50 protein-coding genes, 3 tRNA genes and 5 pseudogenes are annotated in these 49,735 nt (G+C 56.3%); 39 read left to right on the forward strand and 19 right to left on the reverse strand.

The features are described 5' to 3' along the window. Together BMY49_RS08500 and BMY49_RS08505 are read right to left on the reverse strand one after the other, a co-directional pair. Window positions 1-259 (reverse strand): transposase (locus tag BMY49_RS08500; RefSeq protein WP_143058119.1); only part of this gene is annotated, 259 nt, incomplete at its 3' end. A 64-nt stretch (window positions 260-323) separates the two neighbouring features. Continuing rightward, window positions 324-548, reverse strand: a pseudogene (locus BMY49_RS08505) (succinylglutamate desuccinylase); the annotation flags it as partial. Between the two features lie 87 nt (window positions 549-635). Between BMY49_RS08505 and BMY49_RS08510 the strand changes: the two are divergent. Together BMY49_RS08510 and wrbA are read left to right on the forward strand one after the other, a co-directional pair. Further along, the gene (locus BMY49_RS08510) at window positions 636-869 is read left to right on the forward strand and encodes a hypothetical protein (RefSeq protein WP_143058120.1); all 234 of its coding nucleotides are present in this window, start codon (window positions 636-638) and stop codon (window positions 867-869) included. Between the two features lie 23 nt (window positions 870-892). Then, the gene (gene wrbA, locus BMY49_RS08515; protein ID WP_044628470.1) at window positions 893-1,492 is read left to right on the forward strand and encodes an NAD(P)H:quinone oxidoreductase; all 600 of its coding nucleotides are present in this window, start codon (window positions 893-895) and stop codon (window positions 1,490-1,492) included. A 93-nt stretch (window positions 1,493-1,585) separates the two neighbouring features. Here wrbA and BMY49_RS08520 read toward each other — a convergent pair whose 3' ends face one another. Further along, window positions 1,586-2,659, reverse strand: a complete 1,074-nt coding sequence (locus BMY49_RS08520) for a tartrate dehydrogenase (protein ID WP_089675389.1) — start codon at window positions 2,657-2,659, stop codon at window positions 1,586-1,588. Between the two features lie 130 nt (window positions 2,660-2,789). Here BMY49_RS08520 and BMY49_RS08525 point away from each other — a divergent pair, with 130 nt between their 5' ends. Next, window positions 2,790-3,707, forward strand: a complete 918-nt coding sequence (locus BMY49_RS08525) for a LysR family transcriptional regulator (protein WP_089675390.1) — start codon at window positions 2,790-2,792, stop codon at window positions 3,705-3,707. Window positions 3,708-3,720: 13 nt separating this feature from the next. On the opposite strand, the gene BMY49_RS08530 is transcribed toward BMY49_RS08525, so the two are convergent. Next, the gene (locus BMY49_RS08530; protein ID WP_089675391.1) at window positions 3,721-4,254 is read right to left on the reverse strand and encodes a lipocalin family protein; all 534 of its coding nucleotides are present in this window, start codon (window positions 4,252-4,254) and stop codon (window positions 3,721-3,723) included. Between the two features lie 193 nt (window positions 4,255-4,447). Between BMY49_RS08530 and BMY49_RS08535 the strand changes: the two genes are divergently transcribed. Continuing rightward, window positions 4,448-4,876: a secondary thiamine-phosphate synthase enzyme YjbQ gene (locus BMY49_RS08535; protein ID WP_074210304.1), complete on the forward strand. Its 429-nt coding sequence runs from the start codon at window positions 4,448-4,450 to the stop codon at window positions 4,874-4,876. A 183-nt stretch (window positions 4,877-5,059) separates the two neighbouring features. Here the strand turns inward: BMY49_RS08535 and BMY49_RS08540 are convergent. Then, window positions 5,060-5,287 (reverse strand): annotated as a pseudogene (locus BMY49_RS08540) (TauD/TfdA family dioxygenase); the annotation flags it as partial. Window positions 5,288-5,358: 71 nt separating this feature from the next. Between BMY49_RS08540 and BMY49_RS08545 the strand changes: the two are divergent. The 4 genes and pseudogenes from BMY49_RS08545 to BMY49_RS08560 all read left to right on the forward strand — a co-directional run. Then, a pseudogene (locus BMY49_RS08545) lies at window positions 5,359-5,487 on the forward strand (LysR family transcriptional regulator); the annotation flags it as partial. Window positions 5,488-5,590: 103 nt separating this feature from the next. Beyond that, window positions 5,591-7,042: an alanine/glycine:cation symporter family protein gene (locus BMY49_RS08550; RefSeq protein WP_089675392.1), complete on the forward strand. Its 1,452-nt coding sequence runs from the start codon at window positions 5,591-5,593 to the stop codon at window positions 7,040-7,042. Between the two features lie 183 nt (window positions 7,043-7,225). Continuing rightward, window positions 7,226-7,834 carry an FMN-dependent NADH-azoreductase gene (locus BMY49_RS08555; RefSeq protein WP_062361695.1) on the forward strand — a complete coding sequence of 203 codons (609 nt, stop codon included), beginning with the start codon at window positions 7,226-7,228 and terminating at the stop codon, window positions 7,832-7,834. A gap of 29 nt (window positions 7,835-7,863) precedes the next feature. Then, the gene (locus BMY49_RS08560; protein WP_058577101.1) at window positions 7,864-8,166 is read left to right on the forward strand and encodes an MGMT family protein; all 303 of its coding nucleotides are present in this window, start codon (window positions 7,864-7,866) and stop codon (window positions 8,164-8,166) included. Window positions 8,167-8,291: 125 nt separating this feature from the next. On the opposite strand, the gene BMY49_RS08565 is transcribed toward BMY49_RS08560, so the two are convergent. After that, window positions 8,292-9,860 carry a bifunctional GNAT family N-acetyltransferase/carbon-nitrogen hydrolase family protein gene (locus BMY49_RS08565; protein ID WP_062372754.1) on the reverse strand — a complete coding sequence of 523 codons (1,569 nt, stop codon included), beginning with the start codon at window positions 9,858-9,860 and terminating at the stop codon, window positions 8,292-8,294. 43 nt (window positions 9,861-9,903) lie between these two features. Continuing rightward, window positions 9,904-10,821, reverse strand: a complete 918-nt coding sequence (locus BMY49_RS08570) for a DMT family transporter (RefSeq protein ID WP_044628479.1) — start codon at window positions 10,819-10,821, stop codon at window positions 9,904-9,906. 231 nt (window positions 10,822-11,052) lie between these two features. Here BMY49_RS08570 and BMY49_RS08575 point away from each other — a divergent pair, with 231 nt between their 5' ends. From BMY49_RS08575 to BMY49_RS08595, 5 genes are all read left to right on the forward strand, one after another. Beyond that, window positions 11,053-13,074: an NADPH-dependent 2,4-dienoyl-CoA reductase gene (locus BMY49_RS08575; RefSeq protein ID WP_089675393.1), complete on the forward strand. Its 2,022-nt coding sequence runs from the start codon at window positions 11,053-11,055 to the stop codon at window positions 13,072-13,074. A 139-nt stretch (window positions 13,075-13,213) separates the two neighbouring features. Then, on the forward strand, window positions 13,214-14,266 hold the full coding sequence (locus tag BMY49_RS08580; RefSeq protein WP_044628481.1) for a threonine aldolase family protein: 1,053 nt from the start codon (window positions 13,214-13,216) through the stop codon (window positions 14,264-14,266). 265 nt (window positions 14,267-14,531) lie between these two features. Continuing rightward, window positions 14,532-16,454 (forward strand): PrkA family serine protein kinase, encoded by a 1,923-nt coding sequence (locus tag BMY49_RS08585; RefSeq protein WP_044628482.1) that lies wholly within the window; start codon window positions 14,532-14,534, stop codon window positions 16,452-16,454. Window positions 16,455-16,523: 69 nt separating this feature from the next. Further along, window positions 16,524-17,813: a YeaH/YhbH family protein gene (locus BMY49_RS08590; RefSeq protein WP_054641071.1), complete on the forward strand. Its 1,290-nt coding sequence runs from the start codon at window positions 16,524-16,526 to the stop codon at window positions 17,811-17,813. A 20-nt stretch (window positions 17,814-17,833) separates the two neighbouring features. After that, complete coding sequence (locus BMY49_RS08595) at window positions 17,834-19,396, forward strand: SpoVR family protein (protein ID WP_089675394.1); 1,563 nt, start codon at window positions 17,834-17,836, stop codon at window positions 19,394-19,396. A 76-nt stretch (window positions 19,397-19,472) separates the two neighbouring features. Here the strand turns inward: BMY49_RS08595 and BMY49_RS08600 are convergent, their stop codons facing one another. After that, the gene (locus BMY49_RS08600) at window positions 19,473-19,787 is read right to left on the reverse strand and encodes a high-potential iron-sulfur protein (RefSeq protein ID WP_044628485.1); all 315 of its coding nucleotides are present in this window, start codon (window positions 19,785-19,787) and stop codon (window positions 19,473-19,475) included. A 252-nt stretch (window positions 19,788-20,039) separates the two neighbouring features. Between BMY49_RS08600 and BMY49_RS08605 the strand changes: the two genes are divergently transcribed. Together BMY49_RS08605 and BMY49_RS08610 are read left to right on the forward strand one after the other, a co-directional pair. After that, window positions 20,040-20,315, forward strand: a complete 276-nt coding sequence (locus BMY49_RS08605) for an Lrp/AsnC family transcriptional regulator (RefSeq protein ID WP_044628486.1) — start codon at window positions 20,040-20,042, stop codon at window positions 20,313-20,315. Window positions 20,316-20,393: 78 nt separating this feature from the next. Then, window positions 20,394-21,242 (forward strand): DNA/RNA non-specific endonuclease, encoded by an 849-nt coding sequence (locus BMY49_RS08610; protein ID WP_062372763.1) that lies wholly within the window; start codon window positions 20,394-20,396, stop codon window positions 21,240-21,242. Window positions 21,243-21,472: 230 nt separating this feature from the next. On the opposite strand, the gene BMY49_RS08615 is transcribed toward BMY49_RS08610, so the two are convergent. The 3 genes from BMY49_RS08615 to BMY49_RS08625 form a co-directional block, all read right to left on the reverse strand. Further along, a tRNA-Leu gene (locus BMY49_RS08615) sits at window positions 21,473-21,559 on the reverse strand. A 61-nt stretch (window positions 21,560-21,620) separates the two neighbouring features. Next, window positions 21,621-21,707, reverse strand: a tRNA-Leu gene (locus BMY49_RS08620). An 86-nt stretch (window positions 21,708-21,793) separates the two neighbouring features. After that, a tRNA-Leu gene (locus tag BMY49_RS08625) sits at window positions 21,794-21,880 on the reverse strand. Window positions 21,881-22,150: 270 nt separating this feature from the next. Here BMY49_RS08625 and rnr point away from each other — a divergent pair. The 9 genes from rnr to BMY49_RS08670 all read left to right on the forward strand — a co-directional run bounded on the left by rnr (window position 22,151) and on the right by BMY49_RS08670 (window position 29,875). Continuing rightward, complete coding sequence (gene rnr, locus BMY49_RS08630) at window positions 22,151-24,535, forward strand: ribonuclease R (RefSeq protein WP_089675395.1); 2,385 nt, start codon at window positions 22,151-22,153, stop codon at window positions 24,533-24,535. A 2-nt stretch (window positions 24,536-24,537) separates the two neighbouring features. Then, the gene (rlmB, locus tag BMY49_RS08635) at window positions 24,538-25,338 is read left to right on the forward strand and encodes a 23S rRNA (guanosine(2251)-2'-O)-methyltransferase RlmB (protein WP_062372769.1); all 801 of its coding nucleotides are present in this window, start codon (window positions 24,538-24,540) and stop codon (window positions 25,336-25,338) included. 211 nt (window positions 25,339-25,549) lie between these two features. Then, entirely contained in the window at window positions 25,550-25,927 is a 378-nt protein-coding gene (gene rpsF, locus BMY49_RS08640; RefSeq protein ID WP_062372773.1) for a 30S ribosomal protein S6, read from the forward strand. A 33-nt stretch (window positions 25,928-25,960) separates the two neighbouring features. Further along, window positions 25,961-26,188: a 30S ribosomal protein S18 gene (gene rpsR, locus BMY49_RS08645; RefSeq protein WP_009097135.1), complete on the forward strand. Its 228-nt coding sequence runs from the start codon at window positions 25,961-25,963 to the stop codon at window positions 26,186-26,188. A gap of 12 nt (window positions 26,189-26,200) precedes the next feature. Further along, window positions 26,201-27,052: a hypothetical protein gene (locus tag BMY49_RS08650; RefSeq protein ID WP_044628491.1), complete on the forward strand. Its 852-nt coding sequence runs from the start codon at window positions 26,201-26,203 to the stop codon at window positions 27,050-27,052. Between the two features lie 15 nt (window positions 27,053-27,067). After that, the gene (rplI, locus tag BMY49_RS08655) at window positions 27,068-27,514 is read left to right on the forward strand and encodes a 50S ribosomal protein L9 (RefSeq protein WP_044628492.1); all 447 of its coding nucleotides are present in this window, start codon (window positions 27,068-27,070) and stop codon (window positions 27,512-27,514) included. Between the two features lie 154 nt (window positions 27,515-27,668). Beyond that, on the forward strand, window positions 27,669-29,057 hold the full coding sequence (gene dnaB / locus BMY49_RS08660; RefSeq protein WP_044628493.1) for a replicative DNA helicase: 1,389 nt from the start codon (window positions 27,669-27,671) through the stop codon (window positions 29,055-29,057). Between the two features lie 82 nt (window positions 29,058-29,139). Then, a complete protein-coding gene (locus BMY49_RS08665) occupies window positions 29,140-29,433 on the forward strand; it encodes a hypothetical protein (RefSeq protein WP_044628494.1) in 294 nt (97 codons plus the stop codon). Between the two features lie 139 nt (window positions 29,434-29,572). After that, window positions 29,573-29,875, forward strand: coding sequence for a DUF6482 family protein (locus BMY49_RS08670; protein WP_044628495.1), 303 nt, complete (start codon window positions 29,573-29,575; stop codon window positions 29,873-29,875). Between the two features lie 24 nt (window positions 29,876-29,899). On the opposite strand, the pseudogene BMY49_RS17815 reads toward BMY49_RS08670, so the two are convergent. Beyond that, window positions 29,900-30,074, reverse strand: a pseudogene (locus BMY49_RS17815) (thiol-disulfide oxidoreductase DCC family protein); the annotation flags it as partial. Window positions 30,075-30,147: 73 nt separating this feature from the next. On the opposite strand from BMY49_RS17815, the gene hemH reads away from it, so the two are divergent. The 10 genes from hemH (at window position 30,148) to rloA3 (ending at window position 39,601) form a co-directional block, all read left to right on the forward strand. After that, on the forward strand, window positions 30,148-31,227 hold the full coding sequence (gene hemH, locus BMY49_RS08680) for a ferrochelatase (RefSeq protein ID WP_044628496.1): 1,080 nt from the start codon (window positions 30,148-30,150) through the stop codon (window positions 31,225-31,227). Window positions 31,228-31,427: 200 nt separating this feature from the next. Further along, window positions 31,428-33,776 carry a putative monovalent cation/H+ antiporter subunit A gene (locus BMY49_RS08685; RefSeq protein ID WP_074210311.1) on the forward strand — a complete coding sequence of 783 codons (2,349 nt, stop codon included), beginning with the start codon at window positions 31,428-31,430 and terminating at the stop codon, window positions 33,774-33,776. Beyond that, a complete protein-coding gene (locus BMY49_RS08690; RefSeq protein ID WP_044628498.1) occupies window positions 33,769-34,200 on the forward strand; it encodes a Na+/H+ antiporter subunit B in 432 nt (143 codons plus the stop codon). The genes BMY49_RS08685 and BMY49_RS08690 overlap by 8 nt, the downstream gene beginning before the upstream one ends. A gap of 33 nt (window positions 34,201-34,233) precedes the next feature. Further along, complete coding sequence (locus BMY49_RS08695; RefSeq protein WP_044628499.1) at window positions 34,234-34,581, forward strand: Na+/H+ antiporter subunit C; 348 nt, start codon at window positions 34,234-34,236, stop codon at window positions 34,579-34,581. Beyond that, window positions 34,578-36,179 (forward strand): Na+/H+ antiporter subunit D, encoded by a 1,602-nt coding sequence (locus tag BMY49_RS08700; RefSeq protein WP_062372776.1) that lies wholly within the window; start codon window positions 34,578-34,580, stop codon window positions 36,177-36,179. The genes BMY49_RS08695 and BMY49_RS08700 overlap by 4 nt, the downstream gene beginning before the upstream one ends. Beyond that, window positions 36,176-36,649, forward strand: a complete 474-nt coding sequence (locus BMY49_RS08705; protein WP_044628501.1) for a Na+/H+ antiporter subunit E — start codon at window positions 36,176-36,178, stop codon at window positions 36,647-36,649. The genes BMY49_RS08700 and BMY49_RS08705 overlap by 4 nt, the downstream gene beginning before the upstream one ends. Then, window positions 36,649-36,918, forward strand: coding sequence for a monovalent cation/H+ antiporter complex subunit F (locus BMY49_RS08710; protein WP_044628502.1), 270 nt, complete (start codon window positions 36,649-36,651; stop codon window positions 36,916-36,918). The genes BMY49_RS08705 and BMY49_RS08710 overlap by 1 nt, the downstream gene beginning before the upstream one ends. Next, window positions 36,911-37,315 carry a monovalent cation/H(+) antiporter subunit G gene (gene mnhG, locus BMY49_RS08715; protein ID WP_044628503.1) on the forward strand — a complete coding sequence of 135 codons (405 nt, stop codon included), beginning with the start codon at window positions 36,911-36,913 and terminating at the stop codon, window positions 37,313-37,315. The genes BMY49_RS08710 and mnhG overlap by 8 nt, the downstream gene beginning before the upstream one ends. Before the next feature lie 397 nt (window positions 37,316-37,712). Continuing rightward, window positions 37,713-38,975 (forward strand): lytic murein transglycosylase, encoded by a 1,263-nt coding sequence (locus BMY49_RS08720; RefSeq protein ID WP_089675400.1) that lies wholly within the window; start codon window positions 37,713-37,715, stop codon window positions 38,973-38,975. Between the two features lie 71 nt (window positions 38,976-39,046). Continuing rightward, complete coding sequence (rloA3, locus tag BMY49_RS08725) at window positions 39,047-39,601, forward strand: retropepsin-like aspartic peptidase RloA3 (RefSeq protein WP_054645041.1); 555 nt, start codon at window positions 39,047-39,049, stop codon at window positions 39,599-39,601. A gap of 12 nt (window positions 39,602-39,613) precedes the next feature. Here rloA3 and BMY49_RS08730 read toward each other — a convergent pair whose 3' ends face one another. Then, on the reverse strand, window positions 39,614-40,324 hold the full coding sequence (locus BMY49_RS08730; protein WP_074210313.1) for a 16S rRNA (uracil(1498)-N(3))-methyltransferase: 711 nt from the start codon (window positions 40,322-40,324) through the stop codon (window positions 39,614-39,616). Between the two features lie 71 nt (window positions 40,325-40,395). Continuing rightward, window positions 40,396-41,766 carry an RNA-guided endonuclease IscB gene (iscB, locus tag BMY49_RS08735; protein ID WP_089675396.1) on the reverse strand — a complete coding sequence of 457 codons (1,371 nt, stop codon included), beginning with the start codon at window positions 41,764-41,766 and terminating at the stop codon, window positions 40,396-40,398. A gap of 417 nt (window positions 41,767-42,183) precedes the next feature. Here iscB and phaR point away from each other — a divergent pair, with 417 nt between their 5' ends. From phaR to BMY49_RS08760, 5 genes are all read left to right on the forward strand, one after another. Continuing rightward, window positions 42,184-42,648, forward strand: coding sequence for a polyhydroxyalkanoate synthesis repressor PhaR (phaR, locus tag BMY49_RS08740; RefSeq protein WP_044628507.1), 465 nt, complete (start codon window positions 42,184-42,186; stop codon window positions 42,646-42,648). A gap of 78 nt (window positions 42,649-42,726) precedes the next feature. Next, window positions 42,727-44,013, forward strand: a complete 1,287-nt coding sequence (purD, locus tag BMY49_RS08745) for a phosphoribosylamine--glycine ligase (RefSeq protein ID WP_089675397.1) — start codon at window positions 42,727-42,729, stop codon at window positions 44,011-44,013. A 47-nt stretch (window positions 44,014-44,060) separates the two neighbouring features. After that, entirely contained in the window at window positions 44,061-44,501 is a 441-nt protein-coding gene (locus BMY49_RS08750; RefSeq protein ID WP_089675398.1) for an acyl-CoA thioesterase, read from the forward strand. Beyond that, a complete protein-coding gene (locus tag BMY49_RS08755; protein ID WP_062361629.1) occupies window positions 44,501-45,373 on the forward strand; it encodes a phosphoribulokinase in 873 nt (290 codons plus the stop codon). Before BMY49_RS08750 ends, BMY49_RS08755 begins: the two co-directional genes overlap by 1 nt. A gap of 59 nt (window positions 45,374-45,432) precedes the next feature. Next, window positions 45,433-45,774 carry a histidine triad nucleotide-binding protein gene (locus BMY49_RS08760; protein ID WP_044628511.1) on the forward strand — a complete coding sequence of 114 codons (342 nt, stop codon included), beginning with the start codon at window positions 45,433-45,435 and terminating at the stop codon, window positions 45,772-45,774. Between the two features lie 95 nt (window positions 45,775-45,869). On the opposite strand, the gene ettA is transcribed toward BMY49_RS08760, so the two are convergent. The 5 genes and pseudogenes from ettA to BMY49_RS08785 form a co-directional block, all read right to left on the reverse strand. Beyond that, complete coding sequence (ettA, locus tag BMY49_RS08765) at window positions 45,870-47,531, reverse strand: energy-dependent translational throttle protein EttA (protein ID WP_089675399.1); 1,662 nt, start codon at window positions 47,529-47,531, stop codon at window positions 45,870-45,872. Between the two features lie 199 nt (window positions 47,532-47,730). Then, window positions 47,731-47,943, reverse strand: a complete 213-nt coding sequence (locus BMY49_RS08770; protein ID WP_044628513.1) for a PA3496 family putative envelope integrity protein — start codon at window positions 47,941-47,943, stop codon at window positions 47,731-47,733. 162 nt (window positions 47,944-48,105) lie between these two features. After that, window positions 48,106-48,543, reverse strand: a complete 438-nt coding sequence (locus BMY49_RS08775; protein ID WP_044628514.1) for a PAS domain S-box protein — start codon at window positions 48,541-48,543, stop codon at window positions 48,106-48,108. Window positions 48,544-48,729: 186 nt separating this feature from the next. Further along, a pseudogene (locus BMY49_RS08780) lies at window positions 48,730-49,395 on the reverse strand (MFS transporter); the annotation flags it as partial. 22 nt (window positions 49,396-49,417) lie between these two features. After that, window positions 49,418-49,735, reverse strand: a 318-nt coding sequence (locus BMY49_RS08785; protein WP_200825212.1) for a transposase, incomplete at its 5' end; no start/stop codon positions are given.

Raw genomic sequence — 49,735 nt, forward strand, 5'->3', positions numbered from 1 at the left:
CCGAGTCATAGGTGGCACGCTCGATCTTGCGGCTGGAGACCACCCCGGTGGCGTAGCCGTAGATCAGCAGGCTCAGTAGCACCGCCGGGTGATGTGCCTTGGAACCCCGCCCCATGTAACGCCGGGTCAACGTCGAGAGGTCCAGTTGTTCGACAACATCGACAACGAACCGCGCCAGGTGACCATCGGGCAACCACTCGTCTACCGAAGGCGGCAGCAGGTAATCGGTCTGGCGATCCACAGGGATGAAGCGGCTCATGGCGATCTTCTCAGCTCGGCGATGACGGTGGTCAGTATCTCACGGTGCAACGGAAAGTCCGACAGGCTGCTAGAGCGCTGAGCCAGTCGCCAAGGAGTTCCACAGGAGCGGTTTCGTTACCGTGTATCGCCGCAGAAAACACACAGGCGCGGGCCTCTGGGCGCAAAATATTGGGCGTTAGTTCCAGAACACCTGGCCCATGAAGATGGTAAGTGCCGCTTGGGAAGCGGCCGATGCGCGGGGAAGGGCGTTCGCCGTCAAGCGTCCAGTCGAGCCATTGGCCTAGCATGAAAGTGTCCTTAAGCATGGGCATTCGCTTTTTGTTACCCTACCTTTACCACGCTGGCCGTTGACCACAAGTGGGGACGTCGTTCGCGTGAAAATGGTCGGTGGGAAGATGAAAGTTGTTGGTACAAAAAACGCTTATGGCAGATCGCTACAAGCGTTTTCAGGCCCAGCGCTTTTAGTGCTGAAGTGGCACAAGTGCAAGGTCGGCACATCGATGAAATCGAAGCGCGGCGTCGAAAACATTCGCTTTTATCTACGCTTAACTGCGCTATGTTTCAATGAGTTTTCACTGCCCGCTGTGGGCAACCTGTCTGATGCTTGAATGCAAGTCCAAAGGAGTGAGTAATGACGAAGGTACTGGTACTTTATTATTCCATGTATGGACATATCGATACCTTAGCAGCCGCTGTGGCGGAGGGGGCAAAGGGTGTTGATGGCGTAGAGGTCACGGTCAAACGCGTGCCCGAAACTATGCCGGAAGAGGTGTTCAAAAACGCGGGCGGCAAGCAGGATTTCACCACGCCGGAAGCCACGCCCCAAGAGCTGGCCGATTACGATGCCATCATCTTCGGCACGCCCACTCGCTTTGGCAACATGGCCGGCCAGATGCGTACCTTCCTCGACCAAACCGGTGGTTTGTGGGCCAACGGCGCGCTGCGTGGCAAGGTGGCGAGCGTATTCACCTCGACCGGTACCGGCGGTGGCGACGAGATGACCATTACCTCCACCTGGACCACCCTGGCCCACCACGGCATGGTCATCGTGCCGATTGGCTACGGCATTGAAGAGCAGTTTGATATTTCGAAAGTAAGCGGCGGCACGCCCTATGGTGCTGCAACGCTGGCCGGCGGTGATGGCTCCCGCCAGCCGGATGACCGCGAGCTGAAAATTGCCCGCTTCCAGGGTAAACACGTGGCTGAAATTGCCGCTAAGCTGGCGAGTTAATCGTTAGCTAAAAATGCTAGCTGAAAACGAGCAACGCCTCACTGTTAATGCAGCGAGGCGTTGCTCGTTATGGGGCGTTGTTTTTATAGGGGATTAGCCGCCAATCCGCTCGGCAATGGCGTTCCCTAGGCTTACCGTAGTGCCCTGGCCACCTACGTCGCGGGTGAGCACTTGGCTATCGCCTTCGCCCAGCACGGCTTCGATGGCCTCGACCATGGCGTCGGCGGCTTCCTTGTGTCCCAGATGTTCCAACATCATGGCGCCTGACCAGATTTGGCCGATGGGGTTGGCAATGCCCTTGCCCGCAATGTCGGGTGCGCTGCCATGAACCGGCTCGAACAGGCTGGGGAATTTGCCTTCCGGGTTGATGTTGGCGGAGGGCGCAATGCCGATGGTGCCGGTGCAGGCCGGGCCTAAGTCGGAAAGAATATCGCCAAACAGGTTGCTGCCTACCACTACATCAAACCAGTCCGGGTGCAGCACAAAGTTGGCGGTCAAAATATCAATGTGGAACTTATCCACGGCGATCTCTGGGTACTGCTTGGCCATTTCGGCCACGCGTTCATCCCAGTAGGGCATGGTGATGGAGATACCGTTGGACTTCGTGGCCGAGGTAAGCTTTTTACGCGGGCGGGTTTGCGCTAGATCGAAGGCGTACTTCAGCACGCGGTCCACGCCGGTACGGCTCATCACCGTTTCCTGAATGACGATTTCACGCTCGGTGCCTTCGAACATCTTCCCGCCGATACTGGAGTATTCGCCTTCGGTGTTTTCACGCACCACGTAGAAGTCGATATCCCCCGGAGCGCGACCGGCCAGCGGGCTCTTGATGCCCGGCATCAGTTTGCAGGGGCGCAGATTGATGTATTGATCGAACTGGCGGCGGAACTGCAGCAGCGAACCCCATAGCGAAATATGGTCCGGCACTTTTTCTGGCCAGCCCACCGCTCCATAGAACAGCGCGTCAAAGCCTTTGAGCTGCTCAAACCAGTCGTCGGGCAGCATCTTGCCGTGTTCCAGGTAGTAGTCGCAGCTACCAAACTCAAACGTGGTGAATTCCAGGTCGATATTGAAGCGCTTGGCGGTGGCTTCTAGTGCGCGGATGCCTTCTGGCATCACTTCGGTACCGATACCGTCGCCAGCGATGACTGCAATACGATGGGCCATGGGGGCTCCTTGTTTTATTAGACGTCACAAAATAGCAGGGCGTGTTTTCGTGGTATGAGTGTAGCGCCTGTTGGCGACGAGATAATCAGGCTACTATGCAAGCTATTGTTGCCTTAAAGTGAAGAATCACATGATGCTGGATGACCTCGCCTTTTTTCAGCAGCTGGCCCGGGCAGGGAGCTTAACCGCCACCGCCCGAGAGCTGGGGCTGTCACTCTCGGCCGTCAGCAAACGCTTAAAGCAGCTAGAAGCCCGGCTTGGCGTGACGCTGGCGGCGCGTACCACTCGCCGCTTGACGCTGACCGCCGAGGGGGAGCGCTATCTCACTCAAGGTGGGCTGATTTTAGAAGAGCTGCAAACGCTGGAGAGCGCACTCAGCGATACCGCGAGCCAAGGGCTTACTGGACGGCTGCGGGTCAACGCGACCTTTGGCTTTGGCAGGCGGCATATTGCGCCACTGCTCTCACATTTTTGCGCAGAACACCCGGCGGTGGAGAGCTGGCTGGAACTGACGAATTTCCCACTCAATTTAAGCGATCACGGTTTTGATGTGGGGATTCGCATTGGCGAGCCGCCGGATTCGCGCCTAGTCGCCAAGCGTATTCTGCCCAACCGGCGAGTGCTGTGCGCCTCGCCAAGCTATATGGCGAAAATGCCCGCGCTGAACGTGCCGAGCGATCTTGCCCAACACAGCTGCCTGGTAATTCGTGAAAACGATAGCGACTTCCCACTATGGCGCTTTGAGCATCGCCACTCGACGCAGCGCCAGGCGGTGAAAGTTAGCGGGCAACTGGCCAGTAACGACGGCGAGGTGATTACCCGCTTAGCGCTGGATGGCCACGGCGTGATGCTGCGCTCCTGGTGGGATGTGAACGAACACTTGGCTAGCGGCGCGCTGCACACGCTGCTGCCCGATTGGCAGGGCGTGCGCGCTGACTTTTATGCCGTGTTTGAGCACCGCCGCCATATACCGACGCGCATTAGCGCCTTCATTGATTTTTTACAGCGGGAAATGGCGGGCAGGGTGCCCGCCTTGCCCAATGGCTGACAGGCGGGGTGCGCTAGCGGCCTGGGCAGGTTTGGTCCTGCACCACGTCAATCAGCTCATCGGTGGGGAAGTCCAGCTCGGCGGCGCGCTGGCGCAGGCGCTGCTCCACGTCGCCTTCAAGGGTTGGCGTGCGGGCCAGAATCCATAGGTAGTCGCGGTTGGGGCCTGCCACCAATGCCCACTGGTAGTCGTCATCTAGCTCAAGGACGTTATAGCCGCCGTAAAACGGGCCAAAGAAGCTGACCTTCAGCCGCCCAACGCTCTCATCATCAATAAAGTAGGCGCGCCCCTCGGCTTCATCCCAGGCTTGCTCTTCCAGGTTGTAGCCCCGGTTGATTACCTTAACGCCGCCATCGTCACGCAGGCTGTAGGTAGCTGTGACGCAGTCCAACCCCTCTTCAAAGGAGTGATCCAGGCGGGCAATTTCGTACCACTCGCCCAAATAGCGCTCTAGCTCAAAACCAGAGACGGGTTCGGTGCCATCGGGAATACCGGTGCAGCCGATCAGCAGTGTGCCGGTAGCGGCAACCGCTGCCAGCGTGGCCATGCTCCTTGGCCGCCATGCGGATTTCATCATCTCGCTCCTTGGTGAACACTTGAACAATAAACATTAAATCTATCAGTGTGGGGCACTGCGTGCGATGGTCCCTTGCTGGGGGCTACACGGCAAGCAGAGGAAATAGGCTATGGTATGTCTGTTACCGTATCCTCTTAACAATGCTGATAACAAAGGAGTGATTATGTGGCATCAACAAGAGATTCACTTGCCGGAAATGCCTCGGGGCTTTCACCTGATTACCGATGAGATTGTCAGGGCGCTGCCCTGTTTGGCAGAGTGCCACCAAGGGCTGCTGCATTTACAGCTGATGCACACTTCCGCCTCGTTAACGCTCAATGAAAACACCGACCCAGATGTTCGTCATGATCTGGATGCCTTTATTCGCCGCTTAGTGCCCGAAGGGCTGAGCTACTTCCAGCACACCTTAGAAGGCCCTGATGACATGCCTGCCCATGTGGCCTCTAGCCTGCTAGGCACTCAGCTTAGCCTTGCGGTACGCGATGGCCGCTTAGCCCTTGGCACCTGGCAAGGGGTGTGGTTAGGTGAGCACCGTGAACAGGGTGGTTCGCGCCGCTTACTGGCCACATTGAACGGCTGTACTGCGCCCTAGCGGCAGTCCATTGAATGACTTTTTTGAGATAAGCGCCCCAGGCCGGGACGCCGAAATCGAGCGTGGCGTCATCAGCAAGGGCGGCTTGGGTGGTAACGCCTGCCAAGCTTAGGGCAATGGTAGAAACGAGTGGACGGGTTAAACGCGTCATGGAAGGGGATCTTCTTGCTTAGGTTATTGTGATTACGCGGTGGTACGAGCGAGAACACGCAGGCGCGAAGCCAGCATATCGCGGTCTAGATAGGTGCCCTGAAGATGGTGAGCACCGCTATTGGGATCGAACTCCCTGCGGCCGTGAAGCACGCGACGATTATCGAACGCCACCATCTGGCCCGGTTTTAAGGTGAACTCCAACTGATGGGCATCGCTGTGGAAGAGTTGCCACAGCACTTTATAAGCGCGGTACCAAGCCTAATGCCAGTCAGGCTTAACTGACTGGCATTAGCCCCAAAGACTTTGTTTAATTTATAGGTAGCTTTTTCATGAGCCAATTACCACCGCTGTTATGGCCACAAGCCTTTGAGTCTGCTGTCCGCACCCTGAGCTTTACTGCCGCCGGTAGTGAGTTGGGAGTTACCCAGGTGGCCATCAGTCAGCGTATTCGGTTGTTAGTTTTTTTTGCTGATAATGAGTAAATTCACCAATTTTCTTGCCATTTTGGTGCAACCGTGAAGAATGATGCGCCTTCTTTGTTTTAAAAAAGGTGTGTTTGGTATGGATTTTACTCTTCCTCCCCTGTTGACCGCGATGGTGGACCGCGGTAATGGGCTGTTATGGGGCAGTGTGCTGATTTACCTGCTCATCGGTGCCGGCCTCTATTTCACGGTCATGACCCGTGCTATTCAAATTCGTTATTTCGGACATATGTTCAAGCTGCTGCGCGGCTCCCGGCAGTCCAACGGCGGTATTTCCTCGTTCCAGGCGCTCTCTACCAGTCTCGCCGCGCGGGTGGGCACGGGTAACCTAGCGGGCGTTGCGGTGGCGATCTACTTCGGCGGCCCAGGCGCGATTTTCTGGATGTGGATGACCGCGATGGTGGGTATGGCCACCAGCTTTGTAGAATCCACGCTGGCCCAGGCGTACAAAACCTACCATGGCGATAACACCTTTCGTGGTGGCCCGGCGCGCTACATCGAACGCGGCCTGGGGCTGCGCTGGCTGGCGGTCCTGTTTTCGATCTGCCTGATTATTGCGTTTGGGCTGGCGTTCAACAGCGTACAGGCCAACTCCATCGCCCAGGCCATGGAGCAGGCATTTGCCATTCCCACCTGGGTCATGGGGTTAGTCTTGATGGCCATCGTCGCGCCGATTATTTTCGGTGGTTTGAAGTCGATTGCTAAAGTGGCTGAGCTGGTAGTGCCGCTGATGGCACTGCTGTACCTGATCTTGGCGCTGGTCGTTGTGGCGCTCAATATCAACGACCTGCCCGCTGCCATCATGACGATCGTGCAGAGCGCTTTTGGTATCGAGCAGGCCGCTGGTGGGGCGATGGGCTATGCCATTTCCCAAGCGATTATGAACGGCATTCAGCGCGGCTTGTTCTCTAACGAAGCGGGTATGGGGTCTGCGCCTAATGCGGCAGCGACTGCCAGCACCCGCCCGGATCATCCGGCGGCTCAGGGTTTTATTCAAATGCTGGGTGTTTTTCTGGATACCCTGGTGATCTGTACCGCGACGGCAGCAATCATCATTATGGCTGGGCCGGAGCTGCTGGCAGGTGAGAACAGCAACGGTATCCAGCTAACGCAGATGGCGCTCTCCAGCCACGTAGGAGACTGGGGCGGCATGTTTATCGCCATCGCTATTCTGTTGTTTGCCTTTACCTCGGTGATTGCCAACTACTCCTACGGCGAATCCAACATTGAGTATCTGGCAGGCCGCCGTGCGCCGGTGGCGGTGATGATTTACCGCTTTGCCGTGCTAGGCATGATCATGGTGGGTTCCGTAGCCAGCCTTGGCGCGATCTGGAATTTTGCGGATCTCTCCATGGGTATGATGGCGATCATCAACCTGGTGGCGATTCTGCTGCTATCGCCCATTGCCTTTGCGCTGTTCAAAGATTACGACACGCAGCTCAAGGCGGGTAAAGAACCGGTCTTCGACCCCAGCCAGTTCCCGAAACTGGCCAAAAAGGTCGATCCCAACGCGTGGCCTAAGCAGAAGTAACAGGCGCGAGTTAAGTGCTTAACGCCCCGCTTCACGTTGCCAAAGTGCAGCGTGGGCGGGGCGTTTTCATGAGGTCAGAAGGTTCGATTTTGTCGAATGAAACTCGGAAAACGTTGCGCTTTTGCTCACCGAAAAGCGCCGTAGAATAGCGCCCAACCTTCTCTCTGTTTTTAAGGAATTTTCATGACCACTCGTGCCCTGTTAGTGACCTCTTCTATCCTCGGCGACAACGGCCAGTCCAACGCGCTGGCGAGCCATTTTCAGCAGCAGGCCGCTGCACGTGATGGCGTCGCCGTGACCCACCGCGATGTCGTTGCCAACGCGCTGCCGCACCTTGCTATCGAAGAGCTGGGTGCGTGGCAGACCCCGGCTGACGAGCGCACCACCGAGCAACAGGCGCTGGCCGCGCACTCGGATGAGCTGCTGGCAGAGCTGCGCGCTAACGACGTGCTGGTACTGGCGGTGCCGATGTACAACCTGGGCATTCCCACCCAGCTGAAAGCGTGGTTTGACCGCGTGCTGCGCGCCGGTGAAACGTTTCGCTACACCGAAAACGGCCCCCAGGGGCTGATCGAAGGCAAGCGAGCTATCATTCTGGCCGCTCGTGGCGGTCAATACGCGGGCACCGAGTTCGATAGCCAAACGCCGCACCTGAAAACCATGTTGGGCCTGATGGGCATTAGCGATGTGGAAGTGGTGTTTGCTGAAGGTTTGAACATGGGCGACGCTCACCGCGATGCTGCCCTGAAAGAAGCCTTCCAAGCCATTGATCAGCTTGTCGAAGCGCTCTAAACCAACGCCATAAGCCAAACGAGGTTGTCATGCCACGCCCGGAACTGCTCGAACAGATTTACACTATTGTCGATCAAATTCCGGCGGGGCGGGTGACGACCTATGGCCGCATTGCCAAGATGACCGAAGGAGCAACGGCGCGCATGGTGGGGTCGGCCATGCGTCACCTGCCCGAGGGGCATCAGCTACCCTGGCATCGTGTCATTTCCGCGTCACTCAAACTGGCTGACCACGGCGGCGCGGCACGCCAGCACGAAAAGCTGCGTGCCGAGGGCGTCGCGTTCGATGCCAAAGGCCGCGTGCCGAGCCACCTTGTTTGGCCGGATGAGTAGCTCTTGGGTGAGTGGTTAATAGGGAGGTGTGAATAGAAAGCTGTGAATAGCGATTTGTGAATGACAAAACGCCGCCCGGTGGGCGGCGTTGGCGTACTTATGCGTAGTGGCTCGCAGGTTGAGCGTTAGTCTTCTTGCCTACTGCCGGACTTCAGCGACCAGTCCCGCCAGCGCAGGTCGAAGAGATCCTTGCGGCGGTCCTTGAGGTTGGTGACCGAGCCTTCTGCACGCACTACGGTCAGGCGGGTCAAGTCCAGGTCCGAGAAGATGATCATCTCGGTGTTGGGCGTGGTTTCGGCCAGCACTGCGTCATGGGGGAAGGCAAAGTCGGAGGGGGTGAATACCGCCGACTGGGCATACTGGATATCCAGGTTCTCGATGGACGGCAGGTTGCCGACGCTTCCGCAGATGACCACGTAGCACTCGTTCTCGATAGCCCGAGCCTGAGCGCAGTGGCGTACCCGAAGGTAGCCATTTTTGGTGTCGACCCAGAACGGCACGAACAGAATGTCCATGTCCTGGTCGGCCAGCAGGCGGCCCAGTTCCGGGAATTCCACGTCGTAGCAGATCAGGATGCCGACACGGCCTGCATCGGTATCGAACACCTGCAGATCGTCGCCGCCTTCGATCACCCAGTCGCGCCGCTCCTGCGGGGTGATATGCAGCTTGGACTGTTTCTCCACCTCGCCGTCCCGATGGAACAGGTAAGCCACGTTATAAAGACGGTCATCCTCACCCACCTCGATCATCGAACCACCGACGATGTTGATGTTGTAGGACACCGCCATCCGCGACAGCTCGCTCTTGAAACGGTCGGTGAAGCCCGCCAAAAAGCGGATGGCAGCGGTCTGGTCTTTCTGCGCGGCGCGATCCTGCAGGCCCATGAGTGGCGTGGTGAACAGCTCCGGGAAAACGGCAAAGTCGCTTTGATAATCCGACAACGCATCGACGAAATACTCGATTTGCTGCAGCGCAGCCTCCACGGAGGCGAACTCACGCATTTGCCACTGCACCGCGCCCACGCGTACCTGAGTGGGGCGAGTGTCTAGCACGTTTTCAGCGGGCTCGAACAGAATATTGTTCCACTCCAACAGCGTGGCGTAGCCACGCGACTGCTCGTCTTCCGGCAGGTACTTGCGTAACAGACGTTTGACCTGGAAGTCGTTGGCAAGCTGGAACGACAGAATCGGGTCGTAAATCTCTTTGCGGGAGACTTTGTCGATGTACTGGGCCGGGGTTAGCTCGCTGGCGTGCTGGTGATACTCGGGAATACGTCCGCCCGCCAAAATAGCCCGCAGGTTGAGCGAACGGCACAGCTCTTTACGCGCTTCGTATAGGCGGCGGCCCAGGCGGTAGCCGCGATAGTCTGGGTGGATCAGTACATCCAGCCCGTACATGGCATCGCCTTCCGGATTGTTCAGGATGATTTCACGATGGCCGATCAAATCGTCGTATTTGTGCGGGTTGGAGAACTCGTCGTAATCCACCTGCACGGTGAGGGCGACGCCCACCAGTACGCCGTCGTCTTCAATGGCAATCTGGCCGTCGGGAAACTCCTGGATCAGCTTATCGATGGTGTGCTTAGGCCAAGCGCCACCAATATCGTGATACACCGCATCCATCAGCGATTTCAGCTGCTCGTAGTCGTCGCTGGTGAGGTTACGCAGATTGAGGTGCAGGTCTTCTAGGGACATAGGTCAGGGGTTCCCATTCATAAAATGAAGTTGGCCTATTGTATCACTGCTGTACGCTTTGCGTTTTACGGGCGGCTGCCGCGCGTACCAACGGACGTGTCAGCGTTTGCGCCATGATCACCCCGGCAAGGATTAACAGCCCACCTATAAAGTGGAACCCCGATACCTGTTCACCCAGTAACGCCATGGCAATCAGCGCGCTAAATAGCGGCATAAGGTTGATAAAGATACTCGCCTGGTTAGCGCCGATTTGGCGGACCGCTCGCATCCACAAGAACGTGGTAATAACGGAAGCAGGAATGCCTGCGTACAGGATCAGCCAAACGTTCTTCCCATCCACCGGCGTCATGGGGCCCATCAAGTAGGGTGGCAGCAAGAACAACACGGCAAAACAGACCTGGGCATAGAGCATGACCCAAGGAGGCAGATTCATCGCCCAGCGTTTGAGCATCACGCCATAAAGCGCATAGCAGGTGGCGGCGACCACCATTAACGCGTCGCCCTGCGCCACCTCTAACTGCAGCAGAGAAAGTGGGTTGCCGCGGCCCAGCAGCACGGTGACGCCGATAAAGGCGAGCACGCCGCCTACGACGCCGCCTAATGTGGGTGGTTCCTTCAAAATTAGCGCGCTCAATAGCACCGTGAGCAGCGGCACCATTGCTGCAAGAATGCCCATATTGGTGGCGGTGGTAGTTTCAGCAGCGATATAAGCCAGCCCCTGCCATAGCCCCATCCCTAAAAGCCCTAGCAGAGCGAGCTTTGGCCAGTTACGCACGATCTCATCTTTGTGACGCAGTACGGCCGGCAGCACAAAAGGAGTCATGACGACGAGGGCGAGCAGCCAGCGTAAAAACGCGATACTGCTAGGAGCAATGGCATCTACCGAAAGCTGGTTGATGGTCATATTGCCGGACCATATCAGTACGGTGGCCAGCGGCGGTAAAAAGTAAATCAATGGCATAGCACATTCCCTAGATTCAATCCCTGATCGTTAGCCGGTTAATTTGACGCGCTTTGCCGCCAGGGGCAAGGGGGAAGGTAGTCGATATAGCGACTATCGTCTGGATAAAAAGGCGATACAGTTGCGTGGTAAAAGTCTGTACGTAGCCAGCGCTATGTCATACGCTTGTTTGAATGTGAGTGGCAAGCCATTGATTGCACGCCGTACTAATAACAGTGAAGGAGCACCGTGATGCGCCAAGCGCCAGCTTATCCGCACCTATTTCGTCCATTAACCGTGGGACATTTAACGCTGCCTAACCGCGTATTGATGGGGTCCATGCACACCAATTTAGAAGAAGCGCCGAATGGCTTTGAGCGCTTGGCAGCGTTCTATGCAGAGCGCGCGCGTGCAGGGGTAAGCCTGATTGTGACGGGTGGCATTGCGCCCAATGCCGAAGGGGCGGTATTTCAAGGTGCCAACGCGCTGACAGAGGAGTCTCAAGTGGCGGAGCACCGCCACGTTGTCGACGCGGTACATGCCGCCGGTGGGCACCTATGCATGCAAATTTTGCATGCCGGGCGCTACGCTTACTCACCAGAGCTGGTGGCCCCCTCGGCGCTGCAAGCCCCCATCAACCCGTTCACCCCCCGAGCGCTCTCCAGTGAAGAGGTAGAGCAGCAGATTGCCGACTATGTTCGCTGCGCTACGCTCGCCCAGCAGGCGGGCTACGACGGCGTAGAGGTCATGGGCTCGGAAGGCTATTTGATCAACCAGTTTATTTGCCGCCGCACCAACCAGCGTGACGACGACTGGGGCGGCGATTTTGAGCGGCGTATGCGTTTCCCTGTCGAGATCGTCAAGCGTATTCGCCAAGCGGTTGGCGAGCGCTTCCTGCTGATCTTCCGCCTGTCGATGATTGATCTGGTGGAAGAGGGCAGCTCCTGGGAAGAGGTCGTACAACTGGGCCAGGCCATTGAAGCCGCTGGCGCGAACGTCATCAATACCGGCATTGGCTGGCACGAGGCACGGGTGCCGACCATCGTGACCAGCGTGCCCCGGGCCGCGTTTACCGAAGTCACCCGCCGCATTCGCGCGGCGCTGTCGATTCCGCTGATTACCACCAACCGCATCAATATGCCGGAGGTGGCTGAGCGCGTACTGGCCGAGGGCCATGCGGATATGGTGTCGATGGCGCGTCCGTTTTTGGCTGACCCCGAGTGGGTGCGTAAAGCCGAGGCGGGCTTGGCGAAGGAGATCAATACCTGCATCGCCTGTAACCAGGCCTGCTTGGATCACACCTTTATGGGCAAGCTGACTTCCTGCTTGGTCAACCCCCGTGCCTGCCACGAAACCGAGATCACTCTGGCGCCTGCGCAAACACCTAAGCGGGTAGCGGTGGTCGGCGGCGGCCCAGCGGGGCTTGCCACAGCAGTAGCGGCGGCCAGTCGTGGGCATGCCGTGGTGCTCTTTGAGCGGCGCAGCGAGTTGGGTGGGCAGTTTAACTACGCTCGCAAAATCCCCGGTAAAGAAGAGTTTAACGAAACTCTGCGCTACTTCCGCGTCATGCTCGAAAAGCACGCGGTGGACGTGCGCTTAAACACCGAAGCCACTGTAGGCGCCCTGGCAGATTTTGACGAAATCGTGATTGCCACGGGGGTGGTGCCCCGTGAACTGGCGTTACCTGGGGCCGACCACCCCAGCGTGCTGAGCTATGCAGACGCCATTGAGCAGCCTGAACGAGTAGGCAAGCGCGTGGCGGTGATTGGGGCAGGCGGCATTGGTTTTGATGTTTCGGAGCTGCTTTCCCACGAGGGGCACCCCACCATGGAGGTGGCCGCATGGTGCGATGAGTGGGGCGTGGATTTAGCAGTGGGCGAACGGGGCGGCTTAAAAGCGCCGCAGCCGCCACGTTCACCGCGCAGCATTGTGATGCTGCAGCGAAAAAGCTCTAAGCCAGGCAAAAACCTGGGTAAAACCACGGGTTGGGTGCATCGTGCCTCGTTAAAGCAGCGTGGCGTAGAAACACTGGCCGGCTGCGAGTATGTGCGCATCGACGATGCGGGCTTACACATCCGCCGCGAAGGGCAAGAGCAGGTGGTCGAGGTGGACACCATTGTGGTGTGCGCAGGCCAAGAGTCGGTACGCGACTTGATTTCGCCGCTGGCCCAAGCGGGTAGCCGCGTGCATGTGATTGGCGGCGCAGATGAAGCGGCCGAATTGGATGCCAAGCGCGCTATTGATCAAGGCACCCGGCTGGCGGCCTCGCTGTAACTCGCATGGGGGCGTGACGTTAACGCTAAAATGGCGATAGACTGATGGATCACCCTAACTACTAAGCCACGTTAGGGATTTAAGGCGCGGGTGGCACCCAGCCTGCGCCGCACGACCGTCAGACAAAAGGATTATCGTCATGCCCTCGGAGTGTACCCCACGATTTTTAGCCAGTGATAATACCTCCGGTATCTGCCCGGAGGCGATGCAGTATTTACTCGAAGCCAACCAGGCGGATGACCTCGCCTACGGCAATGACCGCTGGACCGCCCGCGCCGCCGACCGTTTTCGGGAAATGTTCGACTACGATTGCGACGTGTTCTTCGTGTTCAACGGAACTGCAGCCAACTCATTGGCGCTCTCCGCGATGGGGCGCAGCTACCACAGCGTGATTTGCCATGAGCTGGCGCATATTGAAACCGATGAGTGTGGTGGGCCGGAGTTTTTCTCCAACGGCGCCAAGCTGCTGACTTCACCAGGGGCGAACGGCAAACTCACGCCGCAAGGAATTGAAGCGCTGGTGACCAAGCGCAGCGATATCCACTACCCGAAACCGAAAGTCGTCTCGCTCACCCAGGCTACCGAAGTAGGCACCGTCTACTCCCGCGAAGAGCTGCTGGCCATTCGCGCCATGGCAGATAAGCATGACCTTCGGCTGCACATGGACGGTGCACGCTTTGCCAATGCTTGTGCAAGCCTCAATGCATCGCCAGCAGAGCTGACATGGCAAGTGGGCGTCGATGCACTGTGCTTCTCGGGCACCAAGAACGGCTTGGCGTTTGGCGAGGCAATCCTGTTCTTCAATCGCGAGCTGGCGGAAGACTTCTCCTACCGATGCAAGCAGGCGGGGCAGCTAGCATCGAAAATGCGCTACGTATCAGCGCCCTGGCTGGGCCTGCTGGAAAGCGGTGCTTGGCTAACCAATGCCGAACATGCCAACGCCATGGCGCGTTATCTATCGGAAGGGCTACAGGCGTTGCCGGGTGTTTCGCTGATGTTCCCCACCCAGGCCAACAGCGTATTCGTTGAATTGCCACCTCACGCCATCGAAGCGTTGAAAGCCAAAGGATGGACCTTTTATACCTTCATCGGTGCCGGCGGAGCGCGGTTCGTCTGCGCTTGGAACACCACCGTTGAATTGCTCGATCAGCTGTTGGCCGATGTGAAAGCCGTGCTTGACGTTCGTGCTTGAGCATTACCGCCGCTAAAAACTGCTCTGACGTTGAGCTCTCAAGCGCCGCCTTCTCAGGCGGCGCGTTGCATTGTGGGGTTGCCACAATATTTCACGCAACTAACCCCCTGTTGCTGTGCTCATATCGTTAACAGCGCTGCGTTGAAGGTTTAGTCATCACTTTTTGCTAATGCTGACTACGCTGATAGAGCGACACCTCAAATAGCACGCCGCCTGGGGTATTGGCTTGGCGGTCGCGCTGGGGGATGGGCCACAGGAGAGTTCCATGAGCATCTTTGATCACGTTCAAGACCGATTTGCCCGCGTTCAGCAAGAGGACATGAGCCTTGAGGAGTACTTGGCGCTTTGTCGCCGCGACCCTAAGGTGTATGCCAGCGCCGCAGAGCGCATGCTGGAAGCGATAGGCGAGCCTGAAGTGATCGACACGGCGAAAGACCCGCGTCTATCACGTATTTTCTCGAATAAGGTGATCCGCCGCTATCCCGCTTTCGCCGAGTTTCATGGGATGGAAGAAGCCATTGAGCAGATTGTGGCGTACTTCCGCCACGCGGCCCAAGGCTTGGAAGAGCGCAAGCAGATTCTTTATCTACTGGGGCCGGTCGGTGGCGGTAAATCGTCACTAGCCGAGCGCCTGAAGCTATTGATGGAGCGCATTCCCTTCTATGCCATCAAAGGATCGCCGGTCTATGAATCGCCGCTTGGACTGTTCTCACCGGAAGAGGATGGTGAGCTGCTGGAGCAGGAGTACGGCATTCCCGGGCGCTACCTGCGCAGCGTGATGTCGCCCTGGGCGGCTAAACGCTTAAAAGAGTACGGTGGTGATATTTCCCAGTTCCGGGTGGTGCGCCTCTACCCATCGCGGCTGAATCAAATTGCCATCTCCAAAACTGAGCCGGGGGATGAGAACAATCAGGATATCTCATCACTGGTCGGCAAAGTCGATATTCGTCAGCTGGAGCTTTACTCCCAAGACGATCCGGATGCCTACAGCTTCTCCGGCGGGCTGTGCCGTGCCAACCAGGGGCTGATGGAGTTTGTGGAGATGTTCAAGGCTCCCATCAAGGTGCTCCACCCGCTGCTGACCGCTACCCAAGAGGGCAACTACAACCCTACCGAGGGCATGGGCGCGATTCCTTTCGATGGCGTGATTCTGGCCCACTCCAACGAGTCCGAATGGCAGGCGTTTCGTAACAACCGCAATAACGAGGCGTTTCTGGATCGTGTCTATATCGTCAAAGTACCCTACTGCCTGCGGGTGTCGGAAGAGATCAAGATCTATCAAAAGCTGTTGGAAGACTCCTCCCTCAGCGCCGCGCCCTGCGCGCCGGATACGCTGCGCATGCTGGCGCAGTTCTCAGTGCTGTCGCGGCTCAAGGTGCCGGAGAACTCCAGTATCTACTCCAAAATGCGGGTGTATGACGGGGAGAACCTGAAGGACACCGACCCACGCGCCAAGTCGATTCAAGAGTACCGCGATGCGGCTGGGGTCGATGAAGGTATGCAAGGGCTCTCTACCCGCTTTGCCTTCAAGATTCTGTCGAAAGTGTTCAACTTCGACAGTACGGAGGTCGCGGCTAACCCGGTTCATCTGCTTTACGTGCTGGAGCAGGCGCTGGAGCGCGAGCAGCTGCCGTCCGAAGTATTCGAGCGCTACTTGGGCTTTATCAAAGAGTTTCTGGCCCCGCGCTATGTGGACTTTATCGGCAAGGAGATTCAAACCGCTTATCTCGAGTCCTACAGCGAGTACGGTCAGAACATCTTCGATCGCTATGTCACCTACGCCGATTTCTGGATTCAAGATCAGGAGTATCGTGATCCCGAGACAGGCGAGCTGCTCAACCGCCAATCGCTGAATGAAGAGCTTGAGAAGATCGAGAAGCCAGCAGGCATTTCCAACCCGAAAGACTTCCGCCATGAAGTGGTGAACTTCGTACTGCGGGCGCGGGCGCAAAATAACGGTATGAACCCTAGCTGGCAGTCTTACGAGAAGCTGAAAGGCGTCATCGAACATAAGATGTTTGCCAACACCGAAGAGCTTTTGCCGGTGATTTCCTTCAACGCCAAAGCGTCGAAGTCGGATCAGAAAAAGCACGAGGATTTCGTGGCGCGCATGGTGGACCGTGGCTATACCGAGAAACAGGTGCGGCTGCTTTCAGAGTGGTATTTGCGCGTGCGTAAGTCTCAGTAGCGGGCTGCTTGGCCCGCATACAAGAGCGCCACGATTCGGCGCTTAAGATCGAGGTGTTGAGGAGGTCGAATGACCTACTTTATTGATCGCAGACCTAACGCTAAGCATAAAAGCGCGGTCAATCGGCAGCGCTTTTTGGAGCGTTACCGCAAGCACATCAAGCGCTCGGTGGAGGAGGCGGTCAACCGCCGCTCCATCACCGACATGGAGCGCGGCGAGAAAATATCGATTCCCACCAAGGACATTTCCGAACCCGTGTTTCAGCACGGGCCGGGCGGGGCACGCAACATCGTCGCGCCGGGTAATAAGGAGTTTTTGGAAGGTGACAAAATCCGTCGACCTAGCGGCCAAGGGGGTGGTGGCGGTGCCGAGGAAGGCGGCGCTTCTAACCAAGGAGAGGGGAACGACGAGTTTGCGTTTACCCTTAGCCGCGAGGAGTTTCTGGAGTTCGTCTTCGATGGCTTGGAGCTTCCCCATTTACAACGCAAGCCGCTAAAGTCGCTGGAAGAGATCAAAATGGTGCGGGCAGGGCTTGCGCGAGATGGGGTGCCGTCACGCATCAGTATTACCCGATCGATGCGCGAGGCTTATGCACGGCGCATCGCCATGCGTGCACCCATCAAGCGTGCTTTGAAGGAAGCCCAAGAAGCGCTAGCGGCCGAGGAGCGTAAAGACCCGGTACTGCGTAATCCTGCTCGCGTCGTGGAGCTCAAGGCCGAGATCGAACGGCTGGAAAAACGTATCGACGCCATTCCCTTCATCGATACCTACGATTTGCGCTATCACCAGCTCGCCGCCCAGCCACAACCATCGAGCCAAGCGGTGATGTTTTGTGTCATGGACGTGTCGGGCTCCATGACGCAGAACCATAAAGACATCGCCAAACGCTTTTTCTTACTGCTCTATCTTTTTTTAGAAAAGCATTACGAGAAAGTCGAGCTAGTGTTCGTGCGCCACCATACGGCTGCTAGAGAGGTGAATGAAGAGGAGTTCTTTTACTCGCGAGAAACCGGCGGCACCATCGTCTCCAGCGCGCTGAACCTGGTCAACAAGATCATCGAAAAACGCTACCCCGCCGGGCAATGGAATCTCTACGTGGCCCAGGCATCCGATGGCGACAACTGGGACGACGACTCCAACATCTGTCGTGATCTGCTGGTAAAGCAGTTGATGCCCCAGCTGCAGTATTACGCCTACGTGGAGATTACCCCGCACGATCATCAGTCGTTGTGGCACGAGTACGAAACCGTAGCAGCACAGTTTCCCGAGCGGTTTGCCATGCGCCAGATCGTCGATGCGGGAGATATCTACCCCGTTTTTCGTGAGCTATTCAAGCGCCGCATGAGCCAAGAGCGGTAGTGCGAGTCGAGGAGTGCGCCATGAGTGTAAACCGCAAGCCCATCGCCACTGGGTCGGACTGGAATTTCAGCGTGCTGGAGCGTTTTGATGAGGAGCTCGCCAGGCTCGCCGATGAGTATCGGCTGGATACCTATCCCAATCAAATTGAGGTGATTACCACCGAGCAAATGATGGATGCCTACGCCAGCGTCGGCATGCCAGTGGGATATCACCACTGGTCATTCGGTAAGCAGTTTCTCTCTGTGGAGCAGGCCTACAAACGTGGACAAATGGGGCTTGCCTATGAGCTGGTCATCAACTCCAACCCCTGCATTGCGTACCTGATGGAGGAGAATACCTTGATGATGCAGGTGCTGGTCATTGCTCATGCCTGCTACGGTCATAACTCCTTCTTCAAGGGCAACTACCTATTCCGCACGTGGACCGATGCGGAATCCATCGTCGATTACCTCGTGTTCGCCCGAAAATACATCGCCCAGTGCGAAGAGCGCCACGGCGTGCACGCCGTCGAGCAGCTCTTGGATGCCTGCCATGCGCTACAAAACTATGGAGTAGACCGCTACAAGCGGCCATCACCCATCTCGGCCGAGGAAGAGGCCAAACGTCAGGATGAGCGTGAAGCGTACCTGCAAACCCAGGTCAACATGTTGTGGCGAACGATCCCCGAGCCGCCAGCTGGCGTTGCGCCGCTCCCGGGAAGCCTGCACAGCGACGATGATCCCTTAGGGCTGCATACGGGGGGGCGCTATCCCTCCGAGCCCCAGGAGAACCTGCTCTACTTCATCGAAAAGAATGCCCCGCTGCTGGCCCCTTGGCAGCGTGAAATCGTGCGTATCGTGCGTAAGTTGGCCCAGTACTTTTACCCACAGCGGCAAACCCAGGTCATGAACGAAGGGTGGGCGTGTTTCTGGCACTACACGCTAATGAATCGGCTTTACGATGAGGGTAAGGTCGATGAAGGACTAATGCTGGAGTTCTTACAGTCCCACGCGGCGGTCATCAATCAGCCGGGGTTCGATAGCCCCTATTACAGCGGGCTGAACCCTTACGCACTGGGCTTTGCCATCTTCATGGACATCAAACGGATATGCGATGCGCCGACGGCTGAAGACCGCGAGTGGTTTCCCGATATTGCAGGTAGCCCCTGGCGGGAAACCCTTGAGTTCGCGATGCGCAACTTTAAGGATGAATCCTTCATACAGCAGTTCTTGTCACCTAAGGTGATTCGCGACTTAAAGCTGTTTTTAATTGTCGATGACGACCAGGTAGAGATGCTTGAGGTTGCTGCTATTCACGATGACCGTGGCTACAAACGCATACGTGAAGCGCTTTCAAGCCAATATGCTCTGTCGGTGCGTGAGCCGAATATTCAGGTGGTAGAAGCTGCCATTCGCGGTGATCGCTCATTAACGCTGCATCACATTCAGGATAGTCGTCGGCCACTGGGGAGAAGTGTCTATCCGGTGATTCGCCATTTACAGCAGCTATGGGGCTTCCCTGTACACTTGGTATCCATGGAAGATGGGAAAGTCACCCGCCGTTATCACTGGCCGGTAGAGGAGGAGAGCAAAGGGGCTGGCTAAAAACAGTGACCCCGCGCAGGGCGCGGGGTCATGGATATCGCAGTAGCCTAAGGTTTGCTTACACCTTGGGGGTTGCTTACGCTTTGGCCGTCCACGATTGGCACCAGCCTTCCGGTGCAACGCTGTTTTCTGGGAAGAGCTGGCAACCTTCGGTGTCTGCATTGAAGAACATGCAGTTAGAGCAGAGTTCGCCCTCTTCATAAGCGGGATGGTCACTCGCATCGCTGGCCACTTCGACGTAGTTAAGCGCCTGAGCGGTAGGAGAGGACGGATCCAGACGCGGCAGTTCCTGAGCAAAAGCACTCTTCGACAGAATGCCAGCACCAAACGGTAGGGCAGCGAGGCCCAGCACACTGTTACGCATGAACTTACGACGGCTCTGATTAGCCATGGTGTCTCCTTATCGTCACGGTCTGACGTTTTGCTACGGTTGTCGGGTGGTGATCCACCTCTTAATACTCCGACAAGTCTTATAAATCGGAGGTCTACGGTACATGCTAGCGCATGCTCAAAATTAGTGCGAATAACCTTATAAATAGCGCGACAATTAGCCACGCTGTCAGGCAGCGCTTGGCCGTACCTAGCAGGCTGCTATACTCGCCCCGTAGCGTGATATCCACAAGACATGATTAGTGAGGGCGCCATGCAAAACGCAGTGATCTTGATTAATACCGAAAAAGGCCAAGTAAAGGCAGTGGCTGAACGCCTAGCCGATGTGGAAGGGATCAGCGAAGTGTACTCCACCTGCGGCCGTTACGACCTAGTCGCCATTGCTCGCACCCGCGATTTTGAGAGCCTAGCGGAGCTGGTGACCGAGCGCCTAAATGCCGTAGAAGGGATTAGTGATACCGAAACGCTGAATGCCATGCAGGTTCACTCTCGTCACGACTTGGAAACCATGTTTTCACTCGGCTGGTAACGTTAGCTACCTACTAAAAAAACATACTGGTCTATCTAAAAAGCTTGTAGGGGAGTGACTCCGTTGGGGAAATCGCTTGTGCACTGGCGTCGTCAGGGGCGACGCCTGGGCATCGCTGTGCTGTTTGTAATAGTGGGAACCGGGTTGTGGGAATTCCAGGGGCGCCAACATCAAGATGCCTATACCTGGCAAGGCGTGCCCACTTGGGAGGAGTTTCGCCCCACCACGTTTCATCGCGTTTTACGCAACGATGGCTTTTTAGTGGGATGGTCGGATGTTCGTGTCGGTGCGCTATGGGTGAGCTATCAAGTGAAGGCCGTACCGGACAATACCCGGATCGGCGGGCGGCCCAACTTTCAGGCTGACTGGCGCACGCTATGGCCGGTGGATACTGATAGCTACTCAGGGAGCGGCTACGACCGCGGGCATCTGGCGCCTAACTACGCTATTGCTGCCGTGCATGGGCGTAGTGCGCAAATCGACACCTTCTTAATGAGTAATATCACTCCGCAGCGGCCCAACTTAAATCGCCAACTGTGGCAGCGTTTAGAAGAGTCGGTGATGGACCACTTCGCGCCGCGTTTTGAGCGCTTACAGGTGATCACCGGGCCGATCTACCCTGAGCGCTTTATGGATAACGTGTTTAACCGCGTCGGCTTTGTGGAAGTGCCTCAGGCGTTCTACAAAATTATCGTTGCGCCTCACGACGAAGCGCCTTTAGCGCTGGCATTTATTATGCCCCAAGACGTCAGAGGCAATGAGCCGCTGGATGACTACCTCGTCACCATTGATGATATCGAAGCGCAAACGGGACTGAACTTCTTTCCTGACTTAACCCCTACCATGGAAGCCGTGCTAGAAGGCGAGCTGCGGACACAAGGATGGGCGCTGGAAGAAATTGCTCGCCGCCCTGGGCGCTATCAATAAGCACGGAGATGCATTAACCAGCAATCACGGCGGGCGAAGCCGCATTAATGTTTCGCCCGCTTGACATGTTTGGCAAGTAAGTTAAGGCGGTAGGGTGCAATCGCAGTCATGAAGATAAGACGCAAAAAAGCGCCATACAAAGATGGTTCTCTATTAAGAATAACTCTGAGCGAGGTATTTATTGAATATCTATTAGGAAGATAAAGAGTGATGCGGACGGGACCATAAAATGGTGCCCAGGAGAGGACTTGAACCTCCACGTCCATACGGACACTAGCACCTGAAGCTAGCGCGTCTACCAATTCCGCCACCTGGGCGCATCATTCTTTTTACAACTAAAATTTTACAACTAAAACAGTTGTAGCGTCTGTATTCGTATGGTGCCCAGGAGAGGACTTGAACCTCCACGTCCATACGGACACTAGCACCTGAAGCTAGCGCGTCTACCAATTCCGCCACCTGGGCGAATACAAACTAACTGCTTTCACATCTACTTCTTGCTTGCCGCTGCACCTTACGACTTCATGAAAAGGGGATAACATGAAGTGGTTTGGTGCCCAGAAGAGGACTTGAACCTCCACGACCATACGGTCACTAGCACCTGAAGCTAGCGCGTCTACCAATTCCGCCATCTGGGCAAGTGGCGCGTATGATACCGAGGCCGTGGTTAAATGCAAGCCCCAAGGTGCTTTTTTTAATACTGAAATCGCATTAATGCGGTGTTAGGTGGTTGGGTGATTGAGCGGGCAGCGCTATACTGCGCCTATGACCAAACAAAACATGACATGCTTCAGCTTATTAGCAGCTGACAACGGCGCTAACGCCGTCGAAGACAACTCCCACCCGCAGTGCACCACGCCTGCGCTAACTGTCCGCCTCCCGCAAACGCCACCAAGGATGTTGATCGCATGAAGTACTGGACGTTGAGTGATGATCCGCACGCCGAGCGCGAGGCGCAAAAGTACGATAATCCTGCGCCCAGCCGCGAATATCTACTGGCTGCCTTAGAAAGCTACGGTAAACCGATTACTCATGAAAACATGAGTAGAATGCTGGGCATTGAAGATGAAGAGCACCTAGAAGCCGTGCGTCGGCGCCTGGCCGCTATGGAGCGCGACGGGCAAGTGCTGCGTGATCGACGAGGTGCTTACGCGCTGATCGATAAGCTCGATCTGATTAAAGGTAAGGTGCTTGGGCATCGCGATGGTTTTGGCTTCGTACTCAGAGATGATGGCAAAAAGCCAGATCTCGTCCTGCCGCCTCGTCAAATGCGGCGTGTATTTCACGGGGACCACGTGCTGGTACGCATTAGTGGTCGTGACCGTCGCGGTCGTGACGAAGCGACCATTGTCGATGTGATTGCCCGCAATACTCAAACCATTGTCGGTGTATACCGTAGTAACACGCCGGAATTTGGCGTGCTGATTCCTGAAAATCCGCGTATTACGCAAGAAGTGATCATCCCACATACCGCCTGTGGGGGTGCCAAAGACGGCCAGGTCATTTCGGCCAAGATCGTGCAGCAGCCCGCCACGCGGGTGCAGCCGGTGGGTGAAGTCATCGAAGTGCTGGGTGAGCGCATGGATCCTGGCATGGAGATCGACATTGCCATTCGCAGCTATGACATCCCCGCCGAGTTTCCGCCAGAGGTACTGGATCAAACCAGCGAAATCTCTGCCGAGGTCTTGGAGGAGGATAAAAAGCATCGCGTCGATCTGCGTGACATTCCGCTTGTCACCATTGATGACGAATCTGCCAAAGACTTCGACGATGCTGTCTGCGCTTGGAAGACCAAATCCGGTAGTTGGAAGCTGCTGGTAGCGATTGCCGATGTGTCGCACTATGTTCGACTCGGCACTGCGCTGGATGATGAAGCGCGTACGCGTGGGAACTCGGTTTACTTCCCCGGTCAAGTCGTCCCGATGTTGCCGGAGCTGCTCTCCAATGGTCTCTGTTCGCTGAATCCGCATGTCGACCGCCTGGTGATGGTGTGCGAGATGAATATCTCCAAAACCGGCGCCATTAGCCGCTACTCGTTCTATGAAGCCGTGATGAACTCCCATGCTCGCCTGACCTATAACAAGGTGGCGGCGATGTTGGATGGCGAGAGCGAAGAGGGTGAGGCGCTGCGTCGTGAGCATGCGGAATTAGTCAAGCCGCTCAAAAACCTGCACGAGCTGTATGGCCTGCTGCGCTCTGCTCGGGAAGAGCGCGGAGCGATCGATTTCGATACTACCGAAACAGCGATCATCTTTAACGATGAGCGCAAGATCGAAAAAATCGTGCCGCGTACCCGCAACGACGCTCACAAGCTCATCGAGGAGTGCATGCTGGCCGCCAACGTAGCCACGGCGCGCTTCTTGGATAAGCATGACCTGCCTGCGCTTTACCGTATTCATGAGCGGCCCACGCCCGAGCGCTTAGACAAGCTGCGCCTGTTCTTGAGTGAGCTGGGGCTTTCCTTGGGTGGGGGCGACGAACCCACGCCGCAAGACTATCAAGCGCTGCGTGAAGCCATCGCTGACCGACCGGACGCCGATATTATCCAGACGGTCATGCTGCGCTCGATGAATCAGGCGGTCTATTCGCCGCAAAATGAAGGGCACTTCGGTTTGGCGTACCAAGCGTATGCCCACTTCACGTCACCGATTCGCCGCTATCCCGATCTCTTGGTTCACCGCGCTATTCGTTCGGTCATTCGCGGGCCGCGCCAGACCAATACGGTCGTGCGGGTAGAGGGAGCGCCGGTAGAGCCGCCGAGCAAGTGGTGCCCCTATACCTTCGAGCAGATGCTGGAACTGGGCGAGCACTGCTCGATGACCGAGCGACGCGCGGATGAAGCGACTCGCGATGTCGAGAGCTGGCTTAAGTGTGAGTTCATGTCCGATAAGCTTGGGGAGACGTTCGAAGGCACGATTGCCTCTGTAACGCAGTTCGGTCTGTTTGTTCGTCTGGACGACTTCTATGTAGAAGGCCTAGTGCATGTCACCTCGCTGCCGTCGGACTACTATCATTACGAAGCCGAGAAGCATCGCCTAAAAGGGGAGCGCACGGGTACTACGTATCGCTTAGGCGACGGTTTGACCGTGCAGGTAGCGCGTGTCGATATGGATGACCGTAAAATCGACTTTGGCCTCGCCGACGATAAGCCACGCCCGCGCCGCCAACCGCGCAAGCGCCGTGGTGAGAGCGGCGGCCCGAAAGCCGCTGCTGCAACCGATAAACAGCCGACTCGTCGTGGCCCGCGCCGTACCCGGAACGGCCCGCGTAAACCATCAGCGAAAAAGGGTTGAGCATGAAGTCGTCGTCATCTCGACGTAACCCGCGTAATGCCGCCATTCGCACGCCGGATGGCTTGGACCAAGTGTATGGTGTTCATGCGTTAGAGAGCCTGCTCGAACGCGGTGAAGCCCCGCGCGAGCTTTGGGTTCAGCAGGGGGCGGGCAACCGCCTAAAAGATGTGGTAGCAAATGCCCAGGTAAGCGGTGCGCGTATTAAAGAGCAGCCTCGCGAGGTGCTTGATCAGCTCACCCAGGGTGCGGCGCACCAAGGCGTGGTGGCGTTTTGCGCGCCATTAACGCCGGAAGGCGAAGAATCGTTATGGCTGAGGTTGCGCGCCTGGCAAGCGCCTACCCCGCCGCTACTGCTGGTGCTGGATGGCGTCACCGATGTGCATAACTTCGGTGCCTGCCTGCGTAGTGCCGATGCTGCGGGGGCTCATGGCGTGATTGTCGCAAAAGACAAAGCCGCACCTTTGAATGCCACGGTCAGAAAAGTCGCCTGCGGTGCTGCGGAAGTCGTGCCGGTCTATCAGGTCACGAATCTATCGCGCACCTTGGCCAAGCTCAAAGATGCGGGCGTTTGGATTACCGGTACCGCCGGTGAAGCAGAAGCCAGCGTGTTTGAGATTGATATGACTGGCCCCACCGCGTTGGTGATGGGGGCAGAAGGGAAGGGCATGCGCCGTTTGACCCGTGAAGCCTGCGATAATCTTGCCAAGCTGCCTATGGCAGGGCAGGTGTCGAGTCTTAATGTCTCGGTGGCTACCGGTATTTGTTTGTTTGAAGCCGTTCGTCAGCGGCAGCTTGCAAGTTAGCGGCCAGCCCACTAGAATGCTTGCGCCCGTTTATTCATAAGCGGGCGTTCGTATTGGTAAGTGACTTATACGATCAACAGTTCTGCTTGATGTCCTGTCTCGGCTGTTCGCGGCCTAGAAGGGGCATTTCAGTTAACTCCTTGCTTCCCTGTCGCGGTTAAGGCATTTGCCCTAACGCACACCGGAAGCTGCCAAACCGCAAGGAGATTCCATGCGTCATTACGAAATCGTGTTTATGGTCCACCCGGATCAGAGCGAGCAAGTGCCGGCTATGGTCGAGCGCTACACCAGCATCGTTACCGAAAACGCTGGTACTGTGCATCGCCTGGAAGATTGGGGCCGTCGTCACCTGGCTTACCCGATCAACAAGATCCACAAAGCCCACTACGTGCTGATGAACGTTGAGTGCACCGGCGAGACTCTCGAAGAAATCGAGAACATCTTCCGTTTCAACGACGCCATCATCCGCAGCCTGGTTGTTCGCTGCAAAGAAGCGATCACCGAAGCTTCCCCGATGATGAAGCCGGCAGAAGAGAAGCGTCCGCGTCGCGAAGAAAAACCGCGCGCTGAAACTGAAGAAACTGCCTGATTTTATCCACCGCACGTTTTAAGGAGCTAGTCCATGGCACGTTTTTTCCGTCGCCGTAAGTTTTGCCGCTTCACCGCTGAAGGCGTCAAGCAGATCGACTATAAAGATCTCGACACGCTGAAGGCTTACATCACCGAAACCGGCAAGATCGTTCCGAGCCGCATCACCGGCACCAAAGCACGCTATCAGCGTCAGCTGGCGACCGCTATCAAGCGTTCACGCTACCTGGCACTGCTGCCCTACTCCGATAGCCACCAGTAAGCGTTTGACGTGATGCTGGCACTCGCAAGATGGCTGATGCGTGGCACGCCCTATGCCGCAGGCGGGGCAGCGCTAGCAGCGTTAGTGCCCTGGCTGTTTTGGTTAGGTGCGGCCATTGCGGCGTTAGTGACGCTGCGCAAGGGCTTTGCTCCCGCGCTTCCCGTCATTATCGCTGCGGCATTACCAGCCGGTTTCTGGTGGGCGCAGGGTGATGTGATTCCGCTGGCGAGCGTACTACTCGTTTCGCTCATGGCGGTCATATTGCGCGAGAGGATGCGCTGGAGTGAAGCCTTGATCGTTGGCACCTTAGCGGCCGCGGTCATGGTGCAGCTTGGCATCTTCAGCCCGCCGGGTGGCACCGAACTCATGCTGGAGCAGCTGCGCGAGAGCTCGCAAGAGATCGACCGCATGCTCACGGAGTTTGCCAACCAAGGCATCGATACGACGACTCTGGCCGCCATGGTCATTGGCGGCGTCACGGGGTTGGTTGTGTTGTTAGCGGCCATCGCATGTTTGGCGCTAGCACGCAGCTGGCAGGCTGGGCTTTATAACCCAGGTGGCTTTCGTGAAGAATTCCATGCGCTGCGCCTGGCCCCTAAAGAACTCGCTATTTTAGTAGTGCTTGGGGTGGCAGGTATGGTGCTGGGAGCGCAGGCGCTGGCCATGCTGAGTTGGATTCCGCTGCTGATAGCCGGTATTGCGTTAGTGCATGGGTTTATTGGAATTAAGGGGATGAACGGGCTGTGGCTGGTGGCATTTTATGTGCTGCTGATCACGACCTGGCCCACGATTCTCATTGTGCTGCTGTTGGGGCTGATTGATACATTCGCGAACGTTCGCGCACGCCTTGCCCGCAGCAATTGACAAGAGGTTTACGAGATGGAAGTCATTCTGCTCGACAACATTGGTAAGCTGGGCGGCCTGGGTGACAAGGTCACTGTTAAGCCTGGTTATGGTCGTAACTACTTGGTGCCTTACGGTTTAGCCGTACCGGCTACCAAAGAAAACGTTGAAGCGTTCGAAGCGCAGCGTGCAGAGCTTGAAGCTCAAGCCGCTGAGCGTAAAGCAGAAGCCCAAGCACGTGCTGAGCAGCTTAACGACATCGAACTGTCGTTGGTTTCTAAAGCGGGTGATGAAGGTAAACTGTTTGGTTCTATCGGTCCGCGTGACCTGGCCGACGCGATCTCCTCTGCTGGCATCGAAGTTGCCAAGAGCGAAGTCCGTATGCCGCAGGGCCCGATTCGTCAAACTGGCGAATACGACATCGACCTCCACCTGCATGCAGAAGTGGACGCCGTTGTACGCGTGGTCGTTGTCGCCGAGTAATCTCGCTCGCCAACGCTAACGCCTCTAAGGGCGCGGGATATCCCGCGCCCTTTGTCTTTTTAAGCTGCTACTGATTCGCTATGCCAGTGGTACGAAGGAAGCTGCCCGGCTAAGATAAGCGCCGTTGGCAATGCGTTATTTTAAGGAGCTCGCTATGCAGGACCAGCCTTCTGCTGATCAAGAAACGGCGGCGCTTAAGCTGCCGCCGCACTCGCTAGAGGCGGAGCAGTCGGTGTTAGGCGGGCTTATGTTGGACAATCAGGCGTGGGACAACGTCTCTGAGCGCTTGGTAGCCGACGATTTTTATCGTTATGAGCACCGGTTGGTGTTCAATGTCATGATTCATCTAGCGGAGTCAGGGCAGCCGCTAGACGTAGTCACGCTTTCCGAAGCGCTGGAAGCCCGTGACCAGTTAGATACTGTAGGTGGGCTCGGGTTTTTGGCAGAGCTGGCCCGCAATACACCCTCAGCCAGCAACATTCGCGCCTATGCAGATATTGTTCGCGAACGCGCCACGCTGCGTAAGCTGATTCGGGCAGCCAATCAAATTGCTGAAGGGGCGTTCTCTCCGCAAGGGCGGCCCGCCGATGAGCTGTTAAACGAAGCCGAGCGGCTAGTGTTTCAAATTGCCGAAGAGCGCCCCAAAACCGGTGGCCCCATTGGTATGAGCGACCTGCTTACCAAAGCGGTCGACCGTATCGATGAGCTCTTCAACCTCAAAGGCGAGATGACCGGGCTATCGACCGGCTTCCGTGACCTGGATGAAATGACCTCCGGCCTGCAGCCCTCGGACTTGGTGATCATCGCCGGGCGCCCCTCGATGGGCAAGACGACTTTCGCCATGAACTTGGTCGAGCACGCGGTCATCTCTAGCGACAAGCCGGTGATGGTGTTCTCCATGGAGATGCCCGCCGAATCGCTGATGCTGCGTATGCTCTCTTCACTGGGGCGCATTGACCAAACGCGGGTACGTTCGGGGCAGTTAGAGGATGAAGACTGGCCGCGCCTCACCTCGGCAGTGAACCTGCTGAAAGATAAACAGTTGTTTATTGATGATACCGCCGCGCTCTCGCCCAATGAAATGCGCTCACGCCTGCGCCGCGTGGTACGCGAGCACGGTAATATGGCGCTCATCATGATCGACTACCTGCAGCTAATGCAGATACCCGGCTTCTCCGAAAACCGTACCGGCGAGATCTCCGAGATCTCCCGCTCTTTGAAAGGTTTGGCAAAGGAGTTCAACTGCCCGGTTGTGGCGCTTTCGCAGCTCAACCGCTCCCTTGAGCAGCGCCCCAACAAGCGCCCCGTGATGTCGGATTTGAGGGAATCGGGAGCGATTGAGCAGGATGCTGACGTCATTGCCTTCGTTTATCGGGATGAGGTGTATAACCCGGATAACCCTGACAACCAGGGGATTGCGGAGCTGATCATCGGTAAGCAGCGTAACGGGCCGATTGGTACGGTGCACATGGCCTTTATTGGTAAATACACGCGCTTTGAGGACCTGGCTCCCGATAGCTATGGCGAAGCGTTTGGCGATTAACTTGAGCGACATGGGGGAGAACGTATAATGCGCACCCTCATGAGCAGTTCGCCTCGAGCAGATAGATAGACAGGAGTAACAAATGGCAGGTGGTTTTAGGCGCGGTAACCGCAAACGTCTTCCTAAGTTGGAAGGCCGCGGTGAACTCCAGTCGCTAGAGCGCGAGGGGCCTTTTAAAGAGTGGCTGGGCATGCCCGACCTTTATCGCTACTTTCTGGTAGTGGAGGGAGAGAAGTACAGCTACCAAACGGAAGATGCTGAACTTCCCGTCGCGGTCGGCGACAAAGTAGTGTTTCGGTACAAAGAGACCAAAGGCGGTAATTGGATTGACCGCAACTCGCTGGGTAAGGCGATTGATCCGTCCGAGTATCAGTAAATCGACCATAAGTTGACGAGTTGGTCAGGAACTCTTTTCTGTTATTGCCCTCTTAGGCAGTTAGTGCCACGGTAATATCATTGTCATGGGGCCGCGTCATGCTGTGCTCCATGACGATGACCAATAACAGGAGGGAACCATGGAACTGAAAGCGCTCAAACAGTTCGTCGCGAGTCACGACAACTTTGAGATTCGGGTGATTACCCATTCGGGAAGCCGCTTCTACCAAGTAGAGCTAGAAGATGTAGAAGGCGAACGCCATATGCTGATGCAACGTAATAAGCCGATGCTGTTCCGTTCATTAGATGACGTTTATCTGGAGCTAAAACGTGCAGGCATCCATCGCGCTTACCTGGTGCAACATGTGCCGCAGGATGAAGTGATTGGTCACGACGCCCATTACAGCTCGCCACTGACCTCGCGTATGCCGCTAGTTTTTTAATCACTGGTTAACTAACGGTTTAACCTAACGCTTTTCCCACCACAGCCCCAGCCGGATACGGCGTCGGGCAAAAAAACGGTAGCCTGCATCCATCATGCTTCGCAGGCCCGCTAAGCAAGAAAGTCTTACCAGCCGCCGGTAGCCCAACACCGCATACAGGGCCCGCCCGGCTGGCGTCCATGCCGATAAACCATCTCCCTGATTATGCCGCGACTTTGCCGAAAAGTGTTAAGATTTTGCCCATTATGTACTGCACCTAAGGAGTGAGCGAGATGGCCGATAGCGTTGTAAAGGATCAACCCGGTGAGGGGCGTTTAACTCATGCGCCCAGCAGTCACCCTGCGGTTCCCCGCGCCAAGGTGGGCGTAGTTCTGGCCAACCTGGGAACACCCGATGCCACCGACTACTGGTCCATGCGCCGCTATCTCAGCGAGTTCTTATCCGATAAACGGGTTGTGGATTACGCCGGTTGGAAATGGCAGCCGCTGCTGCAGCTGATCATTCTCACCAAGCGGCCTTTTTCATCTGGCCATGCGTATAAAAGTATTTGGAATAATGAGAAGAATGAAAGCCCGCTGCTAACCATCACGCGTGCCCAAACGGAAAAAATGACCGAGCGCTTAAAGGCGTTGTATGGCGATGATGTAGAAGTTGATTTCTGCATGCGCTACGGCAACCCCTCCACCGATAGCGTGCTAAAGCGTATGAAAGAGAAGGGCTGCGAGCGCATTGTGTTCTTCCCGCTTTACCCGCAATACGGCTCGCCCACCACCGCGACGGCGAATGATCAGGCGTTTCGCACGCTGATGAAGATGAAGTGGCAGCCCTATATTCGCACCGTGCCCGCTTATTTTGAGCATCCTGCCTATATCCAGGCGCTGGCGAATTCGGTACAGGAAGCTTATGACGGGTTTGAGAGCCGCCCGACCAAGTTAGTTGCCAGCTATCACGGGGTGCCTGAGCGTTATTTAATGGAAGGCGACCCCTACCACTGCCAATGCCAGAAAACCACACGGCTGCTGCGTGAGAAGCTGGGCTTAAGCAAGGAGGAGGTGGATACCGCCTTTCAGTCGCAGTTTGGCCCCGAGAAGTGGGTTGGCCCGCAAACAGTGGAGCACGTTGCCGAGCTGGCCAAGCAGGGGCATAAGCATATTGCGATTCTTTCGCCAGCATTCTCTTCTGATTGTGTGGAAACCCTTGAGGAGATCAAAGAGGAGATCCACGACAGCTTTATGGAAGCGGGTGGCGAAACCTTTAGCTATATCCCCTGTTTGAATGACCGCGATGACCATATAGATGCACTATTGGCAGTGGTCAATAACGAGCTCTCTGGCTGGTTGTCGACACCGTAAAGTCGCGTATTTGCTATAAAAACCGTCTAGCGTATTACGTTAGGCGGTTTTTTATTGGGGCCGTCTTTTCTAGAAATGTGAGAAACGCTAGTATAAGGTTTGTGCATATAAAATCACACTTATTCAACGTTTAAGCGGCTTGTGCATCTGTATAGGCGGCTTATTGGGATGAATGAACGTCACTAGGGAGAAAGCGCCGGATGCAATTTGCCGTGTTAATGGGCTTCGTGTTGGCAGCGTCTTCACCGCTGCTCAACCGTTGGTTTGGGGAGCGAACAAGCCTGCTGCTTGCGCTGTTTCCGGCGTTTCTGGCTGGTTGGTTTTTTAGTCAAGCGCCCCTGGTGTTGAGTGACGGGCCTCAGTTACTTGAGTGGTCGTGGGTGCCTTCGCTAGGCATTAGCCTTAGCTTTTTACTGGATGGCCTTTCTCTGCTGTTTGGCTTGCTGATTACGGTGATTGGCACCTGTGTCCTGGTGTATGCGGGTGGCTATTTAAAAGGCCACCAAGATATTGCCCGTTTTCACCTCGCCCTCGTCGCCTTTATGGCCTCTATGCTGGGGCTTGTGTTAGCGGACGGCCTGCTGACGCTGTTTATTTTCTGGGAGCTGACCAGCATCACCTCGTACCTGCTGATTGGCTTTAACCATACTGATATTGAAGCACGCAAATCCGCTCGTCAGGGGCTTTTTGTGACGGTTGCTGGTGGCTTGGCGTTAATGGCAGGTTTGGTGCTATTGGGTATCGCCAGCGGCAGCTGGTCTCTGAGTGAGATTTTGCAGTCAGACGATGACCTGCGCCAGCATGCGCTTTATGCCCCTATGCTGATCTGCTTATTGCTAGGAGCCTTTACCAAGTCGGCGCAGTTCCCATTCCACTTCTGGTTACCTAACGCTATGGCGGCGCCGACCCCAGTGTCGGCCTACCTGCACTCCGCTACCATGGTGAAAGCGGGGATTTACCTGTTGGCACGCCTTCAGCCTGAGCTGGGTGGCACGGCCATGTGGGTGACAATACTCTCAGTGGTGGGGGCGACCACCATGCTGACGGGTGCCTTCTTAGCCATTCACCATACCAATATCAAAAAGCTGCTGGCCTACTCCACCATTATGGCGCTGGGAACGCTCACTATGCTGCTGGGGATTGGCTCCGAATACGCCATGACTGCTTTTGTCACCTTTCTGCTCGCCCACTCCATGTATAAAGGGGCGCTGTTTATGGTGGCGGGCATCCTTGACCATGAAACCGGCACGAAAGACGTCACCGCCATGGGCGGATTACGAAGCGTTATGCCTGTCACGGCGGTAATCGCTTTTGTGGCGGCGCTCTCCTTGGCAGGTGTGCCGCCGCTGTTTGGCTTTATCGGTAAGGAACTCATGCTGGAGGCAGCGTTAGGCGCCGAGCGCATTCAACTGTTGCTGGTGCTGTTTGCTTTCCTGGCAGCCATCTTGACCATTGCGGTGGCGGCGATTATTGCGCTACGGCCATTCTACGGCGCACGCCATGAAACACCCCAAACACCCCATGAGGCGCCGTTGAGTATGCTGATAGGCCCAGGCCTATTGGCATTCGGGTCGCTCGCGCTTGGCTTGGCCCCTGCTGTGCTAGGGGCCGATGCGCTCTTGACCTCGGCAGCAACGGCGGTGGCGGGGGAGACGCTGCCGGTCTCGCTGTCGCTGTGGTACGGCGTCAACGTGGCGCTGATTATGTCGGTGGTGAGCTTGATCTTCGGCTTTTTGCTGTTCAAGCGGTGGGACAGCGTACGCGCCCAGTTAGCCAGGTTGGCACCAGTGATGCGTCATGGCCCCGAGGCGGGGTACGAAGGCTTGATGAATGGCGTCGTGCGCTTCTCTGAATGGCAGACACGCCTGCTGCAAAACGGCTATATGCGCAATTACATCCTGGTCATGCTGGTAGTGCTGATCGCGCTGATTGGCAACTCAATACTGCTGCGCCACTCTCCGCAGCTGGCGCTCTCCCTAGACGTGCGTTTCCATGAAGTCATTGTGGTGGGCACCATGGCAATGGGGGCGCTGTTTGCCACAATTTCACGCTCCCGCTTAGGCGCCGTGGTATCGGTGGGCATTATGGGCTTCTCCATCGCGCTGATCTTTATTCTGTTTAGCGCGCCAGATTTGGGGATTACCCAACTGCTGGTAGAAACCATGACGGTGATTCTGCTGGTGCTTGTGCTCTTTAGGCTGCCGCGTTTTTCGAACCTCTCCACCAACCTTGAGCGCATCCGTGATGGGGCCGTTGCGGCCACCATGGGGGTGTTAATCTTCTTGCTGATCATAACCGCTTGGAGTATCGACCAGTTTGAATCGATCTCTACCTATATGGTGGAAAACAGCGCGCCGCTTGCCTATGGTCGCAATATCGTCAACGTCATTTTGGTGGATTATCGTGCCCTCGATACGCTCGGCGAGATGTTTGTTTTAGCGTTAGCCGCGATTGGTGTGATTGCGATGCTAAAGCTGCGTCATGGGGAGACAGAAGGCAAAGCGACGGATAGCGACAAAGCCAGCGTGAAGGAGCCCTACGATGGTTAAATCAGGCACGATTATTCTGAATACGGCAGCGCGGTTCCTGATGCCACTGCAACTGATGTTCTCGGTTTTTCTGCTGCTGCGTGGCCATGACGAACCGGGCGGCGGCTTTATTGCCGGATTGGTAGCAGCTGGGGCGTTCACTCTTTACCTGTTTGCCTTCGGGGTCAGTGCCACCAAAGAGGTGCTGCGCATGGTCGACCCGCGAGACTTGATCGGCGCAGGACTCTTTTTTGGGATGATCTCGGTAGTGCCCGCTTGGTTCATGGGGCAGCCTTTTCTGACTGCTCAGTGGTGGACGATTCCGGTGATCGACTTTAAAGCGTCTACGCCGCTGATTTTTGATATCGGAGTGTATCTGGCGGTGTTGGGGTCGGTGATGGGCATGGTCATGGCATTAATGGAGGTGGATAAGGATGAGCCATAAGTTACCCAACCCGCTGTTTGCAGGAGGCCGTCCATGGAACCGTTAATGGCACTGGCGATTGGCCTGTTATACGCCACCGCTATTTTTATGATGCTACGCCGCTCTATCGTCAAACTCGTGATTGGCTTGATGCTACTCTCTAATGCCGCCAACCTGCTGATTTTTACTACCGCCGGTATGACTCGTGGCGCACCGCCGCTGATTCCTGAAGGGATGATGCAGCCTTTGGGCGATGTCGCTGACCCACTGCCTCAAGCGGTGGTGCTTACCGCTATCGTGATTGCCTTTGGGGTATTGGCGTTTGCGGTGGTATTGATCCGCCGGGCCTACGAAATCGTTAAGGCAGATGATTTAGACAAGATGAAGGATACCGACACGTGAGGCCTGAAGTCGCACTTCCCGTTTTGCTGCCGCTGCTTTCCGGGGCCATTTCGCTGATGTTTTGGCGCTCGAGGCCCATGCAGCGCTTTATTGCCGTGGCTGGCAACGTCGTACTATTTGTCGTCAGCCTGTGGCTGTTCGTTGCGGTCTTAGAAGATGGCTACATCACCATTCAAATGGGCAGTTGGCCAGCACCGTTTGGGATAACGCTCGTCGCTGACATGCTCAGCGCTGTGATGATTCTGCTCACCGGAATCATCGGCTTGGCCATGGGGATTTACTCCCTGGCGACGACTGGCCGCGGCCACGAAAAATTTGGCTACTACCCCCTTATGCATCTGCTGTTGGCGGGTGTGGCGGGTGCTTTTTTAACGGGCGATATCTTCAACCTCTATGTCTGGTTTGAAGTCATGCTGGTGGCTTCGTTTGCGCTCCTGACGCTGGGAGGCGAGCGCGCGCAGATGGAGGGCGCCATCAAGTATGTGACGCTCAATCTGCTGGCATCGGTCATTTTTCTCACTGCGGTAGGCCTGCTTTACGGCACTGTGGGCTCACTCAATATGGCCGATATCGCGCTGCGCATGGATGAAGCCGAGCACAGCGGCATGGTCGAAGTGCTGGCGGTGATGTTTATGGTGGCCTTTGGTATCAAAGCCGCTGCGTTTCCGCTGTTTTTCTGGCTACCTGCTTCTTATCACACGCCTCCGGTGGCGGTATCCGCACTGTTTGCAGGCCTGTTAACCAAAGTGGGCGTTTACTCACTGTTCCGGGTATTTACGCTAATCTTCGATCAGACCATGGGCTACCTACAGGACATCATGCTGTGGGGGGCCGTTCTCACTATGGTGACCGGCGTGCTGGGGGCGGCCGCCCAGTATGAATTCCGGCGTATCCTCTCGTTTCATATCGTCAGCCAGATTGGCTATATGATCCTGGGGCTGGCGCTCTATACACCACTGGCGATTGCAGGCGGTGTGTTTGCCATCATGCACAACATCATTGTGAAGACGAACCTGTTCTTAATTAGCGGGATTACCCACCGCCTACAGGGCACTTACCAGCTTAAAAAGATGGGCGGGCTATATCGTGAACGCCCTTGGCTGGCCGTGGCGTTCTTTATTAGCGCCTTCTCTCTGGCGGGCATTCCGCCGCTGTCGGGTTTCTTTGCCAAATTCGTGCTGGTGCGCGCAGGCTTTGAGGCAAAGGCTTACGTGGCGACCGGCATCGCCCTGGCCGTGGGTTTGATGACGCTCTACTCCATGGTGAAGATCTGGAACGAAGTGTTCTGGAAGGCGCTACCTGAAGAAAACCAGGTGCCCGAAACACCGACACCGACAGGCGATGATGGCCGGTTACTGAAGCCCAGCCTATGGATGATGTATCTGCCTGTCGTGGTGCTGGCCATGATGTCCCTGCTTATTGGCGTGTTTGCCGAACCCATCATGCTGGTGATGAACCAAATAGGCGATCAATTGATGACGCCCTCAGGCTATATCGAAGCGGTACTCGGTGCCTCCGCAAGTGCGGAAGCAGCGCTACTGGATCCCATTGAGATACAGGCCGAACGTGTCGATGACCGCTTGGAGGAAACACCATGACCGGCGCCATTTGGAACCTCTTGCTTGGTTTGGCCTGGGTGCTGCTGAGCGGCGACTTCTCCGGGTTGAATTTGTTGGTGGGGATGATTTTTGGCTATATCGCGTTGCTGCTGATTGAGCCTCAAGTCGATGGGTTGAAAGGCTATCCTGCTCGTGTGCCGCGCTTCATCGGCTTTCTCGGTTTTTTCATCAAAGAGTTGGTTCAGGCCAACTTACGCGTGGCATTCGATATCCTGACGCCGCCTTGGCACATGCAGCCGGGGGTCATTGCCTTACCGCTGTCGGCACGCACCGAAATGGAGATCACCCTGGTGGCGAATTTGATTTCGCTCACACCGGGTACCCTGAGCCTAGACGTGTCCGATGACCGTAAAGTGTTGTATATCCATGCGATGTTCCTGGACGACGAAGAGGAGCTTCGACGCAATTTGAAAGAGATGGAACACAGGGCACTGGAGTTATTTCGTTAATGGAAACCGTGATTTTAATTAGTCAGGTGATCATGGGCTTGGCGCTCGTGCTGACCTTCGTTCGCGTGGTGCGCGGACCTAGTCTGCCAGATCGCGTAGTGGCCCTAGAACTGTTCTCGACGACGGTCGTGGGATTGGTCGGTGTGTATGCGATTCAATCGGGCGTCTCGAGCTTCTTGGACGCCGCGATCGTGATTGCGCTGATGGGCTTTTTAGCCGCCATTGGCTTTGCGCGCTTTTTAGAACGTGGAGGGCCGCGGGATGATTGATGTAATTAAAGGGGCCATGCTGCTAACAGGGTCTAGTTTTATGCTGTTAGCCGCCGTTGGTTTACTTCGCTTGCCTGACTTGCTGACGCGTATGCACGCCACCACCAAGGCGGCGGCACTCGGGGTGATTTTAATCATGCTGGCATCGGCCATGCATTTTGCTGAAGTGGGCGTAGTGGCACGCTCGTTTGCCATTATTGTGTTTATCTTAATCACTGCGCCGATTGCCGCCCACGTGATTGGGAGGGCCGGATACTTCGTGGGCTCAAGGCTGTGGAGCGGCACGGTGAAAGATGAATTGCGTCCTAACTACGACCCGCTTACCCATGAGCTTAAAAGCGGCATGGAAACCCAGGAAAACGCCAAGCGACACCCGCGTAACACCGACCCAGATTAGCGCGATGAGCACTACCAACGACTTCTTTAAGCCACCTCGTTGTGGCTTTTTTTATGCCTAAAAAACCCGAAATAGAGACGCTATTCTGAAAAACTGTTATGTCAATTTATGTACAATAATTGTACTGTATAAGATGTTTTGTCCATGTATTGCGGCGTGGCGTGGCAGCGACTCCGCGACCCACGCCAAGCTAGATATTTCAACGTATTAAAGCAAGCGGGCCATTACGACCCCAAAGGGCTTTACGTGGCATACTGGCTGCCAGCCCCTGTTCTCTGCCCTTCGGTTTAGCGGCCTAGGGGTGGTATCTCCCTCATTTCTGAGCCATCATCCAGCTCACGCCAAGGATTGCTGAGAGAAGAATGCTATGCCGTTAATACCCGTGTCATTACCCGCCGTGTCGCTGAAACATAACAATTCGTTGAATACTCGCCGAGCCGCTGTATTCCCGTTGTTATTCGTTGCCGCTACGACGCTTGCTCTCCACAGCCCTGCCACACACGCCAGCCCGCAACTAATGACCGAGGTAGATGCAGGAGCCGCTGAAGAGGTGCGCTATGCCAACTTCAATCAGTGGTTAAGCGAGTTTCGTCGCTATGCCGCCAACCAAGGGATTAGCGAAGCGACGCTAGCCTCCGCCTTTGATGGCCTGCGCTACCGCGAGCGGGTGATTGAATTAGACCGCTACCAGCCTGAGTTCGTGCGTGCCATTTGGCAGTATTTGGATAGTGCCGTGTCTACCGCGCGTATTACCAATGGTCAGGAGAAGTACGCGCAACACCGTGAAACAGCCCAGCAGATGCAGCAGCGCTATGGCGTACCAGCAGAAATCATCGTGGCCATCTGGGGCGTTGAGAGTAATTACGGCAGCAACTTTGGTGATTTCTCGACGCTAGAGTCCCTCGCCACGCTGGCCTATGATGGCCGTCGGCGAGACTTTGCTCGTGGGGAGCTGCTAGCAGCACTACGTATTATTGACCAGGGCGACATTGCCGCAGAGCAGATGAAAGGCTCTTGGGCGGGAGCGATGGGGCATACCCAGTTTATTCCCAGCAGCTTTGAGGCCTACGCGGTGGATGGCGATGGCGATGGTCGCCGCGATATTTGGGGTAGCATACCCGATGTGATGGCCTCTACCGCGAACTATCTGGCGCGGGCGGGCTGGCAGGCCGGGCAGCCGTGGGGTACCGAAGTTGTGCTGCCTACCTCCTTTGATTACGCCCAAACCGGCCGCAAGAGCAGCGCTGAGTGGGCCGCGCAAGGCGTGCGTGCGGTGAACGGTGACCTGCCTTCCTTCGATAATGCAGCGGTGATTGTACCGGCCGGGGCGAATGGCCCCGCGTTTATCGTAGGTCCCAATTTCCGCGCTATCTTGCGTTACAACAATGCCACTAGCTATGCGCTGGCGGTTGCCACGCTAGCCGACGCCATTGCTGGGCGAGAGGGCATTTCGCAAGCATGGCCACGCGATGAGGCACCTTTAACCCGTGATGATGTCAGAACGCTCCAGCAGCGTTTGAACAACGCCGGTTACGCGGTAGGCACTGCCGACGGCATTATGGGGCCGAATACTCAGGCGGGGCTGCGTGCCTTCCAGCGCGACCAAGGCCTAGTGCCGGATGGCTTTGCTACTCAGTCGCTGTTAGAGCGGTTGCGCTAGCTCAGGGCGCTTTCATCGCTGTTTGAATCTCTTTGATAGCTAGGCAAACTTCTCACCAAGGATGAGTCGCAATGGGAAAAACATTTCTAGGGGTGTTGGGGGCGAGCGTATTGGCTGGTTCCCTGTTGGTCAGTGCTACCGCACAGGCTGAGGATAAGGTCTTCGGCTGGGTGGAAAATGCTTACATCGAGCCATGGGGGATTGCCGTCAAAGCCAAGCTGGACAGCGGGGCGTTGACCTCTTCTCTGGATGCCCGTGATATCGAGATGTTTGAAAAAGATGGCGAAGAGTGGGTGCGCTTTCGTTTGAAGCTGGAAGATCAAGAGAGCGGTGACACCTTTAGCGACCAAATCGAGCGTCCACTCTATCGCGAGCAAACCGTGCGCGGCGCTGGGGGTCGTGACGAGCGCCCGGTGGTGCTGATGGACGTGTGCATGGGGGATACCATCTACGAGGAGCAGTTTAGCCTGCGTGACCGAGAAGAGATGATTTACCCACTGCTGTTGGGGCGTCGTACTATCAGTCACCTCGGCTTGTTGGATGTGCGCAATACCTTCCTGCAAGAACCCGAGTGTGGGGAGAATGCCACTTACGTTCCCCACGACCCGGAAGACGAGCAGTCGTAACTTCCATCCAACCTAGAACAGCCGTGACAGCAGCGCGGTGACGGCTGTTTCTACCCGCAGGATACGAGGGCCTAGGTGCATTCCCTCGCAGCCTGCCGTCAGTAGCTGCTCCACTTCCCACGGGATAAAACCGCCTTCGGGCCCTACCAGTAATAGCGTTGGCTCATCAATACCGCGCGGGCAGGCATTCTCCATGCCTGGGTGGGCAACCAATCCTCTTCGTTCTGTTAGAAGTGCCGGTAGCTGCTCTTCCATAAAAGGACGAAACCCTTTGCAGAGCGTCACGTTAGGCAGTTGAGTATCCCGCGCTTGTTCTAGCCCAAGTATCAAATGCTGATGAATTTTTTCTGGCCGCAGTTCTGGCGACTGCCAGTAACTCTTTTCAACCCGCTTGGTGTGCAGCAGGGTAATCTCTTTGACTCCTAACGCCGTGACGTGCTCAAGCGTGCGTGCCAGCATACGCGGGCGCGGCAGCGCCAGGACAAGATGAACGGGCAGGGCAGGCGGCGGCGGTTCGTTGATATCTTCCAGCGCAAACAGAGCCTGCGTTTTGTTGAGCTCCGTTAGCGTGGCCTTACCCATAGCGCCGCCTTGAATACCCACGGTTAAGCGATCGCCTTCGTTAGCGCGGTGTACTTCATGCAGATGGGTCAGGCGGCGCGCATCGGTAATACGAGCGTGGTGACCATCGACCTCGCTCGGGTCTAGCAGTATCAAATTCATCTGATTTTGCGCGGGATACCCGGTACTTTTAGTGCCGGGAGGAATAGCGCGTCGCCCGCAGGGCGACTGGGTTACGCCACCGCCTGTCCCGCTCCTCCTGTTAGGTTGGTGAAGGGTGTGATGTAATAGCCGTAGCCATCACCGCGTTGAATCACGGTGCAGTATTTGTGCGAGATGCCTTGCACGGCCCCCTGTTCGGTCTGAATGTTGAAACTGCCGGTTTTGCGTATCGCGACACGCCCCGTATGGGTACCGGCCTTCTTACCGGTGGGTACTATCGCACGCACCATGTCGCCGGTTTGAAAGCCGTGCACCTGCTTCTGCCGCATTAGATAGCCACGCGGAAACCCGTGTTTCGTTAAGCGCGTGCGCTGGTAGCTGCCGCGCCCCATCGCCTTGATCGTCAGTGTCGGCACTGTCCAGTCATGCAGCTTACCAAAAGCTCCGACACAAGCGGCGTCCAGGGCATGCGTCTTGGGGATGTTGAGGCGCTGTCGGTTGTATTTGGTGCGGCCACCGCTGCTCACGGCGACCGGTAAATCCGTGGTTTTGAGCGCGGAGAACAGCGCCCAGCGGGTCGCATTGACCGCACTGGCATCGCGCATCGGTTGCTTGAGCTGGCGCTGCACACGTTCCAGCTGTGCGTCAGCTGATAAGCCGTTAGCCTTGAGGCGCTTTTTCAGGCCTTTGTTGGTGGCGAAAAAATCGGTCAGTGTCTGGCTATCTTTCTCGGCATTACAGGGATGGCAACTCAGCGTCAAATTGCTGACACGATTCGAGCCGCCGCGTGAGCGCGGCACCACATGCTCGATCTCCAGCGGCGTGTCGCCGGTGCCACAGTAGGCACACTCACGCCCCCACTTTTCCAGCAGGTACTCGCGTACTTCGTAGCCCAGCAAGGTGCCTTGCTGGTACTCCACGCCGCTGATCTCTGGGTTATCCAGCTTCTGCGTATCAAAGCGCACTAACTCTTGGCTGATGGCTGTTACAGGAGCCAAACGACTCAACCGGTTCACCCAGGCCATGACGGTATCGACGCGATGCTGCAGCGACGGTGCCAGCCAGCCCTTAGGTTTGATGCGATTATTGAAGCGCGGGGCGCGGTAGCGCAGGTTGGCACTGCAGCGGCGACGCCGAAAGGCGGCGCGTTGCTGTAATGCCTTTTTGATCTGAAAGCCGCGATGGATCAGTTCAAACAGGCACAGTACATGCCGCTGCTGACTGTCCGGTTCGCGCATCAGCGCCAGCCCGGTCGTTTTGCTGCCAGGGTCGATGCCCAGGCGAAGCGGTTGCGTCTCGCCACTGACGCGATCCTTGAGCCGAATCGTGAACGGGTAACGCTTATGCACCACGGCACGACCACGCGCCAGCAGCAACCGAGCGCGTTTTTCACTGCACGGCATCAGTGGCCGCTTGTGTTTGTCCAGTACGAAAACCGCCATGCGATTTCCTCCTAATCCATGCCCTTACGGGCCTGGTGTCGCGGGGCTTGCGCCCCGTCTCCCCTCGGGAATGTCGATAACCGGCTCCTGCCTTGTGGCAGCGGTCAAGACCTTCGGCGTTTTACCTTTCGCCCGGGCGGCGTACCGCAGCATGATCTTGACCTTTCAGAGCCACGGACTGAGGAAGCATCCGTGGGTGAGTCTTGGCGACCTGTTATCAACGTAGCGGCTGTACCGCCCGCTTACCCTGGTCAACTAGGCTTGCTTTCACAAGCTCCCGCCTTCAGGCGGGGGTAGTTGACAGGAAAGGCGTACTTAACAGCACTAATCCGCTAAGCTGGCTTGCATGGGCGCGTGTTGCAGGCACAATAGCAGCAACGGCGACAAAAGCCTCTATCGTGTTTAAGGAGATGCGCTGTGCGCGTAATTCGCAAATATGCCAACCGCAGGTTGTACGATACTCAGCAGAGTCGTTATGTCACTCTTGAAGACTTGCGGCGTTTAATCATTGAAGAAGAGCCGTTTCGCGTTGAAGACGCGAAAAGTGGCGAAGATCTGACGCGCACCATTTTGCTATCGATCATTATCGAACAGGAGCAGGCGGATAGTGAAGCCGAAGTGTTCTCGAACGACCTGCTGGCCCAGTTGATCCGTGTGTACGATATGTCCTCACCGCTGCCGCTGGCGCGTTATTTGGAGCAGGGCACCCAACTGATGCTGGAGCAGCAAAAGCGCATGCAGACCCAGTGGCAGCAGGCGATGCGCCACTCACCCATTGAGTTTATGCGTGAACTGGCCGAAGAGAATATGCGTTTCTGGCAAAATGCGCTGAACCAGCCTACCCAGACGGATGACGACGATAAAACGGACAAAAACTCCTAATCCCCCTTTAGGCCACGTTAGGGACGCGTTGTGGCATAATGCGCCCCAACGACGCTCTCCCGTTTGAGAAGGATACCCATGAAAGTTTTGATGATCGGTGGCGGTGGCCGCGAACATGCCCTTGCTTGGAAACTTGCCCAATCCAATGATGTCGAGCAAGTGTTTGTGGCACCTGGCAACGCAGGGACCGCCACAGAACCTAAGCTGACCAATATCGCTATCGGCGCAACCGACCTGGATGCCTTGGTGGCGTTTGCCCAGCAAGAGCAGATTGCGCTAACCGTGGTGGGCCCAGAAGCTCCGCTGGTGGAAGGCGTAGCGGATCGGTTCCAAGCCGCTGGTTTGACTATCTTTGGCCCCAGCCAGCGCGCGGCACAGTTGGAAGGCTCCAAATCGTTCACCAAAGACTTTCTGGCCCGCCATCACATTCCCACCGCCGATTACCAAACCTTTACCGCTGTTGAGCCAGCATTGGCGTATTTAGCTGATATGGGCGCGCCCATCGTCATCAAAGCGGACGGTTTGGCGGCAGGTAAAGGCGTGATTGTCGCCATGAGCGAAGCGGAAGCCGAAGCGGCGATCCGCGATATGCTTGAAGCCAACGCCTTTGGTGACGCTGGCGCGCGAGTCGTCATCGAAGAGTTTTTGGAAGGTGAAGAAGCCAGCTTTATCGTGATGGTGGATGGCGAAAACGTCGTGCCCATGGCCACCAGCCAAGACCATAAGCGTGCCTACGATGGTGACACCGGCCCCAATACCGGCGGTATGGGAGCCTACTCTCCGGCACCGGTAGTGACACCGGAAGTAGATGCGCGGATTATGGAGCAAGTGATTTTGCCCACCGTGCGTGGCATGGCGGAAGAGGGCAACGCTTACACCGGCTTCTTGTATGCGGGGCTAATGATTGACCCGCAAGGCAACCCCAAAGTAATCGAGTACAACTGCCGTTTTGGTGACCCGGAAACCCAGCCGATTATGATGCGCCTTACCTCCGATTTAGCGGCGCTCTGTTTAGCAGGTGCCAAGGGCGAACTGGCAGACAAGCAGTGCGAGTGGGATAGCCGCGCAGCGGTGGGCGTGGTGTTGGCGGCAGGTGGCTACCCCGGCAGCTACCGCAAAGGTGACGTGATTCACGGCCTAGCCGATGCCGAGCAGGCGCAGTGCAAAGTCTTCCATGCAGGGACGGCGCAAAACGCAGAGGGTGATATCACCACTGCTGGCGGTCGCGTGCTGTGTGTGACCGCCCTGGGCGATAGCGTCTCAGCTGCCCAGCAGCAGGCGTACCAAGGGGTTAAAGCGATTCACTGGGATGGCGTTGAGTTCCGTCGTGATATCGCTTTCCGTGCCATCGCGCGCGAGCAGTAATTACCGGCCTGTTAAGGTCAAACCGTCACCCAGCAAGGAGTTGAACTATGGAGCGTGTTTCGCAGGAGTTCCCTAACGCAGCGGTTATCCATCGTCATCCGCTGACTGTGCGGGTGACGGATATGAACTACGGCCGCCATCTGGGGCATGATGCGCTGGTATCGCTGCTTCATGAGGCTCGTATGCAGGCCTTCGCCGCCCTCGATCTGCCCGAGTGGGATATACACGGCTACCCAAGCGTTGTGGTTGACCTCGCCGTGCAGTATCAACAGGAGGCCCGCTTTCCCGATGCGCTGGTGATAGAAACGGCAGTGCCCGACCCAGAAGGCAAAGCCTTAACGGTGTTCCATAGGGTGACTAAGGCGGAAACGGGCGATGTGGTGGCTACCGCTCGGGTAAATAAACTACTGATTGACTTGGCTGCTGGCCGCCCGGTAGCGATTCCCGATACGGTGAAGCAAACGCTTGCTGATGCAAGGGGGGGATAATGTCCCGAGAATATCCCATCATCGCGGTAACGGGTTCGTCAGGGGCGGGTACCACTACCGTGCGCCGCAGCTTCGAGCGCATGTTTTTGCGTGAAGATGTGCATGCTGCCATGGTGGATGGGGATGCGTTTCACCGCTATACCCGCGATGACCTAAAGCGCATTTTCCGTGAAGAGCCAGAACGTAAAGATGAGCTATCTCACTTTGCCGTAGAAGCCAACTTGCTTGATCGCCTGGAAGGTCTGTTTATCGAGTACGGAGAGCACGGTGCTGGCATCTTCAGGCACTATATCCATGCGGAAGATAAGCAGAAAATTGAAGCCGGGTATCGGGTGGGCACCTTCACCGAGTGGCAGTCGCTGCCTTGCGGCACTGACTTGCTGTTTTACGAAGGGCTGCACGGTGGGTTAGTGACCCAAGAGTACGATATTGCCCGCCATGTGGATCTATTGGTGGGTGTTGCGCCGACCATGAATCTGGAGTGGATTCAAAAGATCGACCGGGACACGAAGCTGCGCGGCTACTCTCAGGAAGCGGTGATCGACACTATCTTGGGCCGTATGGATGACTATGTGCGCTATATCCAGCCACAGTTTTCCCGTACCCATATCAACTTCCAACGGGTGCCCACGGTCGATACGTCCAACCCCTTTGAAGTGCAGGATATTCCGACCGATTCGGAGTCGTTTGTGGTCATCCGTTTCCGCGACCCTTCAACCGTCGATTTCCCTTGGTTGCTGGCGATGATTAAAGACTCCTTTATGACCCGTCCGCATACCCTGGTGGTGCCCGGCGCTCGTATGTCATTGGCGATGGAACTGATTCTGGCACCGCTGGTTCGCCACTTACTGTCGCAGCGCCGTTTTCGCTAACGGGGTAAGCGGGGCTGCCTTTTATCGATAATAAACGCGCCAAACCTAAGGAGGCCGCGATGGAGTGCCTGTTCTGCAAAATTATTAACCGCGACATTCCCGCTGATATCGTGTTTGAAGATGAGCACGTGCTGGCGTTTAACGACATTAGCCCTCAAGCGCCGACCCATCAGCTTATTATCCCTAAAAAGCATATCTCGACGCTTAACGATATTACCGCCGACGACCTAGCCCTCGTAGGCCGCTTGCAACACACCGCCGCGCAGCTTGCTAAGCAGCAGGGGTTTGCCGAGGATGGCTACCGTGTGGTGATGAACTGCAACGAAATGGGCGGGCAGACCGTCTACCATATCCATATGCACTTAATGGGTGGGCGCGAGTTTACCTGGCCCGCAGGCTAAACTGTCTCGCCGACCAACGGTAAACAGCCATCCATAAAAAAGCCCTGCGGCGGGAAACGCCAGCAGGGCTTTTGCATTGCATAACGCCTAAAACATTAGGCGTCGATGCGCTTGTACTTCATGCGCTTGGGCGTGTCATTACCGACGCGTTTCTTGTGATCTTCTTCGTATTCGGTGTAGTTACCGTCGAAGAACACCACTTCTGAATCGCCTTCAAACGCCAGAATATGCGTGGCGATACGATCCAGGAACCAACGGTCGTGAGAAATCACCATGGCACAGCCAGGGAAGGCGAGCAGGGCTTCTTCCAGGGCGCGCAGGGTTTCGATATCCAGGTCGTTAGAGGGCTCATCCAGCAGCAGCACGTTAGCACCCTGTTTTAGGGTTTGCGCAAGCTGCAGGCGGCCACGCTCACCACCGGAAAGCTCATCCAGACGCTTCTGCTGGTCGTTGCCTTTGAAGTTAAAGCGACCAACGTAGGCTCGCGAAGAAACTTCATAGCCATTGATGTTGAGAATATCCTGGCCATCGGACACTGCTTCCCAGACAGTTTGCTTGTCGTCTAGGGCGTCACGCAGCTGTTCAACATAGGCAATGTCGACGGTTTCGCCGATTACCACTTCGCCAGCATCCGGCTGCTCTTTGCCGGTTACCAGCTTAAACAGCGTCGATTTACCGGCACCATTACCGCCCACAATACCCACAATCGCCCCTTGGGGAATAGTAAAGGAGAGATCCTGGTAGAGTAGTTTGTCGTCAAAACGCTTGGTGACGTTGTGGAACTCGATCACTTTGTCACCCAAGCGCGGGCCAGGCGGAATGTAGATCTCGTTGGTCTCATTACGCTTCTGGAAATCGCCAGACTGCATCTCTTCAAAGCGGTTAAGACGCGCTTTGCTCTTCGCTTGGCGGCCTTTGGCGTTGCTGCGCACCCACTCAAGCTCTTGTTTGATGGCTTTCTGACGAGACGCTTCCTGTTTGGCTTCTTGGGTCAGGCGCTGCTCTTTCTGCTCAAGCCACTGGGAGTAGTTGCCTTCAAACGGAATACCTTGGCCGCGGTCCAGCTCAAGAATCCAGCCCGCGACGTTATCCAAGAAGTAACGGTCGTGGGTAATCGCAACGACAGTGCCGTTGTAGTCATGCAGGAAGCGCTCCAGCCACGCCACGGATTCAGCATCCAGGTGGTTGGTGGGCTCGTCCAGCAGTAGCATGTCCGGGCTTGAGAGCAGTAGGCGGCAAAGCGCTACACGACGACGCTCACCACCAGAAAGGTTGCCTACTTTGGCATCCCACGGCGGAAGGCGCAGCGCTTCTGCGGCTACCTCCAGCTTACGCTCAAGGTTGTGTGCATCGGCAGCTTCGATAATATTCTCAAGCCGTGCCTGCTCGCTGGCCAGGGCGTCAAAGTCGGCATCGGGTTCGGCGTAGGCAGCGTATACCGCGTCTAGTTTTTCCTGTGCCTCTTTGATGGCGCCTAAGGCCTCTTCGACGGTATCCCGAACGTTTTTCTCGTCGTCCAGCTGCGGCTCCTGGGGCAGGTAGCCCACGTTGATGCCGGGCATCGGACGAGCTTCACCTTCAAACTCTTTATCGACACCGGCCATAATGCGCAGCAGCGTGGATTTACCGGCACCGTTTAAGCCCAGCACGCCGATCTTGGCGCCAGGGAAGAACGAGAGCGAAATATCCTTGAGAATTTGCTTTTTGGGCGGCACGACTTTGCCAACCCGATTCATGGTGAATACGTATTGCGCCATGGAAATCCGTTAGGTTGTGGTAAAAGCGAGACCAGCAAATATGCTGGCTTGGTGCACAGATGATAGTGCCCAGCGCGGCTAAAGGCCAGCAAAGCAGTGGGGCAAGCGTAGAGTGGTCAAGCCGCAAAGATAAGGGGCACTCATTTGGGTGCCCCTCGGGTATGTCCACCTTGAAAACGCTTAATAGATTGGCAAGGCGCTACTCTTCTTCGTCCCAGTCATCTTCAATCGCGCGCTGTAAGCGACGCTCTTCAAGCCACGCTTCTACCTGACGGCGAGCGCGCAGGGTATCCGCTTTACTGGGTTTGCTTTTACCGTAGTGATCGTCGTTGACTGCATCCAAGTTATCAAACTCGTCAGCATCAAGCCCATCGTTGGTGTAGGTTTCACGATTTAAGGGGTCACGGCTCATGGTATGCCCTCCAACCCAAGCCGGCGCACCGGCATCACAACGGCTCCTTACCCAACAGAAGCAAAGTAAGAAGCGCCTAACGCTAAACAAGCGCCTTGCCGCTATATAACGCCACTTGGATTGAAGTTCAAGCCCTATCTTTGTTTTTATGATGACAAATGTTTATTTGGCGTTTTCTTGCTGATTTTTTAGCGCTGACAGTGCCAATTGGGCCTCAACGCGTTCGGTCACATCTTTCTGAACACCGATGTAGTACATCAAGTTGTCGGCTTCGTCATAAACTGGCGTAATTGACAGCTCATTCCAGAACATAGTGCCGTCTTTACGGTAGTTACGCAGCACTTCCCGCGAGGGGCGGCCATCCTGTAACGCTTCGCGGATCGACGATAGCGCATCCTGGTCGCGGTCTTCGTTTTGCAGAAAACGGCAGTCGCGATACAGAATTTCATCCGCACTGTAGCCCGTTAAGCGCTCAAAGCCCTTGTTCACGTAAATCAGGATGTTTTCGTCACCTTCCTGCTCCGCAACGACGATGCCATCTTCAGAAGCGTCAATAATGCGCTCAAGTAACTCCGGGTTGATCAAGGGAGATCGTTTCATCAATGGATTCCTGTTGCTTTCGTTCTTTCGTAGCCATGGCGCTGTTGATCAGCGCGGGGCTCTCTTACTGCAGGACGATGCGGAATTTCACACTACCGAATAGAGGTAGAATAGCAAAAAAACAGCTCTCTACCGCCAACTGCTGCCCATCATGGCGAGCGTTGCGGTGCTTTGCAATCAACAACGCTATTCGGCTTCCGGTAACCGCTGTGCGCTGAACATCGCCCCCACTGCCGTGAGCGCCAAGACCACCAGCAACATGGCGCTTCCTAGCCATTGCGCCAACGCGCCGATAATACCCCCGACAACCAGCATCAGTACGCCCGTAAGCGTATTGGAAAGCGCTACGTAAAGGGCGCGATTGTCTTGGCTGGCAATATCCACCAAATAGGTTTTGCGACCCAGGCGAACACCGTGATGCACAATCACCAATAGCGCATAAATCGCGGCATAGGGTAAAACGCTCTGCGTCCAGTCACCCGGCAACCAAGCTAAGGCCGCGCCTAATAGGCAGCACAACACCGTACCCACGGCAGCGTCGCGCATGACCCGGCGGCTGGACTGATCCGCGCGTTTTCCCCATATCGGGCTTGCCACCATAGCGGCTAGGCCGGATACCACCACTAAAATGCCTAGGCCGCCCAGCTCGGTTCCGCTCTGCTGCTGGCCGAGTAGCGCCAGGTAAGGCAGCGCCAGCGCGCTTGAAAGTAGCAGGGCCCTAGCGACATTGAAGTGTAAAAACGTGCGGTCTTCACGCAGTAGCGATAGCCCCAACTTAATGCTATCCCAGGCGTTTTCGCCGCCCTCGATGGAACCTGGCACCTCTTTAATGCGGGCTGCGCACGAGTTATTGTCAAATTCTGTGTATGGCCGGTCAGGCGGCAGTCCTGTCTGACTGATCGGTCAAGGGTTCGCCGTCCTTGAACTGGACGTTGTTCACGACCAGCTCCAGCTTGTTGAACCCCTTGATCCGCTTCCAGCGCTTCTGGGCGCTCTGAAGCAGCTTGAAGACCATCGCCAGGGTCGTCGCTCTGGAGCCGCAGTTCCGGCTGCGCTTGCTCCGCAGGCGGACCGTGGCGAAGGTCGACTCGATCGGGTTGGTGGTGCGGATATGCACCCAGTGTTCTGCCGGGTAGTCATAGAACGCCAGCAGCTCCTCCCGATCCTTGGCCAGGCACTCCATGGCTCTGGG

Origin of the sequence: Vreelandella aquamarina (genome assembly GCF_900110265.1) — a bacterium.
Lineage (GTDB): Bacteria > Pseudomonadota > Gammaproteobacteria > Pseudomonadales > Halomonadaceae > Vreelandella > Vreelandella aquamarina.

Excerpts from the sequence above, each read along its gene's own strand:
- wrbA (WP_044628470.1), top strand. The coding sequence starts at position 893 with ATGACGAAGGTACTGGTACTTTATTATTCCATGTATGGACATATCGAT.
- BMY49_RS08520 (WP_089675389.1), bottom strand. The coding sequence starts at position 2,659 with ATGGCCCATCGTATTGCAGTCATCGCTGGCGACGGTATCGGTACCGAA.
- BMY49_RS08525 (WP_089675390.1), top strand. The coding sequence starts at position 2,790 with ATGATGCTGGATGACCTCGCCTTTTTTCAGCAGCTGGCCCGGGCAGGG.
- BMY49_RS08530 (WP_089675391.1), bottom strand. The coding sequence starts at position 4,254 with ATGGCCACGCTGGCAGCGGTTGCCGCTACCGGCACACTGCTGATCGGC.
- BMY49_RS08535 (WP_074210304.1), top strand. The coding sequence starts at position 4,448 with ATGTGGCATCAACAAGAGATTCACTTGCCGGAAATGCCTCGGGGCTTT.
- BMY49_RS08550 (WP_089675392.1), top strand. The coding sequence starts at position 5,591 with ATGGATTTTACTCTTCCTCCCCTGTTGACCGCGATGGTGGACCGCGGT.
- BMY49_RS08555 (WP_062361695.1), top strand. The coding sequence starts at position 7,226 with ATGACCACTCGTGCCCTGTTAGTGACCTCTTCTATCCTCGGCGACAAC.
- BMY49_RS08560 (WP_058577101.1), top strand. The coding sequence starts at position 7,864 with ATGCCACGCCCGGAACTGCTCGAACAGATTTACACTATTGTCGATCAA.
- BMY49_RS08565 (WP_062372754.1), bottom strand. The coding sequence starts at position 9,860 with ATGTCCCTAGAAGACCTGCACCTCAATCTGCGTAACCTCACCAGCGAC.
- BMY49_RS08570 (WP_044628479.1), bottom strand. The coding sequence starts at position 10,821 with ATGCCATTGATTTACTTTTTACCGCCGCTGGCCACCGTACTGATATGG.
- BMY49_RS08575 (WP_089675393.1), top strand. The coding sequence starts at position 11,053 with ATGCGCCAAGCGCCAGCTTATCCGCACCTATTTCGTCCATTAACCGTG.
- BMY49_RS08580 (WP_044628481.1), top strand. The coding sequence starts at position 13,214 with ATGCCCTCGGAGTGTACCCCACGATTTTTAGCCAGTGATAATACCTCC.
- BMY49_RS08585 (WP_044628482.1), top strand. The coding sequence starts at position 14,532 with ATGAGCATCTTTGATCACGTTCAAGACCGATTTGCCCGCGTTCAGCAA.
- BMY49_RS08590 (WP_054641071.1), top strand. The coding sequence starts at position 16,524 with ATGACCTACTTTATTGATCGCAGACCTAACGCTAAGCATAAAAGCGCG.
- BMY49_RS08595 (WP_089675394.1), top strand. The coding sequence starts at position 17,834 with ATGAGTGTAAACCGCAAGCCCATCGCCACTGGGTCGGACTGGAATTTC.
- BMY49_RS08600 (WP_044628485.1), bottom strand. The coding sequence starts at position 19,787 with ATGGCTAATCAGAGCCGTCGTAAGTTCATGCGTAACAGTGTGCTGGGC.
- BMY49_RS08605 (WP_044628486.1), top strand. The coding sequence starts at position 20,040 with ATGCAAAACGCAGTGATCTTGATTAATACCGAAAAAGGCCAAGTAAAG.
- rnr (WP_089675395.1), top strand. The coding sequence starts at position 22,151 with ATGAAGTACTGGACGTTGAGTGATGATCCGCACGCCGAGCGCGAGGCG.
- rlmB (WP_062372769.1), top strand. The coding sequence starts at position 24,538 with ATGAAGTCGTCGTCATCTCGACGTAACCCGCGTAATGCCGCCATTCGC.
- rpsF (WP_062372773.1), top strand. The coding sequence starts at position 25,550 with ATGCGTCATTACGAAATCGTGTTTATGGTCCACCCGGATCAGAGCGAG.
- rpsR (WP_009097135.1), top strand. The coding sequence starts at position 25,961 with ATGGCACGTTTTTTCCGTCGCCGTAAGTTTTGCCGCTTCACCGCTGAA.
- BMY49_RS08650 (WP_044628491.1), top strand. The coding sequence starts at position 26,201 with ATGCTGGCACTCGCAAGATGGCTGATGCGTGGCACGCCCTATGCCGCA.
- rplI (WP_044628492.1), top strand. The coding sequence starts at position 27,068 with ATGGAAGTCATTCTGCTCGACAACATTGGTAAGCTGGGCGGCCTGGGT.
- dnaB (WP_044628493.1), top strand. The coding sequence starts at position 27,669 with ATGCAGGACCAGCCTTCTGCTGATCAAGAAACGGCGGCGCTTAAGCTG.
- BMY49_RS08665 (WP_044628494.1), top strand. The coding sequence starts at position 29,140 with ATGGCAGGTGGTTTTAGGCGCGGTAACCGCAAACGTCTTCCTAAGTTG.
- BMY49_RS08670 (WP_044628495.1), top strand. The coding sequence starts at position 29,573 with ATGGAACTGAAAGCGCTCAAACAGTTCGTCGCGAGTCACGACAACTTT.
- hemH (WP_044628496.1), top strand. The coding sequence starts at position 30,148 with ATGGCCGATAGCGTTGTAAAGGATCAACCCGGTGAGGGGCGTTTAACT.
- BMY49_RS08685 (WP_074210311.1), top strand. The coding sequence starts at position 31,428 with ATGCAATTTGCCGTGTTAATGGGCTTCGTGTTGGCAGCGTCTTCACCG.
- BMY49_RS08690 (WP_044628498.1), top strand. The coding sequence starts at position 33,769 with ATGGTTAAATCAGGCACGATTATTCTGAATACGGCAGCGCGGTTCCTG.
- BMY49_RS08695 (WP_044628499.1), top strand. The coding sequence starts at position 34,234 with ATGGAACCGTTAATGGCACTGGCGATTGGCCTGTTATACGCCACCGCT.
- BMY49_RS08705 (WP_044628501.1), top strand. The coding sequence starts at position 36,176 with ATGACCGGCGCCATTTGGAACCTCTTGCTTGGTTTGGCCTGGGTGCTG.
- BMY49_RS08710 (WP_044628502.1), top strand. The coding sequence starts at position 36,649 with ATGGAAACCGTGATTTTAATTAGTCAGGTGATCATGGGCTTGGCGCTC.
- mnhG (WP_044628503.1), top strand. The coding sequence starts at position 36,911 with ATGATTGATGTAATTAAAGGGGCCATGCTGCTAACAGGGTCTAGTTTT.
- rloA3 (WP_054645041.1), top strand. The coding sequence starts at position 39,047 with ATGGGAAAAACATTTCTAGGGGTGTTGGGGGCGAGCGTATTGGCTGGT.
- BMY49_RS08730 (WP_074210313.1), bottom strand. The coding sequence starts at position 40,324 with ATGAATTTGATACTGCTAGACCCGAGCGAGGTCGATGGTCACCACGCT.
- iscB (WP_089675396.1), bottom strand. The coding sequence starts at position 41,766 with ATGGCGGTTTTCGTACTGGACAAACACAAGCGGCCACTGATGCCGTGC.
- purD (WP_089675397.1), top strand. The coding sequence starts at position 42,727 with ATGAAAGTTTTGATGATCGGTGGCGGTGGCCGCGAACATGCCCTTGCT.
- BMY49_RS08750 (WP_089675398.1), top strand. The coding sequence starts at position 44,061 with ATGGAGCGTGTTTCGCAGGAGTTCCCTAACGCAGCGGTTATCCATCGT.
- BMY49_RS08755 (WP_062361629.1), top strand. The coding sequence starts at position 44,501 with ATGTCCCGAGAATATCCCATCATCGCGGTAACGGGTTCGTCAGGGGCG.
- BMY49_RS08760 (WP_044628511.1), top strand. The coding sequence starts at position 45,433 with ATGGAGTGCCTGTTCTGCAAAATTATTAACCGCGACATTCCCGCTGAT.
- ettA (WP_089675399.1), bottom strand. The coding sequence starts at position 47,531 with ATGGCGCAATACGTATTCACCATGAATCGGGTTGGCAAAGTCGTGCCG.
- BMY49_RS08770 (WP_044628513.1), bottom strand. The coding sequence starts at position 47,943 with ATGAGCCGTGACCCCTTAAATCGTGAAACCTACACCAACGATGGGCTT.
- BMY49_RS08775 (WP_044628514.1), bottom strand. The coding sequence starts at position 48,543 with ATGAAACGATCTCCCTTGATCAACCCGGAGTTACTTGAGCGCATTATT.